Annotated in this window: 46 protein-coding genes, 1 tRNA gene and 1 pseudogene; 28 read left to right on the top strand and 20 right to left on the bottom strand. The window is 42.2% G+C overall.

Annotated elements, in window-relative coordinates:
* Window positions 1-565: 565 nt before the first annotated feature.
* The 9 genes from VHE99_02100 to VHE99_02060 all read right to left on the bottom strand — a co-directional run bounded on the left by VHE99_02100 (window position 566) and on the right by VHE99_02060 (window position 7,386).
* Complete coding sequence (locus tag VHE99_02100; GenBank protein ID HVV67818.1) at window positions 566-1,543, bottom strand: response regulator; 978 nt, start codon at window positions 1,541-1,543, stop codon at window positions 566-568.
* 14 nt (window positions 1,544-1,557) lie between these two features.
* Complete coding sequence (locus tag VHE99_02095; protein HVV67817.1) at window positions 1,558-2,772, bottom strand: PAS domain-containing sensor histidine kinase; 1,215 nt, start codon at window positions 2,770-2,772, stop codon at window positions 1,558-1,560.
* Window positions 2,750-3,523, bottom strand: a complete 774-nt coding sequence (locus tag VHE99_02090; protein ID HVV67816.1) for a DUF3050 domain-containing protein — start codon at window positions 3,521-3,523, stop codon at window positions 2,750-2,752. Before VHE99_02090 ends, VHE99_02095 begins: the two co-directional genes overlap by 23 nt.
* A gap of 109 nt (window positions 3,524-3,632) precedes the next feature.
* A complete protein-coding gene (locus VHE99_02085) occupies window positions 3,633-3,845 on the bottom strand; it encodes a hypothetical protein (protein HVV67815.1) in 213 nt (70 codons plus the stop codon).
* Window positions 3,846-4,039: 194 nt separating this feature from the next.
* Window positions 4,040-5,140 (bottom strand): hypothetical protein, encoded by a 1,101-nt coding sequence (locus VHE99_02080; protein HVV67814.1) that lies wholly within the window; start codon window positions 5,138-5,140, stop codon window positions 4,040-4,042.
* 108 nt (window positions 5,141-5,248) lie between these two features.
* Entirely contained in the window at window positions 5,249-6,187 is a 939-nt protein-coding gene (locus VHE99_02075) for a reverse transcriptase family protein (GenBank protein HVV67813.1), read from the bottom strand.
* Window positions 6,180-6,464 (bottom strand): helix-turn-helix transcriptional regulator, encoded by a 285-nt coding sequence (locus tag VHE99_02070; GenBank protein ID HVV67812.1) that lies wholly within the window; start codon window positions 6,462-6,464, stop codon window positions 6,180-6,182. Before VHE99_02070 ends, VHE99_02075 begins: the two co-directional genes overlap by 8 nt.
* Window positions 6,465-6,496: 32 nt before the next feature.
* Entirely contained in the window at window positions 6,497-6,727 is a 231-nt protein-coding gene (locus VHE99_02065) for a hypothetical protein (protein HVV67811.1), read from the bottom strand.
* Between the two features lie 583 nt (window positions 6,728-7,310).
* A tRNA-Thr gene (locus VHE99_02060) sits at window positions 7,311-7,386 on the bottom strand.
* 247 nt (window positions 7,387-7,633) lie between these two features.
* On the opposite strand from VHE99_02060, the gene VHE99_02055 reads away from it, so the two are divergent.
* Genes VHE99_02055 through VHE99_02040 form a run of 4 tightly spaced genes read left to right on the top strand, consistent with a single transcriptional unit; the run spans window position 7,634 to window position 10,352 of the window.
* Window positions 7,634-8,752: a penicillin-binding protein activator gene (locus VHE99_02055; GenBank protein HVV67810.1), complete on the top strand. Its 1,119-nt coding sequence runs from the start codon at window positions 7,634-7,636 to the stop codon at window positions 8,750-8,752.
* Window positions 8,710-9,126 carry a YraN family protein gene (locus VHE99_02050; GenBank protein ID HVV67809.1) on the top strand — a complete coding sequence of 139 codons (417 nt, stop codon included), beginning with the start codon at window positions 8,710-8,712 and terminating at the stop codon, window positions 9,124-9,126. Before VHE99_02055 ends, VHE99_02050 begins: the two co-directional genes overlap by 43 nt.
* 33 nt (window positions 9,127-9,159) lie before the next feature.
* Window positions 9,160-9,759: a phosphoheptose isomerase gene (locus VHE99_02045; protein HVV67808.1), complete on the top strand. Its 600-nt coding sequence runs from the start codon at window positions 9,160-9,162 to the stop codon at window positions 9,757-9,759.
* The gene (locus tag VHE99_02040; protein ID HVV67807.1) at window positions 9,759-10,352 is read left to right on the top strand and encodes a BON domain-containing protein; all 594 of its coding nucleotides are present in this window, start codon (window positions 9,759-9,761) and stop codon (window positions 10,350-10,352) included. Before VHE99_02045 ends, VHE99_02040 begins: the two co-directional genes overlap by 1 nt.
* 427 nt (window positions 10,353-10,779) lie before the next feature.
* Here the strand turns inward: VHE99_02040 and VHE99_02035 are convergent, their stop codons facing one another.
* The gene (locus VHE99_02035; GenBank protein ID HVV67806.1) at window positions 10,780-11,481 is read right to left on the bottom strand and encodes a hypothetical protein; all 702 of its coding nucleotides are present in this window, start codon (window positions 11,479-11,481) and stop codon (window positions 10,780-10,782) included.
* A gap of 179 nt (window positions 11,482-11,660) precedes the next feature.
* Here VHE99_02035 and VHE99_02030 point away from each other — a divergent pair, with 179 nt between their 5' ends.
* Entirely contained in the window at window positions 11,661-12,764 is a 1,104-nt protein-coding gene (locus VHE99_02030; GenBank protein HVV67805.1) for a multifunctional CCA tRNA nucleotidyl transferase/2'3'-cyclic phosphodiesterase/2'nucleotidase/phosphatase, read from the top strand.
* A 148-nt stretch (window positions 12,765-12,912) separates the two neighbouring features.
* On the opposite strand, the gene VHE99_02025 is transcribed toward VHE99_02030, so the two are convergent.
* Genes VHE99_02025 through VHE99_02010 form a run of 4 tightly spaced genes read right to left on the bottom strand, consistent with a single transcriptional unit; the run spans window position 12,913 to window position 16,243 of the window.
* A complete protein-coding gene (locus VHE99_02025; GenBank protein HVV67804.1) occupies window positions 12,913-13,407 on the bottom strand; it encodes a 6-carboxytetrahydropterin synthase in 495 nt (164 codons plus the stop codon).
* Window positions 13,404-14,555, bottom strand: a complete 1,152-nt coding sequence (locus VHE99_02020; protein ID HVV67803.1) for an SAM-dependent methyltransferase — start codon at window positions 14,553-14,555, stop codon at window positions 13,404-13,406. The genes VHE99_02025 and VHE99_02020 overlap by 4 nt, the downstream gene beginning before the upstream one ends.
* Window positions 14,552-15,535, bottom strand: coding sequence for a 2-dehydro-3-deoxygalactonokinase (locus VHE99_02015; protein HVV67802.1), 984 nt, complete (start codon window positions 15,533-15,535; stop codon window positions 14,552-14,554). The genes VHE99_02020 and VHE99_02015 overlap by 4 nt, the downstream gene beginning before the upstream one ends.
* A 36-nt stretch (window positions 15,536-15,571) precedes the next feature.
* Window positions 15,572-16,243: an alpha/beta hydrolase-fold protein gene (locus VHE99_02010; GenBank protein HVV67801.1), complete on the bottom strand. Its 672-nt coding sequence runs from the start codon at window positions 16,241-16,243 to the stop codon at window positions 15,572-15,574.
* A 92-nt stretch (window positions 16,244-16,335) separates the two neighbouring features.
* Between VHE99_02010 and VHE99_02005 the strand changes: the two are divergent.
* The 6 genes and pseudogenes from VHE99_02005 to VHE99_01980 all read left to right on the top strand — a co-directional run bounded on the left by VHE99_02005 (window position 16,336) and on the right by VHE99_01980 (window position 21,940).
* Window positions 16,336-16,431: pseudogene (locus tag VHE99_02005) on the top strand (lipoprotein).
* Between the two features lie 39 nt (window positions 16,432-16,470).
* Window positions 16,471-17,721 carry a diaminopimelate decarboxylase gene (gene lysA / locus VHE99_02000; GenBank protein HVV67800.1) on the top strand — a complete coding sequence of 417 codons (1,251 nt, stop codon included), beginning with the start codon at window positions 16,471-16,473 and terminating at the stop codon, window positions 17,719-17,721.
* Between the two features lie 100 nt (window positions 17,722-17,821).
* A complete protein-coding gene (dapF, locus tag VHE99_01995) occupies window positions 17,822-18,661 on the top strand; it encodes a diaminopimelate epimerase (protein HVV67799.1) in 840 nt (279 codons plus the stop codon).
* Window positions 18,662-18,992: 331 nt separating this feature from the next.
* Window positions 18,993-19,448, top strand: a complete 456-nt coding sequence (dksA, locus tag VHE99_01990) for an RNA polymerase-binding protein DksA (GenBank protein ID HVV67798.1) — start codon at window positions 18,993-18,995, stop codon at window positions 19,446-19,448.
* Between the two features lie 790 nt (window positions 19,449-20,238).
* On the top strand, window positions 20,239-21,171 hold the full coding sequence (locus tag VHE99_01985; GenBank protein HVV67797.1) for an ABC transporter ATP-binding protein: 933 nt from the start codon (window positions 20,239-20,241) through the stop codon (window positions 21,169-21,171).
* Window positions 21,158-21,940, top strand: coding sequence for an ABC transporter permease (locus VHE99_01980; protein ID HVV67796.1), 783 nt, complete (start codon window positions 21,158-21,160; stop codon window positions 21,938-21,940). The genes VHE99_01985 and VHE99_01980 overlap by 14 nt, the downstream gene beginning before the upstream one ends.
* A 10-nt stretch (window positions 21,941-21,950) precedes the next feature.
* Here the strand turns inward: VHE99_01980 and VHE99_01975 are convergent, their stop codons facing one another.
* Window positions 21,951-22,697 carry a pteridine reductase gene (locus VHE99_01975; GenBank protein ID HVV67795.1) on the bottom strand — a complete coding sequence of 249 codons (747 nt, stop codon included), beginning with the start codon at window positions 22,695-22,697 and terminating at the stop codon, window positions 21,951-21,953.
* Between the two features lie 150 nt (window positions 22,698-22,847).
* Here VHE99_01975 and lptE point away from each other — a divergent pair, with 150 nt between their 5' ends.
* From lptE to VHE99_01915, 12 genes are all read left to right on the top strand, one after another.
* Window positions 22,848-23,378: an LPS assembly lipoprotein LptE gene (lptE, locus tag VHE99_01970; GenBank protein ID HVV67794.1), complete on the top strand. Its 531-nt coding sequence runs from the start codon at window positions 22,848-22,850 to the stop codon at window positions 23,376-23,378.
* A 3-nt stretch (window positions 23,379-23,381) separates the two neighbouring features.
* Complete coding sequence (gene holA, locus VHE99_01965) at window positions 23,382-24,386, top strand: DNA polymerase III subunit delta (protein HVV67793.1); 1,005 nt, start codon at window positions 23,382-23,384, stop codon at window positions 24,384-24,386.
* A complete protein-coding gene (gene nadD, locus VHE99_01960; protein ID HVV67792.1) occupies window positions 24,383-25,021 on the top strand; it encodes a nicotinate-nucleotide adenylyltransferase in 639 nt (212 codons plus the stop codon). Before holA ends, nadD begins: the two co-directional genes overlap by 4 nt.
* 24 nt (window positions 25,022-25,045) lie before the next feature.
* Window positions 25,046-25,429 carry a ribosome silencing factor gene (rsfS, locus tag VHE99_01955; GenBank protein HVV67791.1) on the top strand — a complete coding sequence of 128 codons (384 nt, stop codon included), beginning with the start codon at window positions 25,046-25,048 and terminating at the stop codon, window positions 25,427-25,429.
* Between the two features lie 21 nt (window positions 25,430-25,450).
* Window positions 25,451-25,921, top strand: a complete 471-nt coding sequence (gene rlmH / locus VHE99_01950) for a 23S rRNA (pseudouridine(1915)-N(3))-methyltransferase RlmH (protein HVV67790.1) — start codon at window positions 25,451-25,453, stop codon at window positions 25,919-25,921.
* Window positions 25,922-25,945: 24 nt separating this feature from the next.
* Complete coding sequence (gene mrdA / locus VHE99_01945; GenBank protein HVV67789.1) at window positions 25,946-27,883, top strand: penicillin-binding protein 2; 1,938 nt, start codon at window positions 25,946-25,948, stop codon at window positions 27,881-27,883.
* A 4-nt stretch (window positions 27,884-27,887) separates the two neighbouring features.
* Complete coding sequence (gene rodA, locus VHE99_01940; GenBank protein ID HVV67788.1) at window positions 27,888-29,030, top strand: rod shape-determining protein RodA; 1,143 nt, start codon at window positions 27,888-27,890, stop codon at window positions 29,028-29,030.
* Window positions 29,031-29,122: 92 nt separating this feature from the next.
* Window positions 29,123-30,118, top strand: coding sequence for a lytic murein transglycosylase B (gene mltB, locus VHE99_01935; protein HVV67787.1), 996 nt, complete (start codon window positions 29,123-29,125; stop codon window positions 30,116-30,118).
* A gap of 4 nt (window positions 30,119-30,122) precedes the next feature.
* A complete protein-coding gene (locus VHE99_01930; protein HVV67786.1) occupies window positions 30,123-30,722 on the top strand; it encodes a DNA-3-methyladenine glycosylase I in 600 nt (199 codons plus the stop codon).
* Window positions 30,689-32,383, top strand: coding sequence for a tetratricopeptide repeat protein (locus VHE99_01925; protein HVV67785.1), 1,695 nt, complete (start codon window positions 30,689-30,691; stop codon window positions 32,381-32,383). Before VHE99_01930 ends, VHE99_01925 begins: the two co-directional genes overlap by 34 nt.
* Window positions 32,384-32,414: 31 nt before the next feature.
* Complete coding sequence (locus VHE99_01920) at window positions 32,415-32,795, top strand: hypothetical protein (GenBank protein HVV67784.1); 381 nt, start codon at window positions 32,415-32,417, stop codon at window positions 32,793-32,795.
* Window positions 32,796-32,896: 101 nt separating this feature from the next.
* Window positions 32,897-33,331 carry a lytic transglycosylase domain-containing protein gene (locus VHE99_01915; GenBank protein HVV67783.1) on the top strand — a complete coding sequence of 145 codons (435 nt, stop codon included), beginning with the start codon at window positions 32,897-32,899 and terminating at the stop codon, window positions 33,329-33,331.
* Window positions 33,332-33,434: 103 nt separating this feature from the next.
* Here VHE99_01915 and folE read toward each other — a convergent pair whose 3' ends face one another.
* From folE to VHE99_01900, 3 genes are all read right to left on the bottom strand, one after another.
* Window positions 33,435-33,977, bottom strand: coding sequence for a GTP cyclohydrolase I FolE (folE, locus tag VHE99_01910; GenBank protein HVV67782.1), 543 nt, complete (start codon window positions 33,975-33,977; stop codon window positions 33,435-33,437).
* A 12-nt stretch (window positions 33,978-33,989) separates the two neighbouring features.
* The gene (locus tag VHE99_01905) at window positions 33,990-34,334 is read right to left on the bottom strand and encodes a histidine triad nucleotide-binding protein (protein HVV67781.1); all 345 of its coding nucleotides are present in this window, start codon (window positions 34,332-34,334) and stop codon (window positions 33,990-33,992) included.
* A gap of 90 nt (window positions 34,335-34,424) precedes the next feature.
* Window positions 34,425-36,557, bottom strand: a complete 2,133-nt coding sequence (locus VHE99_01900; protein HVV67780.1) for a glycosyltransferase — start codon at window positions 36,555-36,557, stop codon at window positions 34,425-34,427.
* A gap of 189 nt (window positions 36,558-36,746) precedes the next feature.
* Here VHE99_01900 and VHE99_01895 point away from each other — a divergent pair, with 189 nt between their 5' ends.
* From VHE99_01895 to lspA, 4 genes are all read left to right on the top strand, one after another.
* A complete protein-coding gene (locus VHE99_01895) occupies window positions 36,747-37,277 on the top strand; it encodes a hypothetical protein (protein HVV67779.1) in 531 nt (176 codons plus the stop codon).
* Window positions 37,278-37,380: 103 nt separating this feature from the next.
* The gene (locus tag VHE99_01890) at window positions 37,381-38,160 is read left to right on the top strand and encodes an exodeoxyribonuclease III (GenBank protein ID HVV67778.1); all 780 of its coding nucleotides are present in this window, start codon (window positions 37,381-37,383) and stop codon (window positions 38,158-38,160) included.
* Window positions 38,161-38,281: 121 nt separating this feature from the next.
* Entirely contained in the window at window positions 38,282-41,140 is a 2,859-nt protein-coding gene (ileS, locus tag VHE99_01885) for an isoleucine--tRNA ligase (protein ID HVV67777.1), read from the top strand.
* Between the two features lie 99 nt (window positions 41,141-41,239).
* Entirely contained in the window at window positions 41,240-41,728 is a 489-nt protein-coding gene (gene lspA / locus VHE99_01880; GenBank protein HVV67776.1) for a signal peptidase II, read from the top strand.
* 56 nt (window positions 41,729-41,784) lie between these two features.
* Here lspA and VHE99_01875 read toward each other — a convergent pair whose 3' ends face one another.
* Window positions 41,785-42,225, bottom strand: coding sequence for a PepSY domain-containing protein (locus VHE99_01875; protein ID HVV67775.1), 441 nt, complete (start codon window positions 42,223-42,225; stop codon window positions 41,785-41,787).
* Window positions 42,226-42,312: 87 nt separating this feature from the next.
* On the opposite strand from VHE99_01875, the gene ispH reads away from it, so the two are divergent.
* A complete protein-coding gene (gene ispH, locus VHE99_01870; GenBank protein ID HVV67774.1) occupies window positions 42,313-43,269 on the top strand; it encodes a 4-hydroxy-3-methylbut-2-enyl diphosphate reductase in 957 nt (318 codons plus the stop codon).
* Window positions 43,270-43,276: 7 nt separating this feature from the next.
* Here ispH and VHE99_01865 read toward each other — a convergent pair whose 3' ends face one another.
* On the bottom strand, window positions 43,277-43,684 hold the full coding sequence (locus tag VHE99_01865; protein HVV67773.1) for a type IV pilin protein: 408 nt from the start codon (window positions 43,682-43,684) through the stop codon (window positions 43,277-43,279).
* Between the last annotated feature and the right edge of the window lie 178 nt (window positions 43,685-43,862).

Raw genomic sequence — 43,862 nt, 5'->3', positions numbered from 1 at the left:
TCAATCAAGCTCACAAAATCAGACGCAAAGAAGTAGAACCCACCTCTCTCCTGCCGCAGTTTATCAATAAGTCCTTATTTATATAAAGAAAACATTCGCTAGAAAAATTCAAATATGGGATGGAATTATTAGGGGCTTACCATCAAAGTGCTGCAAGTTAAAAAATTCTAGTGTTTATCTCACAAATCCTTATCGAAATTCACAAGAATAATGGTTTTATGCGAGATGCAAAATGATGCAGCCATATTTCAAGATAGATTATTTGCTGCAGGGGCATTTTGGCGTGTAAGTCTTTAATTGTAGGGTATTTTCAGTCTTGCAATATCAGTTGCGACAGGTGTGAGATTTTCTTATCTGAGGCAGCGGTTCTCATCTTCTGAAAAAAGCATTTGAAATTTTTGTTTGATTTTTTTCCGATATTTTTTAAGTGAAATCATCATAAAAATACTCTAACAGCTTTTTATATATTCTCAATAAAAACCCATTAATATTTTTAAGGAGAAACCAATGCCATTGCTAAGTTCAATCCAACAAAAAACCCAATTGAATAATGGTTAAGGTGGTCTTAAGTACCACCCAAAAAAGTATGGTAGCTGGTGATGGGCTGAGAGAGGGAATTATGCCCATACCAACCCACTATGACACAATAATAAATTTTACCATCGGATAATGATGTGGCGTCTTGGATGAACCAATCACTAAAGGGAGGGACCACACGGCTGTCTGGCGGCAGGCAGATCAGTTTGGTTTTATTCGCTAAGGAAGCCAGGATTTTCTTGGGTATTTTTCTTTCTATCGCAGCCATGTCATAAAATAGAGCCATATCAGCCGGTGTGCGGGCAATCAGCCAGGTAGGTTCTGCATTGGTATTCAACATTAAAAAACTACCGGAGTCATCGAGTAAGTAATATTCTATGATCTGGTGTTTTATCTTAAGGTTTTCAAATAATTCTCGATAGTGGTTATCTTGCAAAGGATGATTTTCCTGAACTATAAGCGGCTCTAACACCGCCGCGGAAATTTCCGCAAAATAATCCTGTTGGAGTTCGTTAATATAGCGAACTAATTGTGTGTGATAGTCAGGGTGGCTTTTTAATAGAAACCGATCTATTTCCCGTTGGTTAAACGCTTCAACGGCCGTATTCTGATCTGCCTCGCCGGTTAATAAAATAATCTTGATAGGCAGCTTGGATCTGAGAATACGAGCCACCTCTAAACCGTTCATGCTCGGCATATCATAATCCACGACTAAAATACCGGCTCTTTCAAAACGTTTTGGGTTGAACATTTCCAGGTGGATATTGAAGATTTCAATATTGACGGAAAATTGGCTGAACTCCTCCTCATTCATTTGCACATATTTAGCTCTTAATGCCTGCTGCCAATGGTGATTATCCAGCAGAAATTGCTGAGCCAATTCAGGGGATGTAAATAAGCGGCATTTAAATTGATCTGCCAATGACAGAGAGAGACTATTGATAAATTCTGCATCATCATCTAACAGCAGAATTTGGGTGGGGTGATAAAGTGCAGGTATGTGCATGGTTAATACTCCTTTTAAGTTGATTTCCTGGGAAGGGTGAGAATAAATTCGGTGTATTCTTGCCACTGTGAATGGCAGGTGATGCTGCCACCAAAGCTCTTTAAGGTCATCTCGCAAAAGGCCAAGCCAATGCCCGTGCCTTTGTTGGTATCAATGGTGAAGAAGGGATCAAAGATTTTTGGTAGGTTCTCAGGTTTAATGCCGGTGCCGGTGTCCTTAAAGTGTAGGGTGTTATAGATAGTGTGATGTTCCAGCCAAATGTGAATATTTCCCTTATCTGCTTTGCGGATAAAATAAATGGCGTTCTTTAACAAATTAAATAGTACATGTACTAATAGCATCTCTTTGCCATAGAAAATAAAATCATCATCATTTGCCCAAATGATTTGTGGCGCATCTTTGGTAAATCCGTACTGCGCCAACGCCTGGTTAATGCAGTGGCGGGCAGAGCATTTTTGGGGATGGGTTAATTTTTCTTGGCGCAGACTTTGCAAATTGGTCAGCAGCATATCGATAATCCGGTTGGCTTCAGTGACTTTATTTTCAAGGGTATCAATGGCGGTTTCTAATAATGCCAGTTTGGCATCAGCAATTGTGGGTACATTAAGACCGTGACTTAATGCAGCCTGATAGCCAGTGATGAGTGGCGCTAGCATTGGCTTAATGCCTTTAGCGGTATTTTTTAAAGTAGCCAATGGCGTGCGCATTTCATGCGCAATGCTGGCACTAACCACGGTCATGCCTTTGAGCTGATGATCGCTTCTCGCCATCCGTTCTTCAATGCGTTTTTTCTCGGTAATATCCGTGGCAACACCCAATACACCCACGATGATGCCATCAGGATTTACCAAGGGCACTTTGTTGGCTAACGTGAGAATTCGATTACCATTTTTAACCGATAGCCATTCCTCTTGATTAATGATGTGATGTCCCTCCAAAGTTTTTCGGTCGCCTGCCTGAAACTTTTCCGCAGTATCACCATCGGGCAACCAATTTAATTCAAAATCACTTTTGCCGATGATTTCATCGGGACTGTTCAAACCTAGCAGCTTTGCGAATTTTTTGTTACAGCCTAAATACACCGAGGCCGTATTTTTCCAGAAAATATACTGCGGAATATGGTCAAAAATAGTTTCAATAAGCAATTTTTGCACTTGTGAATTAAAGGTATTCATCCATTCCCTTGCGATGAGTTGATTGTGTTCCTCATGACCGAGTGATAGCGTCATAGATTCCATCCAGTAATTGGAGTCGGCTGTTGAGTGAAAATAGGGCGGCATCTAAAGCCTCCTGCCATTTGGTTTCATCCGCTCCGCAGAGGCTCGTGACTAATAGTTGTGATTGTTGGCTGTGTTTGTCGCTATCCAGCTCAATGTGGCGCTGCAGGTAAGATTTCAGTGCTTCAAGTGAACAGCGGGTGCCTGCTGGCTCAATGGTTTGCAGTATGATTGAAAATAAATTAGAAGTAATGTACTCGCGAGCAAAGGCTAAGGAAGCAGCAATGACGTGGCTTTCCTGCGCTATAATGGCGAAGGTGTCGGTAATAAAGCCTCTGGCGGGCGGCGGCAAGTCAGCTCGGCCTAGCAGGTTGGATAGTGGCTTAGAAGCTTTTATATCGCTGATAAAGCCGGTTATAGGCTTAGTATTAGCGCCACCCTGCTGCATGGCTTCAAGATACAGCTCAAAGTGGCTCAAATATCGACCGTCGGGAAGATGATCGCTTTCTTCCTCGCTAAGGAGGGCATTCACCAAATGGCAACCCATGTGATTTATGGGCGGTGTCCATAAGGGCTGAATAGAGGTCAGTTTGCGCTGTAGGGCTTTTAGCAATGCCATAAAGTCCCACACCGCATACACGTGGATTTCGGTAAATCCGCGCAATTTTTCGATGGAATCGATAGCTGTTAATAGCTTGTGATGGTTAATCGCGTCAACCAAGGGCGAGATGGTGGCGATAATATGCGATAGTTTCGTCTGCACGCGCGCGTCCTCGCTGCTGAATTTTCAGCCGCGGGGTAGCCGGCAGAAGGGCAGAATTAACGGCGGGACGGCCAAATTCGCCCCGCCATCAACCCCCTTCTGCTCCAGCCTACCCCTTCCTATTTACGATTAACCGCTTTTTAGGCATTTCGATCCCGTGGCCTTGCATCCACAATGCATTATGGCCAGAAGGTTTTGACAAAGCCGCGGGACTATTCGCTGCCGATCCAAGAGCAAAGCGAATGGAAATGTCTAAATATTGGTCAAAAGTGAAAAAAGGAATTTTGCGCGGACGCGCGGTAGTGTAAACTTGAGTTGTCATAATTTGGGCTCCTCGAAGCTCGAATTGTGGAAGTCGTAGCTCCCTTGTGTTAGTGCACTTGGGAGCCGCGCGTGTTTATTATCAGCGGAAAGGTTTTGGAAAGCAATACATTAATGGTTTTTTAAGGTTATACGAAAGCTCACTGCTATTGTTATTTAGCTTAATGCTCAGTATTTTCCAGGTTGTCCTTAGCCTCATAAACTCGATAAGGGTAAGCGAGGGGCACTCGTGTTATTTAATAGTGATAATGCTGGTGGTGATATAGCAAGGTCGATTTGCAAATTGCTATTAGGATTGATATGACATTGAAAAGTTTTTGTTTTAGAAAAGACACCATAAATATTGTCTTTTGTGTTATAACGAAAAAACTTTATTATTGCTTGTCTTGCATCACTTTCATTTAAACTATTAATGAAAATTATTCCAGGTTTGTCACTCGGTAACTGTGTCATGGCGTCTTTGATCGAATTTTTTATATCTTTTTGTACATTAGCAATTTCACCAATAACAAAAGTGGGACTTTTATCTGGAGCCTTATTTCCCAGATTAATTAAGCAGTTGAAGTAGGGCTTTTCATTGACAAGACATAATTTAACATGAGTTTCATGCATGTCATCTATTACTAAATCCAAATGGTTTTTTGTAAATTGATTTTCAATTAATACCTGAATGCTTGACGCTAATTGCTCTGAATAGTTAGCATTCCAGTGTGTTGGTAATGTTTTAAATGCGATCTCAATCCTAAATTTTTCAGTTGCTAAGTTTTTTAAATGTGGTTCAAGCTGTTGCATTAAACGGATGACTTTAGAATTTTTAATTCTATGCGCTGATTCAAGTGATTTGCACTCACAAAAGACTTCTGCTCCATTCTTTGTTAGAAAACTAAAATCTGGTCTTTTAATCCTGTCATTAACAATAATTTCAGCAGATAAATCTATTTTAGTGATATTATAGTTGGTTAACATAAAATGAGCGCAGTCTACCTCAAATATGGTATCAAAAAATTGGGTCTGATTATTTATACTATTTGATAAAGTTTGAAATCCTTTGCATTCTTTAAGAAAGTTTAATTTTTTTGCAAAAAGAAATATTTCGTTAACTAATATTTTTCTTTGAAGCCCGTGCTCATTTAATGAAATATATCCATTTTCGTCAAGGTTAAGTATTTCGGGGGCGATATTTAAATATGGGAAAATTTCTAATGTGGATATGGCGTCTTCAGCGCTACTTGCTGCAGGGAGAATTCCACTTTGATATAATTCTAGTATGTCTCTCTCGTCTAATAAATTCCGCATGTCAGTCCAATGAGTAGTGGCTATAATAATCGAATTAACCAGTTTTTTAAAGAAGCTAGATCCTATGTGTTTGATTACGTATTTATGTTATAAACTTTAGATTAAAGTTTATATTACTGCTTCGTTTATAAATTTTTTTATTTCTTTATGCGGGTTGATACTATAGCAGAATCTTAAGTACCCTATTAATTTTTGATATTCAAAATCTGAATTTATATTTTTCTTTGTTTTAATTGAACTTTTATATTTTTTTAATCTTGAATAAGCTTCTTTTCTTTTGCTAGGATTCAGGCTCAAGTAACCATTGTTTATGCAAACGCTTTTATTAGTAACCATTGGATTTTTGGTGGTGGTAATTTTAAATTTTTTCCAATTTAATTTAAAACCAGAGTTTCCTATAAAGTAAACAACCAATCTAATCGCTTCACTTAAGTCTTTTTGAGTATATCCTTTTTTAAATGTAATGCTAATATCATCCGCATATCTTGAATAATTAGCGTTATATTTTCTGATCCTTTGTGCCAATAGCTTCTCTGATTCAAAAAAGATCAAGTTTGATATTAAGACGCTAGTAGAAACTCCTTGGGGTAATTCATTTAAAAACGCAGTCAGCTTTGTTAGTAAAATTGCGACTGCTTCTGAAAATTTGAAAAAATTAACCCAAATGTTTTTGATCTGATTTTCAGTAACTGACGGATAAAAATTTTTTATATCAAAACTTAATAAAGCTTTAGGTTTTCCCCATTTACAATGGTATTTGGCATTTTCAATAATGCCATTTCTTTTTTTTATTCCAAAAAATAAATATTCAGCAAAACACACACGGTCAAGTATACGATTTTTTATCTTTTGTTGGATTCGTTTCAATATACCTTTAACTATATAGGTGGTTCGCTTGCCTCCATCCTTTTTCAGTAAAACATTTTTTTTGTAATATATAGGCAAATTTATAGAAACGGAATTTAAAGTATCTTCAGTTTCATCCAAAACTTTAGAAAGCTCTTCAATGGTTTTAATTGACTTGGAAGGATAATAAGAATTATTCATTTTTTTTGATGAGATTGATTAGTAAATTATCAAATTCGGTCTTAAGTTCACCCTTAATTTCTTTCATTTCTTCCGGTTCAGCTGCTAAATAGATCAAGAGGTATAAAGGGACATCTAATAAGCTGGATACCTTCTCTAAAGATTCCAATGATATTTGACGTTTTTCATTTTCCACTAAAGATAGATAAGATTTAGAAAGCCCAGTTTCATCAGCTAGTAAAGACAGACTAATATTTTTAAGTTGCCTACATTTTTTTATCGCGTGACCAATTTTCATATACATTTCCCCCCTAAAATATAGGTGACCAGCTAAGCTCCCCAGAATTTCGCCAAAAGGCTCAATATGCTAGGTAAGATCTTAAAGACATTATTTATAACACATGAGATATCTGTTACTTTTTCTGTTTTCAATTTCAAAATCGCATCATCAAGCGTGTTAATTGCTTGTTTGCGCTGCTTAGCTGTCATACCCTGGTTGTTTTGTAGATCATCTCGCAACTTCGTTAGAAGTGCGATGGCTTTGGTTTTTTTTGCTTTCATTTTAAATCTCCTAAGGTTAGGAGCACGGTATTGTGCCCTGCGCTATTACACAAACCGTAAAGACAACCAGGGTATGGTATATCACCTATAATCCATAAAATCGCTTTTACCTGCGCCTGCTTCCCTTTTTTACCGCTGCTCATCACCATGCCCAGCCATCAATATGTACCTTACTGCTCTAAGCGACCTGATGCCCAATAACGGGCAGCCAAAATTTTGGCCAATAGTCTAGTATGTGTAAGTAATCAGGAGATCTTTTCTACAAAACAGACAATTCGTCTGCCTGACAAGAATTATACCGGTTCATTTTGCAATGTCAACAAAGTTTTCTTTAAGAAAACTTTGTTGATTCTAAGTCAAAAGCATCACAGCTAGGTTTTGATCCCTCGCGGTTTATGGTGGGGTTTTTTCTTGCGAGAAGAGCTGAGACTTCAGCTAAAATAGCAAATTTGCGATTGGAAGAGACCTGACCCTATTATATGCAACGTTCTCGAAACGGAGTATTCGGAGTCTCTTAAGTTTCTACATGGCTTCTACATCGATTTAATTGCTATTAGAAAATTTTTGTAAGTCTTTGATTATATGGTGCTGGCACCAGGAATCGAACCCGGGACCTACTGATTACAAATCAGTTGCTCTACCTGCTGAGCTATGCCAGCTTATATTTAGGGGAAGTAAAGAAGAGAACAGCATACCAAATGATTTTATGGTATTTTACCCATCCTGTATAGTGCCTCTTCCTTGCGGATTGGCATTGTAAAGGATGAATGGATGCCAAGGGAAGGGCAATGTTAAATACTTTTGGTCATGGCTGAATTTTGGCTACTTCTTGGGGAGAGCTTGCGCAAATGGCCGGAAAAAATTACGGTATTTTATTCCTTTAATTCCATGAGTAGAATCATTCCTATGCGTTTACGATATTTTAATTTCATTGGTTATTTGTTGCTCTTATTGGCTGCCGGCTGGTTGGTGGGGTGTAGTTATAGCTCTTCTTTTGCTGGTGGTGGCGCTCCCTCGAATCAGAAGCCAACTAAAATTGCCCTTTTGTTGCCACTGCAAGGTTCGATTGGGGCAAGTGGGCAGGCGGTGCGCAATGGGTTTTTGACGGCTTACTATTATGCTAAGCAGCAACAATCTAATGCGCCTACGGTGGATGTAATTGACACCAGTGGTGGAAATGTTGTGGGGCTTTATCAACAGGCGGTAGCGCAGGGAGCAGATTTTATTGTGGGGCCATTGAGTAAGGATAATCTACAGACTTTGGTCGGTCAGGGGAAATTGACAGTGCCTACGTTGGCATTAAATACCTTGGATAATGGTGGGGCGATCAAAAATCTTTATCAATTCGGATTATCACCTAAAGATGAAGCGGCACAGGCTGCAATGCAGGCGCGGAGCGATGGGCGGCAGCGGGCGTTGGTGATTTATCCGGGTAGTGCTTTTGGACAGGGGATTGCAGGGGCATTTGAGAAGAGCTGGAAAAATCATGGTGGTAGTATTGTAGGTAATTATGCTTATCAATCGAATACGAATTTATCTGGTTGGGTACGTGGAGTGATGGGAGTGCGGCGAGGTTCTAAAGTGAGTTCCGGGCGTCAGGATATGGATATGATTTTTTTAGTGGGGTTCCCAGAGCAGGCTCGGCAAATTATGCCATTGTTGGCATATTATAATGGCGATAAAATTCCAGTCTATGCCACTTCGCTGGTTTATAGCGGTAATCCCAATCCTCAGAATGATCGAGATTTAAATGGTATTCAGTTTAGTGATATGCCGTGGATATTAGGTCCTGATACGCCACAGTGGAGTGAAATGCGTGCGCATATCCAGAGCTTGTGGGGTAACTCTTATAGCCGCTTTCCCAGGCTTTATGCATTTGGAATTGATGCCTATCATTTGACTTATCGGTTGGGTTCTAGTGTGAAGGGAGCTACTGGCGAGCTTTCGCTGGATTCGGATCAGCATATAAGGCGGCAGTTACAATGGGCGCAGATTCAGAATGGGGTTCCGCAAGTGCTGCATTAAAAGATAGACAGGCTATTGGCAAGCTTGCTGAGGAGGAAGCCTGTGCGTTTCTGCAGAAACGGGGGTTGCGGTTAATCACACGTAATTATCGATGCCGATTGGGTGAGATTGATCTAATTATGTGGGATCGTTCAAGTATTGTGTTTATTGAGGTGCGGTGTCGCAAGCCTTCGGTTTTTGGTACCGCTGCTGAGACGGTTACTTCGCTTAAGCAACGCAAATTGATTAAGGCAGCTATGTATTATTTGCAGCAGCAGCGTATATCGGAGCAGCAGGTTTGTCGGTTTGATGTGGTGGCAATGACTACAAGTCGTCGTGGCATGCAGATATCTTGGATTAAGGATGCGTTTCAGGCGAGTGGAGCGTTTTATTAATTTTGGTTGCATATGATTTTTAGGAATATTTTTATGAACAATCCATTACAACAAATTAAGCAGCATTTCATTGATAGTATTCAGACCAAACAACAAGCCATGGAAATATTAGCCCCAAAAATTGAAAAAGCGGGTGCTTTGATGGCGTTGGCTTTAGTAGATGGGCATAAAATTTTAAGCTGTGGCAATGGTGGATCTGCAGCGGATGCACAGCATTTTTCGGCGGAGTTGCTAAACCGTTTTGAGATGGAACGTCCGAGCTTACCGGCGATAGCACTCACAACGGATACTTCCACCTTAACTTCGATTGCTAATGATTATCATTATGATGAAGTTTTTTCTAAACAGGTAAAAGCTTTGGGACAGACTAATGATATTTTGTTGGCTATTTCAACCAGTGGTGATTCCAAGAATGTCATACAAGCAATTCATGCTGCACATGATCGTGGTATGCATATTGTTGCCTTGACGGGTAAAAATGGTGGTGAAATAGCGAATATTCTTATTAAAGATGAAGATATAGAACTTAGAGTGCCAGCAACGGTCACAGCGCGCATTCAGGAAACGCATCTTCTGATTATCCATTGTTTGTGTGATTTTATTGATAGACGTTTATTTGTAGAGGAGCGGTGATGATTACTTATGGTAATGAAAAATTTCGCGCATTGACTTTAGGTGTTTTAATGAGTTTATCATTATCGGGTTGTATCCCTGCAGCTTTTGTTGCCGGTGCGAGTGCGACGGGCGCCATTGTCTATGATAAACGTAGCCTATCTACGATGGTAGAAGACAGAGATATGTCCAATGCGGCCTTAAAAGCCATCAGCCGTGATCCACAATTGAAAGATCAAGCGCATATTACCATCGCTAGTTTCAATCATGTGATGTTACTGGCTGGCCAAGCACCAACAGATGCCTTGCGTGATAGGGCTTATCAAATTGCCAGTGCGGCGCCTAATGTAAAACGTATTTATAATCAGGTGACGGTTGAGGAGCCGCTTTCTAAGGCGGCTCAAGCTAAGGATACTTGGATAACAACCAAAGTGAAAAGTGCTATTTTGGCGCAGAAGGGTTTGAACTCAAGTCAAATCAAGGTGGTCACTGAAAATAAAGTAGTGTATTTGATGGGCATTCTCACACCTAAGCAAGCTGACATAGCGGCTGATGTAGCTAGTAAGGTCGCTGGAGTAGAAAAAGTAGTTAAAATATTTGAGTATGAACAGTAGAGTTTTGTCGTTTCATATAGAACTCAATGAGTTCATGGGCGATTTTCTTACATTTTTTTCAGCCGTAGGACTGCAGCTTTAAAACCGCCAGTCGGTTGTAATGCAAAAGACGGCTACGTAGAGGCAATGTTTGAAAACGGAGTTAAGTCAGGGATTTGGAAGTCAGGCCGGAAAAGGATTTGAGTCAAACTGGATGAAACACATTGCCTCGCTATTGAGACGGAGTCGTTAAAAATCAGCAGTATGGATTTGCTTTAAATGCTAGCATGGATTATGCGCTAGCGCTTAGGGCTAAATGCGTGGCCAAGGTATTTTAGCTCCAATGGATTGGAGCTGGGTTAAAATACATTGGCGATCACTGCTGTTTAGTTCCAAAGCGATCAGCACTAGTGATTAGTGCTGATCCTTATTTAATTCTAAAATATTCCTAAAAATCATATCCCAGACCAAAATTTGCATGTAACGCAACATTAGGTGCATACGCCGTTCCATTGACGACATTGACTTCAGCATAGGATGCAGTCACCTTGCCTTCTAATTCCATAAACAAAGATTTAGAAACATAGAAACGTTTACCTAGCGATACCATCGCTGTAGGTCCAGCAACATAATAACCGGCGTCATTCAATGTGCCGCCACTATTATCATCATTGGTTTGACCGCGGATGGTAGATTCTGGATGGGCTATGACTAAACCTAATCCTACGCGCCAGATATATTTATGTTTGTTTAACCAGGCGCGGTTGATAGTGATTAAGTTGTAGCCATGCGAAATAGAGAAGTGGGATACTTCATCTGTTGTATTCTTCAAATAAATTTTTTGATGTATATTTTCAAATTCCCAGGCAGTGTCGCCATTCCATTTGCCTATGCGTAAATCATAATAATAAGGCGATGTAAACGGTCTGGTTTCATAGTGGGCGGTCATATGAATATCAGGTTCACCCATTTGCTGAATAGTGAGCGGTACAGGCAGGTTATAAACTACACCGCTAGCTATTTCAGCTGACCAGGTTGCGAATATCGAAGTAGGTAAAATCAGAAGCATTAACGTGATGAGGATTTTGTAGATCATAGACCCTTTTGGATTGGGATTATGGTGAGAGGTTTGTAAAATTTTGTTATCCATAAGTGACTCCTGTACCTGATTGTTAACTTTGTAAGGGGGCGCACAGTGTAATGGCATTTGGGTTAGTTTTCAAAAGTAGTTGTAGTTGGGTGGCGTTATTGAATATATGGAGTTTCACCCTCCTTTGATCTGTTACCAGGAGAAAAGACAGTGAAAAAATTTAATTCAGGAGAAAAGTTTTGAAAACCTATCTGGTAGGTGGTGCTGTTCGGGATCAATTATTAGGCCTGAATGTGCAGGAACGTGATTGGGTCGTAGTTGGGGCGACTCCTGAATTAATGCTGTCCAAAGGTTACAGACCTGTGGGAAAAGATTTTCCGGTGTTTTTACATCCTAAAACCAAAGATGAGTATGCATTAGCGCGTACCGAACGCAAAACTGCGCCTGGTTATCAGGGGTTTCATTTTTATGCGGCGCCTGATGTGACCTTGGAGGAAGATTTAAAGCGACGGGATTTAACAATTAACGCCATGGCGCAAACGGCAGAGGGAGAGGTCATTGATCCTTTTGGTGGGCGAGAAGATTTAAAAAATAAGTTGTTGCGGCATGTGTCAGAAGCGTTTGTTGAAGATCCAGTGCGAATTTTACGTGTTGCACGTTTTGCTGCGCGTTTTGGTGATTTCACTGTTGATCCAAAAACGCTGCGTTTAATGCAGGAAATGGTTAAATGTGGAGAAGTCAATGCTTTAGTTGCAGAACGTGTGTGGCAGGAGTGGCAACGGGCGTTGGCAGAACCTTATCCGCAACGGTTTTTTGAAGTTTTGGCGGATTGCCAGGCGATGCCGGTGTTATTTCCAGAGTTGCAAAATGATGTCGCAGAATTGACGGTGTTAAAAAAAGCGGCTGATGTTTCGGCAAAGACCCCCGTGCGTTTTGCAGTGTTGCTGCACAATTTAGATAATAAAAAGCTAAGTATTTTGTGCCAGCGTTATCGTGTACCACGTGAATATAAGGATTTAGCTGTTTTGGTGGCGCGTTATCAAAGTGATTATTTACATGTACTGAATTGGGACGCAGCACAATTGCTGCAATTATTGGAAGCCCTGGATGTATTTCGTCGCCCAGAACGTCTGGCGTTGTTTTTATCCGCTTGCGAGATTATCGAAGAGGATACAACCGTAGCATCAAAAAGGGCAGAGCGTTTGCAGCGGGCTTATCAGTTGGCACAAACAGTTGACCCCACACCTATTTTGCAACGTGGATTGCGGGGGAAAGATATTGGTAATGCCTTGCGGGAGCAGCAGGAGCGTGTGATTGAAGCACAAATTAATGTGAAAGAATAATTAGTTGCTGGCGTGAAATTCAATGTATGTCCCGCGGAGGCGCATTGATGGCAGTGAAATAGTCACTTTTTGATTGGCGCCCACCTTCTCCCCTTGTGGGAGAAGGAGGTGCCACTAAAAAAATAACTACTCTCCCTCTTCTCAACTCTCAGCAGTTCTCCCAACTGGCTGAGCCGTAACGACCGAGCCCGTTGGAAACTTTCAATGTTATTTTATGTATGTTACAGGCAGTCAAAGTAGCCTGATCTTCAATCAGCTGGTTCAAAAACCAATAGGCCAATTCCTCAATAGTAATATTGCGCACCGGTAAAATTAGCACATCCTGTTTAAGAAAAGGCATCTCTTCATTATTAAAATAAACATAATAATAATGACCTTGTTCTTTAATGGTTAATGCGCTCGCTAAACCGGGTAATAATAAATAGCTTTTTAACTGTTGGCACAAGGCGAAGATTTTTTCTTTATAAATGGCATAATCAAAGGTAATGCCAAATTCATTAATGCCGGCTGTTAATAACGCATGCACATGATAATTATGGCCGTGCAGTCGTTCACGGAGCGTTTCAGAAAAAATAGTGAAGTGTGCTGCTGAGAAACTAAAGCGTTCTTCAAATAATTCAATAGTGGCCAGTTGAGGTTTCATAATTTTTCGCGCATGTCGTGCAATGTAAATCCAAGTAAGGGTTGTGGCAACCCGCGAGTTAGGGCAATTACCTTGAATAATTCGCCCATTTCGCTGGGTAACAGCAATTTTTTGAGTTGTTGGCTGGTTTGCAGTTGTTGATAAATATCAGTCTCCATATTAACAGCCCAGTCACGCTGACCGCAACTTAACAGAAAATGTGCCTGCGTGGTATAGCCGGCAACAGATAAATTGGCTTGTATCGCGGCTTCTGCGATGGCAGTGAAATCAATATGGGCAGTAATATCTTGTAACCCAGGCCAATAAAAGGGATTGGTATGGGCAAGATGCTGGTAATGGCACATCAACGTACCCATAGAGCGGTCAGGATGGTAATACTCATGCCGCGGAAAACCATAATCTATCAAAAGCACTAAGCCTTTTTGTAAAAAATCAGCAATACTGGCTATCCAGGCCGGCAGCGTGAGGTGGATTTCTGAGGTGTAATGTTCGCTGAATTTTACTTCAAGTTGGGTGATTTTTTCTGCCAATTCAGGATGTGGCGTATCAAAAAATTCGCAAAACTGATTTTGTTGCCAGGTAACATAGCTTTCTTTGGGGGCATTGTGATGCCATTGGAAGCGACTGGCAGGCATGGCATCTAGTGCTTCATTAGCCAATACGACTCCTTGAAATGTGCTTGGCAAAGCGTTAAGCCAAGAGACGCGATTCTCTAAATCAGGGAGGTGCGTTGTGATTAGATTTTGTTGTCGTTGCTGCAATTCTGGGCTTAATTCTAGAATATAGTAATGTTGCGGTAGCGTCTTGTTTTTCTGCAGAGCGGTTAAAATATCGATGGCTAGTCGGCCGGAACCTGCACCAAATTCTAAAATATCGCCTTGTCCTAATGTTTCCAGTACTGGTTGAATTTGTTTTGCCAGTGTTTGTCCAAACAAGGGCGAGATTTCCGGGGCAGTTGTGAAATCGCCTCCAGAACCAAATTTATGGGTACCAGCGCTGTAATAGCCTAATCCTGGCGCATAAAGTGCTAATTCCATATAGCGGGCAAAGGATAGGGCACCGTGGGTGGCTATTTCTGTTTTTAGATATTCAGTTAGCTGATTGGAGTGTTGTTGAGCTATGGGGTCTGGCGTTGGGAGCAAGCTCATGCTTGCACCATAATCCCAGCCTGTGTCGCAATTTTAAAGAGTCCGCGAACAGTGACTTGATCTACATCTTTGATAACGCCATGCATGTCATACTTTTTTAATGCTTTAGCATAGAGCCTCGCAATGCTGGGGTTGGCGATCAAGGTTACTTTTCTTACTGGTAATGGTGAAGCCAGCACTTGACGGATTTCATGGCCAATTAGCACACCCGATAAAAAACTGTAAACATCATCAAGATTCAGCTTGTCTGCTAAGACTTGTGTGCGCACCTGAAATAACTGAGATAATAGAAAACTATCTCGTTCTGCCCACTCTAAGCCTCTTAAAAAGCCATCCGTGTCAGATTTTGTATTGCGCATCAGTTTGCCTAGGATGCTATGTTTGGCGAGTAGGGTAAACAGTTCGCCGGTCATGTAGGTGGTGAAATAAGTTAATTTACCATTTTCGACCGCAGCCCATTTGCTATGGGTTCCTGGTAGACAAAATAATTGTGCTTCTTCAGGATTGGAGGATAGGGCGCCTATGATTTGTGTCTCTTCACCGCGCATGACATCCACTCGGCCATCAGGATAATCAATGCGCAGCCCAGGCACTATCCATTGACGTTCAGTATGGCGGATAGGCTGGATATTCCGACTGATATCACTCATAACGACGGGACAGGGCAGGTAAGGTATTTCCTGCCAGCCTTGGCGCGATCCTATCATGCCGGACATAATCACAGGGATGTCAGGATATTGTGCTAACCAATCACCAATTTGTTTGTGCAGAGTTTTGGCAAAGGCACTATGAAAAACACGGAGTATGCCTTGCCTTGCGAATTTTTTTTGTAGCAAGTCACCTTGTCCGTTTAATAAGAAAGCGCGGAAATTGCTAGTGCCCCAATCAATGGCGACTAAACTGGGTTGGGAGGCAGCGTTATTGCGCAAAGGTGGGTTGGGAGCGCCATGGGTTTTTTCTATTTTGAAGGTGGCTTTCATGTTTTTAAAACTGTATGGGATAAAGTAAGTTATTGACTAAATTAACACTTTTCTAAGCCATGTGCCAATATCTTGAATTTCTTGTGGGCATACTGAATGTGGCATGGGGTAAGTGTGCCAATCTACTTTACAATCTAATGTAATTAATCGATCTTTGGAAGTCTTGCCCAGATTGAAGTCTACAACAGGATCAAATTCACCGTGTGCCATAAAGATGGGTGTGTCTCGCTGGATAGTGATATTTTTATCAATCCAAAAGTATTGCGTGGGTAGGAAAGTTGATAAGGCTATGATGCCGGCTAGACGTTCGGTTTGGGTTAAACCAGTGTAAAGTGCTATAGCGCCGCCTTGGGAAAAACCGGCTAATAAAATTTTATCTGCTGCTATCCCCTGGTTACGTTCTTTAGTAATTAATGCCGTAATCTCTTGATGGGTGGCTTTAATTCCTGCTTCATCTTGTTTGGCATCGTGAGTGAGTCCGTGCACATCGAACCAGGCGCGCATAGGCATGCCGGCATTGATGGTGACGGGTTGCACTGGGGCATGGGGAAAGATGAAACGTATGGCTAGCTCATCTGGTAGTTTGAGTTCAGGCACAATGCCGGCGAAATCATAGCCATCGGCACCTAGGCCGTGTAGCCAGATAATGGTACGTTGTGCAGGTGTTTTAGGTTCTATCACCAGAGTTTCTAATTTGGAAGTTTGCATGGAGGTGGTATACTCGCTGGGAAAATTAGGGCATAAGTTGATTGGGGCGCTGATTATAGCCTAATTAAAAAATGTATTCATAGAGTCATAAAATGATCCTCAAATATTTGCTATCCAGTACTTTAATGTTTTTATGCTTAGCTGGTTTAACAGGTTGCGGTCAAAGTGGTCCGCTTTATCTGCCTGAGTCTTCTTCTCCCAACACAACGCCGACAGGGTCATAGTTCGTGGATTATTTTATTGAACAAGCAGGTGAACTATTTGCCGAACAAGTGCCTGTCACCGAGTTGGTTCGGCGATTTGGTACGCCGTTATATGTCTATTCGCGGGCGACTTTGGAGCGGCATTGGCATGCCTTCGACCGGGCTTTAGGACAACATCCACATCAGATTTGTTTTGCAGTAAAGGCCAATGCCAACATCGCAGTATTGAATGTGTTGGCACGTTTAGGTTCGGGGTTTGATATTGTTTCTTGTGGTGAATTAGAACGTGTTTTAGCTGCAGGCGGTAAGCCTGAAGCCATTGTGTTTTCCGGTGTGGGGAAATTGGCATATGAAATTGAACGCGCATTAGAGGTTGATATAGGCTGTTTCAATATAGAATCTGCAGCTGAGCTGGAGCGAGTGGCACATATTGCTGCAAAACTGGGAAAGGTTGCTAAAATTTCAATTCGGGTGAATCCTGATATTGATGCGCGCACGCATCCTTATATTTCTACAGGACTTAAGGAAAATAAATTTGGTGTTAATGCAGATGAGTCGATTGCGCTTTATCAGTTAGCTGCAAAATTACCACAGATAGAAGTGATAGGCATTGCCTGTCATATTGGTTCACAATTGACTGAATTGCAGCCTTTTTTGGATGCATTGGATAAAATTCAGCAACTACGACTTGAATTGCGGCAGCAGGGTATTTTGTTACGACGTTTGGATTTGGGAGGTGGTTTGGGGGTACGTTATCAAACTGAAAATCCGCCCAGTCCTGAAGAATATGGCGCAGCTTTGTTGGCGCGTTTACAGGATGATCCCATCCCACTGATTTTGGAACCCGGGAGAGCGATTGTTGCCAATGCGGGGATTTTAGTGACGCGCGTAGAATATCTAAAACATGCAGTACATAAGAATTTTGCGATTGTTGATGCAGGTATGAATGATTTGCTGCGACCGGCATTATATCAGGCTGAGCAAGAGATAATACCGGTTAAACGAAGACTTGAGGTGGCGTTGCAATGCTATGATGTCGTCGGGCCAGTATGTGAAACCGGCGATTTTCTGGGTAAAGAAAGGCTGTTGGCGGTTTTGCCGGGAGATTTATTAGCAATACGTAGCGCTGGCGCCTATGGTTTTTGTATGAGTTCTAACTATAATTCTAGAGGCAGGGCGGCTGAAGTTATGGTGGATGGTGAACGTAGTTATTTAATCCGTCGTCGGGAGACTTTAAAGGAATTGTTTGAACATGAGGAGTTGTTGCCGGATTGAATTCCTCTTATAGCCATGACTTTTTTCCTTCTCCCACAAGGGGAGAAGGAAAAAAGCAAAGGCTGTAATAGGGTGTGAGAAAACTAGCTGTGGATTATTTATGCCAATCACATTCACCAAGATGCAAGGCCTAGGCAATGACTTCGTCGTGCTCGACACCATTGCCCAGTCTGTCGAACTAACCCCCGGAATGATTCGTCAGATGGCTGATCGACATTTTGGTATTGGTTGTGACCAATTGCTGGTAGTTGAAACGGCAAAGCGACCTGATGTTGATTTTGAATACCGTATTTTTAACGCCGACGGCAGTGAAGTGGCTCAATGCGGTAATGGCGCGCGTTGTGTTGGACGTTATTTGTGGGACTCGCGGTTGACCGAGAAGAAAACTATTTTGTTAGGGACAAAAGAACGTATTATAGCAGTGCGATCGGCCACTCATAACGAAGTGACAGTGAATATGGGAGTTCCGCTTCTCGAACCAGGAGCTATCCCCTTTGAAGCAGCAACCTATTCTGACTGGTATTCGGTAGAACTGCAGAAAGAGACCATACAGATAGGTGTGGTCAATTTGGGCAATCCACATGCAGTGATGTTGGTCAATGATGTAGATCAAGCGCCAGTAACAACCATTGGCGCTCAATTAGAGCGGCATCCACGTTTCCCAGAACGGGTGAATGTAGGATTTATGCAATGTTTAGGTAAACGGCATATCCGTTTGCGCGTCTTTGAGCGGGGAGTGGGTGAAACACTGGCTTGTGGTAGTGGGGCTTGTGCGGCTGTGGTGATTGGGCATGTGCATGGTTTGCTAGATGATGAGGTACAGGTTGACTTACTAGGGGGGACCCTTAAAGTGTCCTGGACAGGATTATTCAATCCAGTTTGGATGACAGGACCAGCTGAAGAAGTTTTTAGGGGTGAATGGTTAAAAAGATCGTGTTAGGATATCACTCATCATAGGTTAATGAGTGATCTGATGAGTCAATCATTTCATACACATAATAGTTATCACTTATAAAGGGAGGGCTCTTGTAAAATTTTGAGCAATGACCATATCATCATTGCTACTTTAAAGGTCAAATTTATGAAGGAGTTTAGATTTTGTGGTGCTTGTTTAAGTTTCGTGTAAACTACGCATCTCAAAATAGAACTCTTTAGCATTGGATTGGAAGCCATTTGGGCTAAATCTGACCATTTTGTGCTCGAAATCAAAATGCTGAATAATGATTTGTGATATTCAATGTCCTAAAGGAATGAAGGGCAAGAGAGGCCAAATGAAAACATCAAAGAAAACCTTAAAAAATACCAGCACAGGTCCTATGGACTTTACACCCTACAAGGAGCAAAAGGGTGAAGAGTACATGAATAAGAAACAATTGGAGCATTTTAGTCAGATATTGATTTTGTGGAAAGATCAGCTTATTGCTGATCGTGATTCTACAGTACATCATATGCAGGATGATGCGATTAATTTCCCCGATATTTTAGATCGCGCTGCCCTTGAAGAAGAACACAAGCTCGAATGGCAGACTCGAGAACGCGAGCATAAGTTGATTACTAAAATCGAACAAGCTTTGGCGCGTATTAAACAAGGTGATTATGGTTATTGCGAAGTTTGTGGTGCTGAAATTGGTATCCGCCGTTTAGAAGCACGCCCCACAGCTACCCAATGTATTGATTGTAAAACGATAGATGAAATCCGTGAAAAGCAAACGGGTATTATAGATTAAAGGTATTTGCTCACCCCCTTTGAAAAAGGGGGCGCAGGCTGTAAGGTCTGTGGGGGATTTAAAAAAGTTTGAATAGCTGTAAACCCTCTTTAAATCCCCCTTAACTCCCCCTTTTTCAAAGGGAGAGTTTGGTAGTAACTCTCCCCTTTCCGCAGTGAGGTGGGTATTCCACAGTGTGGAAGGGGGTGAGGGGGTGGATGTTAAAACTCCCCCAACCCTTTTTGCAAATGCATTTTGGTGGGATTGAGCTTTCTCTTATATAAATCCTCTAAACTACTGTGCAGAAATGGGATATTGCGTGCTTTGCTCTGGCTGGTGAATGATGTAAGATACAGTATCTTACGCTACAAACTAGTGTGCAGTGCAAAGCGTTTTGGATTATGAATACCACAAAAAGGAGCATCCATCATGTGCGGTAGAGTTCTTGCTATTGTTTTTCTTGTGTTAGCTATCATTATGGGTATTGCAGTATCAATACTGCCCCAGGATCAGTTAGTTGGCTTAGTTTATGTTTCCAGATTCATTGAGGTGATGATTCCTATCCTTGCTGTAGGCGCTTTGATCAAATATCTGTTTTCCTGCCGCCCAAAGGCTTAATTTCAGATAGGAATAATGATCCACCCTCTGTAACTGCCCTCCCTCTTTGAAAAAGAGGGAGGTAGTAGTTACGTTCTATTCCGAAGCTTGTCAAACTGCGATTCCGTAGGATGACGGGTATCAAACTCTTTCAATATGTTTTGCCGCGCAGATTTTTTTGCGGCTCGTCTTATTATTTATTTTTTAAAAACTCATGCATGCACTTTCAGTTCAGCAATTAGAAAAAATTTACAAAAACGGTGTCCACGCCCTCAATAAAATCGACCTTACGGTTGAAGAAGGAGATTTTTTTGCTTTACTTGGACCAAATGGCGCCGGTAAAACTACTTTAATTGGCATTATCACTTCTTTGGTTACTAAAACATCTGGAAAAATATGGGTGTTTGACAAGGACATGGATACGGATATCGAATTGGTTAAATCCTATATTGGATTAGTGCCACAGGAATTTAATTTCATGTTCGTGGATGATGTGACCAAAGTCATTATGAATCAGGCTGGATTTTATGGTTTGCCCTGGGCTTTAGCGAAACAGCGTACTGAAAAATATTTAAAGCAGCTGGATTTATGGGATAAAAGAAAAACGCCGGCGCGCATGCTCTCAGGCGGCATGAAGCGGCGTTTGATGATTGCGCGGGCACTGGTGCATGAGCCTAAGCTTTTGATATTAGATGAACCGACGGCTGGAGTGGATATTGAAATACGACGTATGATGTGGGATTTTTTGCGCGAAATTAATCGCCAGGGAACGACAATTATTTTAACCACACATTATCTGGAAGAAGCGGAAAATTTATGCCGTAATATTGCCATTATCGATCACGGCAATATTATAGAAAACACCAAAATGAATGTGTTGCTCAATCGGCTGAATACGGAAACCATCGTTTTATATTTACAAAATTCATTATCTATCAACCCATTACTCCCAGGCTTTCCCAGCCGCCTGGTTGATGAATTAACTCTGGAAGTAGATTTAAAACAATCTCAAACTATGAATGAGTTATTTGCGGTATTGTCACAGCAATCTATCCAAGTGTCACGTATGCGAAATAAAAGTAACCGATTAGAAGAGCTATTTTTGCAATTGGTGGGGACAGGACAGGAAAAACATGATGCAGCGTAATTATCGTCAATATTATGTGGGTTATCGAACTGTCGTTATCAGAGAAATCCAGCGATTTTTTGAATTTTGGCTTACCACCTTGGTGCCCTCGGTATTAACGACAGCACTGTATTTTCTTATTTTTGGTCGCTTAATTGGGGGTCGTATTGGTCTGATGGGTGGGGTCAGCTATGTTGAGTATATTACGCCAGGTTTGATTATGATGGCTGTGATTAATAATTCTTATGCAGGCGTTTCTTTTTCGTTTTTTGCAACTAAATTTTTTAAGCATATTGAAAATTTATTGATTGCCCCGCTGCCTAATTGGTTGATTCTATCAGGCTATATTACTGGAGGAATTATTCGTGGGGTTTTAAATGCCTTGCTAGTGACAATTACCGCATTGTTTTTTACCCGCTTGCCTATTCATCATTTTTTTCTTATGGTTTTATCGATTATTTTAACTTCAGCACTGTTTTCGCTAGCGGGATTTGTCAACGCGATGTTGGCGAAAAATTTTGATGATGTGGGTTTTGTTCCAACCTTTGTGCTGACGCCATTGGCTTATTTAGGTGGCGTATTTTTTTCGGTACAATTGTTGACTGGTTTTTGGCATACCATTGCCTTTTTAAATCCAATTCTTTATTTTATTAATTTATTTCGTTTTGGGATGTTGGGAATTACGGATGTGAATGTGGTGTTTGCTTTTTCAGTATTGGTTATTTTAACAGCGATTTTATTTGTGATTTCTATGGGGCTGTTGAATAAGGGGGTTGGGATTAAAACTTGAATCCTCATAACTAGCAATTTAATAGCCGTCCCCCATCCACGGCTAATACTTGCCCGGTAACATAATCCGCAGCTTCAATAAAAAATAATACTGCCTTGGCAATCTCAATTGGGCTGCCAGCTTGTCCTAAAGCAATCCGTGATAAAATTTCAGATTTGATTTTAACATTTAATTCATTTTCATCTTCTGGCCATAAAATAGCGCCTGGTGAAACTGCATTAACTCTGATATCTGGAGCTAGTTCTTTTGCTAAGGCATAAGTCATCATCATTAGCCCTGCTTTGGACATGCAGTAAACGGGATAGTTTTTTAGTGGTCGTTCCGCATGAATATCACAAAGATTAATGATAGTACCTTTGCGCTGGCGCAATTTGGGGGCTGCATATTGCGATAAAAAAAACGGCGCTTTCAGATTGGCGTCCATCAATTGTGTCCATTCGGCTTCATTTACTGCGCCGATAGGCGTAGGAGAAAAGCCTGAAGCATTATTCACCAAAACATCCAGATAACCGAAGGCATTGGTCGCTTCATCGATCAGACGCGATAAATCTTGAAAGCGATTCAGGTTGGCTTGCACTACTGCAGCTGAATTAGGGCGCTGTTGATTGAATTCTGCGCAAAGATTTTCCGCATCGAAAGCTGAGCTATGGTAGTGGATGATGATTTGCATACCTTTTGCGTGTAGCAGTTCAGCAATGGCCTTGCCAATGCGCCTTGCAGCTCCGGTGATTAAAACGGCTTTAGGTGAAACTGACATTAAATTTCCAGACGGTTCAGTGATCTAATTCCCTTCTTTGAAAAAGAGGGTAAGCAATCAGTTTATCTTATCATTGCAATAAGCGCAGTGACAATTTACATCAATCTGTTATGATGTTTATATTGATATCTCTATTTACCAATCACATTTATGCATAAATATCTTCGACTTACCGTTTTGTATATGCTGCTAGGCATTTTGCTATGCAGCTTGAGTGCTTGTGCGTTTAAATTACGTAATCGCAATGAGCTTCCCCCCCAGTTGCATGTGCTATATCTTAAAGCTGATGATCCTTATGGCGCTTTTGAGTCTAATTTACGTGCCAGCCTACAATCCTCGGGTATTATGCTGAGCGATACAGCAGCCGAAGCGCCAGTGACGCTTCATGTGTTAAAACCGCAGCTAACTTATGCCGCAGGTACCATCGGTACTAGTAATCAAACCCGCATCTATGCGGTCACTTATAAAGTGGCGATGATCCTGGAAGATGCAGACGGCAAGCAATTGTTGTCTCCCATGTTGCTATCAGACACTCGCAACCTGGTGCTGAGCGCCAACCAGTTGATTCGATCCAATAACCAGCTTAGCAAATTAGAGCAGGAAATGTATCGGGATATTATTTCCCAATTGTTCAATCGCTTGAGCTCGGTGCAGGTAGCCGAAGTTTTGCAAAAGACTTAATGTATGAAACTGGGTTATGACCAATTATTTCCCCATCTGGAGCGTAATCTGCGTCCGGTCTATTTAATTACCGGCGATGAAATATTATTAGTGCAGGAAGCAGCTGATGCTGTGAGGGCAGCTGCAAAAGGCAGTGGTTTTACTGAACGTGTCAGTTTTACTGTGGATACAGGGTTTGATTGGCAGGCTTTTAAAGTACAAAGCCAAAGTGGTTCATTGTTTAGTGATAAGCAGTGTTTGGAGTTGCGGATACCATCGGCAAAGTTGAATGAAGCAGGCAAAAAGACCTTAGCAGAATATTTTGAGAATCCACCCGCAAGCAAGCTGCTGTTGATTATAACTGGCAAACTCGATGCGGCTTTGCAAAAAAGTACTTGGGTTAAAATGGCTGAACAGCAGGGTGTTGTCGTGCAGATATGGCCGTTGGCGCCTGCGCAGATAGCTCCCTTTCTCTTGCGTCGTTTGCAAAAAGCAGGGTTTAAAGCGGATAGTGAGGCAGTAGAGCTGTTGGTGGCGCGGACTCAAGGCAATTTGTTGGCAGCTGCGCAGGAAATAGAAAAGCTGAGTTTGCTTTATGCGCCTGGCCGGCTAACATTGGCGCAAATCGATGAGGCTAGCGCGGATAATGCGCGTTTTAATGTATTTGATTTGGCAGATCAGATCTTGCAGGGTAATGCACCTGCCATTGTGCGGATTTTGTCGGGTTTGCGCGAAGAAGGGGTGGAGCCTACGTTGATATTGTGGGCGCTAACGCGTGAACTGCGCCAGTTAATTCCACAAGCACAGGCAAAAGCGGCGGGTAAATCTTTAGAACAAGTATTGGCGCAGGTTTGGGAAAAGCGCAAACCCGGGGTTAGGCGTATACTGGGGCGGCATTCTGCTGCCAGCCTGATGCGGTGTCTGCAAAGCGCGTCGCGTATTGATACCTTGATTAAAGGTGCGGCTGTAGGGACGCTTTGGGATGAATTGACCGATTTGTCATTGGCTATTGCAGGTATCTTCATTTGAATAAATCAGCAATTGGCATGCTTGGCGGTACCTTCGATCCAGTGCATAACGGACATATTCATTTGGCTATGTTCGTATATAATGCATTGCAATTACGCGAGTTACGCCTCATACCCTGCAATCGACCTTTATTGCGAGGAGCAACCACTGCTTCAGCAGAACAGCGTTTGCGCATGGTGCAATTGGCGGTAATTGATTATCCAGGTTTAATTGTGGACGATCGAGAGTTACAACGTGGGGGTTATTCCTATACCATAGATACTTTGTTGTCCATGCGGGATGAAGATGCCCAAACGCCATTATGCTTGATTGTGGGGATAGATCAATTTAGCCATTTTCAACAATGGCGAAATTGGCAGCAAATCATGGAATTGGTACATGTTATTGTGACTACTCGCACAGGTTATACATTTATTCCAAATCCAGAAGTTGCCGCTTTATTGGCGCAGCGTCAAACACAGGACAGCAATTTATTGAAAACACAGTCGGGCGGGGCAGTTTTTTTTCTTGAGGTGGCGCCTTTACCCATCTCTGGGACCGAAATTCGCGCCCGATTGCATGAAGGGCAGGATGTTTCAGCGCAATTGCCACCTAAAGTATGGGAATATATTTGCGAAAATAAATTGTATCGTTAAACTATCTATCTAAAACTAAAAATTATGCCATCATCAACATTATTAAACTTAGTATTACATGTTCTCGAAGAAATGAAAGCGCAGGAAGTGGTATCACTCGATGTGACCCAGCTTACCAATATCACTGATACCATGGTGATCTGCAGTGGAACTTCAAGCCGGCATACCAAATCAATCGCTGATCGGCTGGTTATGGAAAGTAAACGCCAGGGTACAAAACCCTTGGGCGTGGAAGGTGAAGAAGCGGGAGAATGGATTTTAGTAGATTTAGGTGATGTGTTAGTGCATATCATGTTGCCAGAGACACGCGAATTTTATAGTCTGGAAAAATTATGGAGTTCTGCTAAGCAATTACGTGAGGAACGTAGCAGCTTGGGTAAAGCCTCCCGTCATCGTGCAGCTGAATAGGAAATATTGGGAAATGCTGCAATGAAAATCACGCTGATTGCCGTTGGCAAACGCATGCCAGATTGGGTAGCAGCAGGATTTCAAGAATATGTGCAGCGATTGCCATCGGACTATGGCATCAAATTAGTTGAAATTTCAGCCGCTAAAAGAACTAAGGGGGCTGATATAAACCGGTTATTGCAGGGCGAAGGGGAGAGCATATTAGCCGCAATTCCCCCGGGTGACCGGATAATAGCCTTGACGGAACGAGGACAGTTGTGGGATACCAAGGGATTGGCACAGCAATTACAAACTTGGCATGATGGTGGATACGGCATCAGTTTACTGGTGGGTGGCCCAGAAGGGTTACCGGCTTCTTGCCTTGCCAGAGCACATCATCGTTGGTCACTCTCGCCGCTTACTTTCCCTCATCCGTTAGTGCGAATTCTGATTGCAGAGCAGATTTATCGCGCCTATAGTTTGTTGCATAATCACCCTTATCATCGAGCATAATTTAGGATGAAGTCAGGTTAAAACATGGTTAATTTGCAGTTAAAAAATTATTCAGCCGAGGCGCAATTATTTACGCGCAGGGTGTTTTTCGCCATTTTTGTTATCGCAGTATTACTGTGCGCCTTGGTGGGACGACTATTTTACCTGCAAGTGGATCAACACGAGTTATACACGACATTATCTAACCAGAATCAATTAAATTTAATCCCCGTAGATCCTAACCGTGGCCTGATTTACGATAGGAATGGCGTGCTGTTAGCAGAAAATATTCCTGTGTACACTTTGGATGTGATTCCTGACCATGTGCCGCATTTTGAAGCCACGCTCAAAGAAGTTGAAAAAATAATCAATATCAGTCCTGAAGATTTGCAGCAGTTTCGTCGAGCGCTCAAGCAGCGGCGTTCTTCTGAAGGGGTTTCCTTGAAGCTAAATCTCACTGACGATGAAGTGGCGCGTTTTTACTTAGATCAATACCGCTTCCCAGGTTTTGGCATCACTGGCCGTTTAATGCGTTATTACCCCCAGGGTGACACTATGGTTGGCGCGTTGGGTTATGTGGCGCGTATTAATGAGCAGGAACTTAGCACAGTCGATAATGTGAATTATGCGGCGACAAATTACATAGGTAAGCTGGGTGTAGAAAAATATTATGAGCCACAACTGCATGGCAAAGTCGGTTACCAGCAAGTGGAAACTGACGCCAATGGTCAGGTAGTACGTACTTTGAAAAATATTGATCCGGTGCCTGGTGATAATTTATATGTCAGTCTGGACAGCGGCCTGCAAAAAGCGGCTGAAACAGCCCTGGGAGACGATCAGGGGGCGATAGTGGTGATTAAGCCTGCTACCGGAGAAGTGTTGGCCTTTGCCAGCAATCCGCGTTATGACCCGAATCTATTTGTCAAAGGCATCAGCTCTCAGGATTATAAAATTTTGCAGCAAGACCCTGAGCGGCCGCTTTATAACCGTGCCTTGCGTGGGCTATATGCGCCAGGTTCTACGATGAAGCCGTTTTTGGCTACCCAATATTTAGATCTCAAAGTAGTCACTCCCACGTTTCAGATTCATGACCCAGGCTGGTTTACTATACCTGGCGTCAGCCATGTGTTTAAAGACTGGAAAAAAGGCGGTCATGGTATAGTTAATATGTACAAGGCGATTGTGCAATCCTGCGACACGTATTTTTATACGGTGGCGGCAAGAGCCGGCATCAATCGGATGAATGATATACAGTACCGTTTTGGATTTGGTAAACCAACGGGTTTGGATGTCAGTGAAGAATTGGGCGGTGTTGTGCCTTCGCCTGCTTGGAAACGTGCGAGCATGGGGCAGGGTTGGTATGGGGGTGATACAGTCAATGCTGGGATTGGACAAGGCTTTACGCTAGTCACACCATTGCAAATGGCAGAGGCCGCAGCCACTATGGCCAATCGTGGCGTGCGCATTAAACCGCATTTAGCTTTAAAATGGCAGAAACCGGACGGTTCTTTTGTCCCAGTGGTACCTGAACAAAATCCGCCAGTTAAATTACAAAATCCTTGGGTTTGGGATTTTGTTATCAATGGTATGCAAGGTGTGGTTGAAGCGGGAACGGCACGTTCTATACACAACAACAATTACACCATTGCCGGTAAAACCGGAACCGCGCAAGTATTTCGTCCCAAAAGTTATGGTGACGATGATAATGCCGGTATTCCGAAAAAATACCGCAGTCATGCGTGGTTTATCGGTTTTGCACCGGTAGATAAGCCGCAGGTTGCCATTGCTGTGCTGGTGGAAAATCATCCACACCAGGGGCCGGCGGTTGCCAAAAAAGTGCTGGATTATTATTTCTTACCAGACCACGGTCAGGCAATTGCACAAGCACAGGCGGCAGCAGCCAGTAGTGCTGCGACCGCGACAGGGGCGGGTCAAAGTCCACCACCGCCAGTTCCTGATGAATCCAACGTACCTAATGATTGATTTTATGAGCCAAAATAACCTACTCCAAGAGTCATTTTCTACGCCCTCGGGTAACCGTTTGGTGCGTTCGTTTTGGGAAAAAATGCATATCGATATGCCGTTGTTTATTGGGTTGGCATTGGTATTGGCAGCCGGAGGGTTGATTTTATTCAGTGCCGATAATCAAAGTTTGGTATTAATCATTCGCCAGGCAATATGGGTGGTATTGGCAGTAGCGGCGATGTTTTTGTTTGCGCAGATTCCGCCAGAGCGATACCAACAATGGACGCCTGTCATTTTTTTAATAGGTTTAGCATTATTGGGTGCAGTATTAGTGATTGGACATTCCGGTAAAGGTGCCCAGCGTTGGTTAGGATTCGGGTCGTTTCATTTTCAACCCTCTGAAATCATGAAGTTGGCAATGCCTATGATGTTAGCTTGGCTACTGGATAAAACCTCACTGCCACCTAAGCTTTGGGTGTTATTAATCTGTGCTGTGTTGTTAGTCGTGCCGGTGGGTTTAACTGCCAAGCAGCCAGATTTGGGCACTGCCTTGATTATTATGTTTACTGGGGTATGTGTGTTGTTATTAGCAGGCATCAGATGGCGTTATGTGATTATTTTGGTGTTGATGATTGCAGCTTCTGCACCATTTTTGTGGCATTTTCTGCATGATTATCAGCGGCAGCGCGTGTTGACTTTTTTAGATCCAGAGCGTGATCCGTTGGGTACCGGTTATCATATTATCCAGTCAAAAATTGCCATTGGCTCGGGCGGGATATTTGGTAAAGGCTATTTGCAGGGTACACAGTCACATTTGCAATTTTTACCTGAACATGCCACGGATTTTATATTTGGGGTGTGTGGGGAAGAGTTTGGCTTGATTGGTAGTGTGTTGTTGATTTTATTGATGACTTTTGTGGCATTGCGCGGGCTTTATATTAGCACGCAAGCACAGGATACCTTTTCACGTTTGTTGGCGGGTAGTTTGAGTCTCACGTTTTTTCTATCCTGTTTTGTGAACATGGGAATGGTGACTGGATTGCTGCCCGTGGTGGGGGTGCCACTGCCATTAATTAGTTATGGTGGCTCGGCGATGATTACCATTATGATTGGGTTTGGGATTATTATGTCGATTCATACGCATAGGAAATTGTTGGGGCGGTGAGGATTGATTTATTCTAATCAGCTTTAACTTTACTCCTTCTCCCCTTGTGGGAGAAGGAATAAGGTATTTTTTTATATATTAGAGCAAAACACATGAACCAGAAACTATCCATATTTGTAAAATTAATCATTTCTTTATTGTTATTTTTTACAAGCGCTGCTTTTGCCTTAGACTTGCGCCATGAACCTGAGGTGCGAGCTTATATCACTGCAGTCAGTAAAAAATACGACTTCAATGAAAACCAACTCACCTCCTGGTTCAGGCAAGTACAATTCAACCCCGAAGTTATCGCCAAAATGACCCAACCTCCTGGCAGAGTTATACCTTGGTATGCCTACCGCGATTTATTTATCACAGATGAACGCATCCGTGAAGGCGTTGCTTACTGGAGAAAGAACGCCAAAGCTTTAGCTGCTGCTGAGCGTGAATACGGTGTGCCGGCCTCAGTGATTGTCGGAATTATCGGTGTAGAAACATCCTATGGTGGTAATAAAGGTCATTTTTCCGCGTTTGATACACTGAGTACCTTGGCATTTCGTTATCCGTCGCGCAGTAAGTTTTTCATGAATGAATTGACTCAGTTTTTATTATTAACCAGAGAGCAAGGTTGGAACCCATTTAGTATTAAGGGCTCATATGCCGGTGCTTTAGGTTTGCCACAATTTATGCCTAGCAGCTACCGCATTTACGCAATTTCAGCAGAAGATAACGGCTTAAGTGATTTATTTCACAATAACCGTGATGCTATAGCCAGTGTGGCTAATTACTTGCAAAAAAAAGGTTGGCGTCGAGGTGAACCGGTAGCACTGCCGGCGAAAGTGGTGAACCAGAATTTTCGTAGTTTAAGTGATCAAGATGGCAGGCTGCGTTTTTCAATAGGAGAATTAGCGAACTATGGATTGGAGCCTGAAAAACATGTTCCCAGCTCGACGCGCGCCGGTGTGTTATTCTTTGATGGCGGTGATGCTTGGGAACATTGGCTGACCTTCGCTAATTTTCAGGTAATCAAGCGATATAATGAAAGTAATCGCTACGCTTTGGTAGTGTATGAGTTAGGTTCTATCATTAAAAAACAAGTGGCGAAGTGAGCCTATGGCAATTATTCGTTGTGGTTGGAGTAATGGCAATGCGTTGTTAACACAATACCATGATAATGAATGGGGTGTGCCCTTGCATGATGAGCACAAACTATTTGAGTTTTTATTGTTGGAAGGCGCTCAAGCAGGGTTAAGCTGGCTGACCATATTAAAGAGACGCGAGCATTATCGTTTAGCGCTGAATCAATTTGATCCGCAAAAAATTGCACGCTATACCCCCGCTAAAATCGAGCGCTTACTTGCCAATCCCGGATTAATCCGTAATCGTTTGAAGATCGCAAGTCTTGTTACCAATGCGCGCGCATTTCTGGAAGTACAAGCAGAATTTGGTTGTTTTGACCAGTATATTTGGCGTTTCGTCGATGGGCAGCCCATCATTAATCGCTGGAAAAGTAGCGGTGAAAATCCAGCAACAAGTAAGGCATCTGATGCCATGTCCAAAGATCTAAAGCGCCGCGGTTTTACGTTTGTCGGTTCTACGATTTGCTATGCATTTATGCAGGCCACCGGTATGGTAAATGATCACGCGGTAAATTGTTTTCGTTATCCTGAAGTGATGTCATGTCAGAAGAAGATTTATTCCAACGTGCTTTAGAATTACACCAGACTGGCCAATTTGCGCAAGCAGAAGCCTTGTATAAACAAATACTCGTCAAAGAACCGGGGCGCGCTGAAGTATTGCATTTGTTAGGTATTCTGGCTGGGCAGCAGGGCGATTACGGTTCAGCATTAAAATGGATACAGGCCGCTATAGAAAAAGAACCGGATTCGGCGACCTTTTATAACAGTTTGGGCAATGTCTATCGCCAGTCAGATCAAATTGATTTAGCGATTGAAAACTATCAAAAGGCGCTGAAATTACAGCCCAACTCACCATCAGCCAATAATAATTTAGGCATATTATTTTACCGCCAGAATCAATTTGATGAAGCGATAAAATATTATCAAGCCGCCATCGCTTTAAAACCTGATTACGCCGATGCACATTTTAATCTCAGCACGGCACTTACAGCGCAACAAAAATTCAGCGAAGCTAAACAACAATTGGAAATGGCTTTACGCATTCAACCCGAACATCCCCAAGCCCATGCGCATTTAGGCCAATTATTATTGCAGGAAAATCGTCCCCTGGAAGCTACGGCGCATTTTGAAGAACGCTTGCGATTAGATCCTGAGCATGCGGAAACCCACCATCAATTGGCTGTAGCGTTGACGCAGTTGAATCATTTGGAAGAAGCCATTTCTCATTATGAAAAAACCTTAAAGTTGCAGCCACATCACACCGAAGCTTTACATAATTTAGGTGCTTTATATTTGACACAACGCCAACCGGAATTGGCGCTGCGTTGTTATTTAAGTCTGCTGTCTCTGCAGCCGGATTTAGATACCTATTATAATCTTGGGGTTATTTTTTCTTATCAAGATCGTCATGATGAAGCCATTAACTATTTGCAAGAAGCGTTACGCCTAGAGCCGGATTTTTATAATGCGCATGTGAATTTAGGTGCGGTGTATTTAAAAAAAGAAGATTTACCACAGGCGGCTCACCACTATGAAGCTGCGTTAAAACTACGTCCCAATGATCCTGAATTGTTATATATTTTAGCGGCGATTTCACGAAAATCTGCGCCCACTTCCGCGCCATCCGAATATGTGGAACATTTGTTTGATCAATACGCACCGCATTTTGAGAAGCATTTGCAGGAGTATTTGCATTATCAGGTGCCGGATTTATTGTTTAAAGCAGTGACGGCAGAAATCGGCTCACAAAAGGAAGATTGGGTGATTTTGGAATTGGGATGTGGCACGGGTTTATGCGGTGTACCATTTCGGCGTTTGGCGCGCCAATTGATTGGAGTGGATTTGTCGGAAAAAATGTTAGATGCCGCTAGGCAAAAAAATATTTACGATGAATTGCGTCATGCGGATATAAACAGTGTGTTGGAAAAAAGCCGGGATATTGATTTAGTTTTAGCAGGGGATGTGTTTGGTTATGTAGGCGATTTAGATGAGACATTTGCTTTGACTAGAACGGCTTTAAAAGCAAATGGTTGGTTTGCATTTACCGTAGAAAAGACTTTCTCCGCACCATTTTATTTACAAAGCAATGCGCGTTTTGCGCATAGCCGCGATTACATTGAATCGCTAGCACAAAAGCATAATTTTACGATTGTGCGTTGTGATAATGCTGTGTTGCGCGAACAAAAACAGCAGCCGGTTGAGGGGTATTTGTTTTTATTAAGACCGCTTCATTAAATTGTGTAATGTTTTTTAAAAGGATACAAAAATGTCAGAAGATATACGCGAGCTATTTGATTTAATGCGCAATTTGCATCCTAATGCATTAACACAATTCCTGACAAATCCTTGGCAGATTCTTCAGAATAATAGGCGTCCTATTTCAACAGGTATGATGATTTTTAGTTTGTGTTTATTACTAACCGCAGCTCTGGCTGAATTACAAACAACTCCCTCAAATTCAAGGATTCAAATTCAACATTTTATTGGAATGATGTTTTTAATGATTGGTGTAATCTTGCGCGCAAGAGGCGAATTAGCAATGCTGCCCCAAGCGGCTATACCGCCAGTAGTTCCACAGCACCCACATGACGCTAAAGATGATGACGATGAAGAAAAACCCCTCCTTCAATCTCTATCTCCGGCATAAAGATTGGCTCATTGTGGGGAAAAGCCACCAATTTGCCTTCATTTCCCCAGAAGTGTAAAATCCGCCTGTTTTCCAACTACTTCTCTGCTAAGGAGTGCATTATGGCTAGTGCGTTACTGATACATGGAGTGCCGGTAGAATGCATTAATCAAGCTGCAGTCACTTATTATGTTCCCGCCAAAGTCATTATTTCAGTGCTAGATACCGAAGGGGGGCAGGTCGGCATGGCCAGTCCGAATAAAAATGGCACTTTTGACTATGGTCCCATGCAAATTAATTCTATCTGGTTATCTAAAATTGCGCCTTATGGCTATACGCGCGATCAAATACAAAACGATCCTTGTGTAAATGTGATGGTGGGTACTTGGATATTGAGTAGTAATATTGCTGATTCGCTGGCCGCAGCTAATGGGGGCTATTGGCAAGGGGTGGCGGGTTATCATTCGCATACGCCGTATTTGAATGAACGCTATCAGAGTAAGGTTTTGACGAATTATCAGCAGTTATCGCAGATTTTGTCTCAGACGGAGACGTAGTTTTGTATTCCTCTTGGAAGTTCTCACCCCCTTTTTCAAAGGGGGTGAGAATTTGCGAGAGGGTATAGTGCCAGAGCAGAAAAAGCAGTCAAGAAGAAGCAGTTCAGCCCGCCACCAAACTCAAAAACTCCGCCCGCGTGCGATTATCATCCCGAAACGATCCCAACATTTTCGAAGTCTTCATCACCGAATTCTGTTTCTCCACTCCGCGCATCATCATGCAAAAATGCTTAGCTTCAATAATCACCCCAACTCCGGCTGCACCAATGGCCTCAAATACACATTGCGCAATCTGCTCGGTCAGCTGTTCCTGCACCTGTAAGCGTCGTGCAAATAAATCCACAATCCGCGCAATTTTAGACAAGCCAATAATTTTACCTTTAGGAATATAAGCCACATGGCATTTACCGACAAAAGGCAATAAATGATGTTCGCACAATGAATACAGCTCAATGTCTTTGACAATCACCATTTCCGACATGGATGAGCTAAAAATTGCTTGATTCACCAAGGTATCTAAATCCTGATGATAGCCACGAGTCAAATAACGCATCGCTTCAGCGGCGCGTTTGGGGGTGCCGCGCAAACCTTCACGATTTACATCTTCACCAATTGATTTAATAATTTCAGTAAAATATTTTTCCATAATGCAATATCTTCAATCAAATGAGCCGGACATAGGACGCCCGCCCAATAAGTGAAAATGCAGATGATAAATGATCTGACCACCACCCGCATTGCAGTTGATAGCCACTCGGTAACCTGGCTCGGCAATTTGCAACTTTTTAGCCAGCTGCTGAGTGACATGCAGCATATGGCCAGCCAAAGAAATATCTTCAGTTGTCAAATCATTCAAAGTGGCAATATGTTTGCGTGGGATGATAAGTTTATGGCTGGGGGCTTTGGGGTGAATATCATCAAAGGCGATGACTTGATCGTCTTCGTAAAGAATCGTTGCGGGTATTTCTTTGGTGATGATTTTGCAGAATAAGCAATCGGTCATGGTGTTAGCCTGCTAATTAGTTAGATGTAACTCTCTTTATTTGAGAGGCTGGGCATCATAACATGGTTAAAAAAAAGAATCTCCTTCGATCTATTCGAGCATGCTAAATCCCAGATCTGTACTTTGTTCAGGATGTATCAAGCTTTGCCATGAAGTATAAGATGAGTCATCAGTAGAATGAGCCACTGTACTGACTAACGAGCGCAATTCTGGTTGTATTTCTAGACGTTTTAAAAGTAAATTAGCGATGGAGTTATTCAGGTTAAAATCATTTCTTGAGTCAAATAGAGACAGCACATTAGCAATATCAGCATAACTGACGGTTGGCCGTTCGATTAATATTTCAGAACTTTTGCTATTTGAATTTTTTAAAGGCTGTAACATTGTAACCAATTTGTTATACGCTTCTCGAATAGATCGGGGTGCTTCTTTGCTTGCAGTAGTAAAATTTTGTAGGAGATTTTCTTCCGCCAAAACCCGAAGTAATAAGCCATCATCAAATACTATTTTTTGTAGCTCTTTATAGTTAACTGGTAATGCCTGCATTTGTTCAGTGTAAGGCAATTTTTTGCGCAGTTGGCTGGTAATTCTATACGCCGTTGTCTCATCAAAATACTCTGTCAAAAATTTACCTAAATCAGCCATAAAACTGCTAATTCGGGTAGTTTCTTTTTTTACATCCTGTTGTTGTGAAGTTTTGACAAAATATTCAGTTAATTTTTTAAAATTATCTATAATTTCTGGATCTTTTATAAGCTGAGATATAAGATTTTCTATTAGAGAACTTTTTATATCAGTAACATAATCAGCAAATCGACATACACCCATATATTTCATTTCTGTCATCATGCAATTGGTAGCTGTTTCAATACTTTCAGTTAAAGAGCTACAAATTTTAATCGGTGTTTTTAACCAACTGGCTTGATTTGTAACATCATTGCAAGTAAATTCTTCAGGTAGATTATATTTTTCTTTATGTTCCAGAAGAAACATTCCTTCTTCTTCAAGAAAACCATGCGAACTTAGCATTTGTTGTACAGCGCCGGGGCCTGATCGATTGATCACCTTGTATAAATGGTCAAATTTTGTATAGGTTTCTGGAACCCTATCCATTTTGGCATAATTGTCAAAACAGGTGTGAATTAAATCTTTAGTTAGAGGATGGCCTGGGCTACATACGAATGCATCATTGCCAGCGGCATTGAAACCGGCAGTAGAAGAAGTTACATTAAAACATTCTTTTTCTGAAGAAAATGCCGGATGTTTATGTAAAGCAGATTTACCAGGGGCTAAATCGCTGTCGACATAAGCGCCGCCATATTCTTGTTCTGTTCTATATCGAATCAAATCGCTAGCTGCTCCGTAATTGGGGCGGAATTTATCCATTTCATAACGGATAAGTTCCTGCATTTGCTCCACTTCTTTTTCACTGAGATACTTAGATGGTTTTCTAAATAAAACGCTGATATCGGCTACGAGAATAGGTTTTTCTGCTGAAGATGAGCTGGGACTGGCAGATTTTGTGCCTTCAATAATTTGATCTATTTCTGAACTTGCAGTAAATACATAACCGCGCTCTTTGTATTCGCGATGCACTGAGGTGGGCATGGATTTATAATCCACCCATAATATAGGTTGCATATTTGGATTTTTATTGCGCCAGTCTAGCAATATATGATGATTGCTGGTGTCGGGTGTTTGGTCATTTTTAGGTAGTGGACGAGTGCCTACCCATATAGTGCTAATAATTTTAGGTGTTGCAAAGACAGTTTTTTTATCTTTCACTTCTTGGTCAGGTATTTTATCCTTAGTTGTATCTAGGTGGGTATTAATTGCTAAATAAGTTGAAGCCGGTTTTTTTAGAACTGATACGGTTTTTAATTCTTTAGGGTCGGTTTCTATGGAAACATTTTCAGTGACTAAGCCTGTTTTTATATCCGAGACATCTTTAATATCTGCAGGTAATTTGGGTTTTAGAAATTTGGCAATAGCTTCAATACGATTGTCAAATTGCTGTGCAATAACAGGGATAGTTACAGGATATTGTTTCTGAATGGACTGAATAGAGTTTAATATGGCGTTATATTGCTTTAGGATAATATCTAAAGAATTTTTCTTTTCACTAAAATCGATAACGTTATCTTCACAGTTTTCAATTAAATCTTTCAGATCTTTTAAAACTGCACCAATATCTGTTGTAAATTCGTAAGCTTGACTAGTCATGGTATTGCATCGATAATTAATTATTGTGAGTTATTATAATTAGCTAAAATTAATGCTTTATTAAAGATGGCTTTTTATAATTAAAATTTCATGACATGTAATGCCTTAAGGTTTTATTAAATAAATTGCTAAATCGTTGTTATTTAATATAATGGCTTAGATTAAAAACTTATATTAATGTGAAAGAATATGCCACTTAGTCCCCACAAATTATCCTATGAAAGTTTTCTAGAAATTATCCGTTGGTTGAATAAAGCAGATACACACAAATTGTCCTCTCCCACTAATATCAAAGCTATTGTTACTGAAATGCCAAAAGACGGTAAAATTTTCTCTTTTGATTTTAAAAGAGAAGTATTAAGTTTTACTGACATTAGAAAACCGTTTGAACCCAAAAAAGTATGCCCAGAAAACTATACTGACATTATGGCAACGATCTGGCAGGAGTCTGTTTATTTAATGGTAGGCAGAGAGCCAACTTGTTATCTGCCATTTAAAACTATTGCTGAAAAATCTATTGCTGATTTATCTGCAGTTGTAAAAACGAGTGAAGTGATAAGTACTGATGGGATACAAGGAATGATCCTTGAGTATGCGTTAGATGCTGACAGACTGGCTGAAGCTGCCGAAAAGCTTGGGTTTTTTAAATCTCCTACGCTCGAAAAATCTGACGAAATTGACAGCGGCACTGTGCCCTATGTAAGCAAGCACTCTTTTTGATTTTTCTGTTTTATTTGCTAGTAAATATCACTTGCTTAGGTTGTTAGGAATAGCCATATACCTTATAATCCCTTCCCACTTTTAAACCTGACCTACAGCCTATATGACCTTAAAAATTATCTCCATGAACCTAAATGGCATCCGCTCCGCAGCTGCTAAAGGCTTTTTCACCTGGCTTGCTGAGCAAAATGCCGATGTTGTTTGTTTACAAGAAACCAAAGCCCAGATGGAGCATCTAGACGGCGTGCACTTCCGCCCGGAAGGTTATCATTGCTATTTTCATGATGCTGAGAAAAAAGGCTATAGTGGGGTGGGGATTTATACCCGACAAAAACCGGATAAAATTGAAATAGGGCTAGGTTGGCCGATTGCCGATCAGGAAGGGCGCTATATTCAGGCGGATTTTGGTAAATTATGTATTGCGTCACTTTATATGCCTTCGGGTACTAGCGGAGAGGAGCGGCAGAAGCATAAATTTGAGTTTATGGCGCATTATATGTTGTTGCTTAAGAAAATTTATGACCAAGCTAAGATCCGGGATTTTATTATTTGTGGAGACTGGAATATTGCGCATAAAAATATCGATTTGAAAAATTGGCGCAGTAATCAGAAAAACTCCGGGTTTTTGCCGGAGGAGCGGGCTTGGTTGGATGAGTTATTTGATAGCGTTGGTTTTGTGGATGCATTTAGAGTCGTTAATCAGGAACCGGATCAATATACTTGGTGGTCGCATCGTGGGCAGGCTTGGGCAAAAAATGTTGGGTGGCGGATTGATTATCAGATTATTACGCCGGGATTGCGTGATAAGGTGCGGTCAGCAGAGATTTATAAAAAAGAGAAATTTTCTGACCATGCGCCGTTGATTATGGAGTATGATTTGTAAAATCATTCAAGCAGGGATGGTAATCTGTTTGGCATGTGTTATTGTTCTAGCTTTAGCTATTGGCCGCCGCTGAGATATTTACCGCTAGATTTACCGTATCAATCATTATTGAAGAGCACCCATGACAGATTACAAAAATACCTTAAATCTCCCCAAAACCGACTTCCCCATGAAAGCCGATCTGGCGAAGCGGGAGCCGCAAGTCCTAGAATTTTGGGAACAACAACAAATCTACAGCAAGCTCCGTGCGCAAAGATCACAGCATAAAAAATTTATCCTGCACGACGGCCCCCCTTATGCAAATGGCCGCATTCATATCGGTCATGCACTCAATAAAACCCTAAAAGATATCGTATTAAAATCTAAATCCCTGGCTGGGTATGACACGCCATATGTACCTGGCTGGGATTGTCACGGCCTACCCATTGAATTAAATGTTGAAAAAATGCTGGAAAAAAGCGGCCAAAAAGCCACGCCGCGCGAGTTTCGTAAAGCGTGTCGTGATTATGCCCAAGGCCAAATGGAAATTCAGCGTGACGAATTTAAACGCTTAGGCGTGTTTGGTGATTGGAGTCATCCCTATTTGACCATGGATTTTTCCTTTGAAGCAGACGTGATAAGAAGTCTCGCGCAAATTATTAAAAATGGTCACATGGTGCGTGGCAGTAAGCCGGTGCATTGGTGTGTGGTTTGTGGGTCAGCGTTAGCTGAGGCAGAGGTGGAATACCGCGATAAAAATTCTCTGGCGATAGATGTGCGTTTTGAAGTAGTTGATCCGGCTCAGTTTTTAGCGCGTTTTAACCGCAAATACGTGCCGTTTCATCCGGTCAGTGTAGTGATTTGGACTACCACGCCATGGACACTGCCGGCCAATCAGGCAGTGGCTTTAAACACGAATATCGAATATGCGTTGATTGAATATGTACCGCTGTCAGAAGCGCATCAAGCGCAACAGAATGGTGACCCAACACAAAAAGCTTATCTAGTGGTTGCGGCCTCATTAGTCGACTCGGTCATGCAGCGTTGTGGTATAACCAACTACCATGTGGTTGCCTCAAGTTTAGGTGAGGCATTAGAAGGGCTGAAGCTACAACATCCCTTTTTACCACGCCAAGTGCCTATTATTTTGGGCGATCATGTGACTGTCGATGCCGGTACTGGTGCAGTGCATACGGCGCCAGCGCATGGTCAAGAAGATTATGTGGTCAGCAGTCGTTACGGGTTAGCGTTGGAAAATCCTGTAGACGATAAAGGCTGTTTTGTCGCAGGAACGCCGTTTTTTGCCGGTGAACATGTGTATAAAGTCAATGAGCATGTGGTAGAAGTACTGCAGGAACACGGGAAGCTGCTGCATCTTGAGAAGATTAATCACAGCTATCCGCATTGTTGGCGGCATAAAACACCGCTGATCTTTCGTGCCACGCCGCAGTGGTTTATCAGTATGGAGCGCAAAGGTTTGCGCGGACATGCATTAGCAGCCATAGACCGCGTCAAATGGTCGCCAGATTGGGCGCAGGCGCGGATTGCGGATATGGTGGTGCAGCGTCCTGATTGGTGTATTTCGCGACAGCGGTTATGGGGCACACCCCTAACATTGTTTGTGCATAGACAGACTGATGAGTTACATCCTGAGACACCCGCATTGATGGAAAAAGTAGCCGCTCTGGTAGAGCGAGATGGCATCGATGCCTGGCATGATTTGGCAGTAGAGACTTTATTAGGTGAGGAGGCAGCTGATTATCGTAAGGTGTCTGATAGTTTGGATGTATGGTTTGATTCCGGTGTCACTCATGCTTGTGTATTGGCTAAACGCCCCGAGCTCACTTGGCCGGCAGATATGTATTTAGAAGGTTCCGATCAGTTTCGTGGTTGGTTTCAATCTTCATTATTAACGGCAACGGCTATGCGTGGTGAGGCACCCTACCGTATTGCACTGTCACATGGTTTTACCATCGATGTAGAAGGGCAGAAGATGTCCAAATCGCTGGGTAATGTGATTTTGCCGGAAAAGGTGTGGAGTAGTTTAGGCGCGGATATTTTGCGATTATGGGTGGCTTCTACGGATTATCGCGCAGAAGCGACCATCTCCGATGAAATATTGCAAAGAGTAGCGGAGGTGTATCGGCGCATACGTAATACTGCGCGCTTCTTGCTATCAAATTTGTTCGACTTTAATCCGTTGCAGCATGCGCTACCATTTACTGAATTACTGGCGTTAGATCGCTGGGCGATCGATCGGGTACGACGTTTGCAGTTGGAAGTTAGACAGGCCTATGATCTTTTTCAGTTTCATCAGGTCAGCCAGAAGCTGCAGCAATTTTGTACAGTTGATATGGGTAGTTTTTACCTGGATATTATTAAAGACCGTCAGTATACGGCGAAGACTGAGAGCCGTGCCCGGCGTTCTGCGCAGACGGCGATGTATTATATTTTGGAATCTTTAGTGCGGGCATTGGCGCCTATTGTGAGTTTTACAGCGGAAGAAATCTGGCAAAATATGCCGTGGAAGGCGCAGGAATCCGTGTTTTTGGCTACCTGGGATGAAAAATTGCCGGCATTGGCAGTTGATGAGCCATTTGGCGCCGCTTATTGGCAGCAGTTGATGCAAGTGCGGGAGCAGGTGAATCGAGAGTTAGAAAAAGCACGCGTTGTAGGTAGCATTGGTTCTGGATTGGCAGCTGAAGTGGATTTATATTGTGAACCTAAGTTATATGATGCTTTAGCCAAAATTGGTGATGAGTTGCGTTTTGTATTGATTACTTCTGGTGCGCGGATTCATCCTGCTTCTTCACGCGAAGAGGGAGCGGTTGTTACGGCAATATCGGAATTATGGATTAAAGTTTCTGCTTCAGCTTATGAGAAATGTGAGCGTTGCTGGCATAGACGTGCAGATGTGGGTAGTGACTCGCAGCATCCAGGTTTGTGTGCACGTTGTGTGGAGAATGTGGTGGGTGTTGGGGAGTTGCGGGAATTTGCTTGATTTTTTTCTTCCCTGGGAGGTGCCCTCTAACAGCCTTGGCATTTTCCCTTCTCCCACAAGGGGAGAAGGTATAATGAATTTTTTTATTAATAGAGAATTATGCAAACCTCTAAAAAAAACGCGTTAAAATGGTGTTGGCTGTCAGTGATAGTCATTGTGCTGGATCAGCTGAGTAAATATTGGGTTGAGACACATTTAATACCGTATCAGCCTTTACCGGTGCTACCATTTTTTAATTTAACCTTGATGCATAATACCGGCGCGGCTTTTAGTTTTTTAAGTCGCACTGGGAATTTATCCACTTGGTTGTTTAGCATGGTAGCGATAGTTGTCAGTATCGTACTGATTGCCTATTTAAGACGCATTCCTGCTGCGCGGCGCTGGATGGCTTGTGCTTTGGCTTTGGTGTTGGGAGGAGCGCTTGGTAACTTGTTGGATCGGTTTACTTCAGGGTATGTGATTGATTTTTTAGATTTTTATTATCAGCATTGGCATTTTGCGGCGTTTAATCTGGCAGATTCTGCTATTACGGTGGGTGCGGCGATGTTGTTGATTGAGGCATTTTTCTTTAAGAGAGAACCATCTTAGTTTTAGCTGTATGGCTGTCATCCTTGGCTTACGCTTTAGGATGACAGCCTAGCAGCCTAGAACCAATCCTTATTAATTTCCCCAGTTTTACCATCGATATCTAAATCGACTTTCTTGCCATCTTTATCCAGTGCAATCGCTTCATATTCACCACGGTCAAAGCCAATCTTAGAGATGCCATGATAACCGGCGTTCTCTAGTTTTTTAGCTATGTCTAATAGTGACAGCGTAGTGGCTTTGGCTTTAGGCTCAACTATTTCGCCAGTTTGTGGATTGATGCGAATTTTTAAGTTTTCTCCCTGGCTATTAAATGCTTTCGTCACATAAAGTCCATTTTGGAATTCGATTTCGCGGAATACGGTGTAACCTTTGGATTGTAGGTTTTCCAAAATTTTTGATAGCGGCATGGCATTAGCAGGCATTTCATCTGCGAATACAGTTTGCATTCCTAAGCTTAAAAAACTGATTAAGATAGCAATTGAGGCATATTTTCTCATGAATTGTCTCCTTTTTATTCGGGCAGTTGGTGGAGGTATGTTAACATACTTATAACTATTCAGACATTGCTAAAAGAGTTCTAACCTATGAAAATCTTACTAGCCAATCCGCGTGGATTTTGTGCCGGTGTTGACCGGGCGATAGAAATCGTCGAGCGTGCGCTTGAAGTGCTGGGAGCGCCAATTTATGTGCGCCATGAAGTGGTGCATAATCGATTTGTCGTCGATAATTTGCGTCAGCGTGGCGCGGTTTTTACCGATGATTTGCAAGAGATTCCAGAAAATGCCACCGTGATTTTTAGCGCACATGGGGTATCGCAGACCGTCAGAGAAGAGGCTAAGGCACGTTCACTTAAAGTATTTGATGCGACCTGTCCGTTAGTGACCAAAGTGCACTTAGAAGTGGCGCGTTATAGCCGCCTAGGTATAGAGTGTATTTTAATAGGTCATGCCGGACATCCTGAAGTTGAAGGCACTATGGGACAATATGACAATGCCGATGGTTGTATTTACTTGGTGGAAACTGAACAAGATGTCGCCAGATTAGCCGTGAAAAACTCTGATAATCTGGTGTATGTGACGCAGACCACGCTCTCTACTGATGATACCGCGCGCATCATTAACGCTTTGCGGTTACGCTTTCCGAATATACGTGGCCCCAAGCGTGAGGACATTTGTTACGCCACGCAAAACCGCCAAGACGCAGTGAAAGAATTGGCTGCGCAGTCAGAAGTCGTGATTGTAGTTGGCTCTATTAATAGCTCTAATTCTAATCGTTTAAAGGAACTCGCGGAGCGACTGGGTTGTGTGGCGTACTTGGTAGATGGGGCTGCTGAGGTTAATCCAGGGTGGGTTGCGGGTAAAACTGTAGTGGGGGTTACGGCAGGTGCTTCAGCGCCAGAGATTTTAGTCCAAGAAGTGGTGGCAAAACTGCAGTCTTTTGGGGGTGAGCTGGTGCAAGAATTAACCGGACGTCAGGAGCATATTATGTTTGCTTTGCCTAAGGAACTGCGAAGAGCAAGAACTGTAACAAAGATCGATTAGGGATAGTTTACCAACACGCTGATTGTTGGCCATTTCCTGAGAATTTTTTCTGCCCAGATTCGTCTAAGCTTAGCGTGCCGCAGGTTTTGTCTTCAGTCTGGCTACCAAGTGGCGTGGCTTGTAGTAAATAGGTGCTATCAGTCGCATTGTTTAGCTGTATTTGATAATAATTATTTTCAGTATAGGCATTGACTTCAAGATTATTAAGTGTGGCTCCAATATAAGTTTGATGGGAGCTGCGGTAGCGTTCTAGCCCTGCGGCCAGATCAACCAGAGCAATTTGCGCATGGGTGCGACGGGTTTTTAGAATGTAATGCATATAGCTTGGATAGCTGAGGGTGATTAAAATACCTACAATGGCGAAGGTAGTGATTAGCTCAAGCAGTGTGAAGCCTTTTTGTGTGACTGATAGCATAAATTACTGGCCTTGGACAAATAATGAGAGTGTAAATTACTGGACTTTAGCCATTTTTTGGCTGGGTTAATTTGAAAAAAGTAAGCTAAATCAGTTGCCAAAGCTGGCAGATCATGTATTTTTAAGTTTCTCAAAAAACAAAAATAACAAGAGGAACTGCCAGCGATGACACCAGAAA

The sequence above is a fragment of the Gammaproteobacteria bacterium genome, from assembly GCA_035546635.1.
GTDB lineage: Bacteria > Pseudomonadota > Gammaproteobacteria > JAURND01 > JAURND01 > DASZWJ01.
The sequence above is the reverse complement of the archived record's forward strand: the minus strand, read 5'-3'. Positions and strand labels throughout refer to the sequence as shown.

Coding starts and splice junctions, on each gene's coding strand:
- VHE99_02100 (HVV67818.1), bottom strand. CDS start 1,543: ATGCACATACCTGCACTTTATCACCCCACCCAAATTCTGCTGTTAGAT.
- VHE99_02095 (HVV67817.1), bottom strand. CDS start 2,772: ATGACGCTATCACTCGGTCATGAGGAACACAATCAACTCATCGCAAGG.
- VHE99_02085 (HVV67815.1), bottom strand. CDS start 3,845: ATGACAACTCAAGTTTACACTACCGCGCGTCCGCGCAAAATTCCTTTT.
- VHE99_02080 (HVV67814.1), bottom strand. CDS start 5,140: ATGCGGAATTTATTAGACGAGAGAGACATACTAGAATTATATCAAAGT.
- VHE99_02075 (HVV67813.1), bottom strand. CDS start 6,187: ATGAATAATTCTTATTATCCTTCCAAGTCAATTAAAACCATTGAAGAG.
- VHE99_02070 (HVV67812.1), bottom strand. CDS start 6,464: ATGAAAATTGGTCACGCGATAAAAAAATGTAGGCAACTTAAAAATATT.
- VHE99_02065 (HVV67811.1), bottom strand. CDS start 6,727: ATGAAAGCAAAAAAAACCAAAGCCATCGCACTTCTAACGAAGTTGCGA.
- VHE99_02055 (HVV67810.1), top strand. CDS start 7,634: ATGCGTTTACGATATTTTAATTTCATTGGTTATTTGTTGCTCTTATTG.
- VHE99_02050 (HVV67809.1), top strand. CDS start 8,710: ATGGGCGCAGATTCAGAATGGGGTTCCGCAAGTGCTGCATTAAAAGAT.
- VHE99_02045 (HVV67808.1), top strand. CDS start 9,160: ATGAACAATCCATTACAACAAATTAAGCAGCATTTCATTGATAGTATT.
- VHE99_02040 (HVV67807.1), top strand. CDS start 9,759: ATGATTACTTATGGTAATGAAAAATTTCGCGCATTGACTTTAGGTGTT.
- VHE99_02035 (HVV67806.1), bottom strand. CDS start 11,481: ATGGATAACAAAATTTTACAAACCTCTCACCATAATCCCAATCCAAAA.
- VHE99_02025 (HVV67804.1), bottom strand. CDS start 13,407: ATGAAACCTCAACTGGCCACTATTGAATTATTTGAAGAACGCTTTAGT.
- VHE99_02020 (HVV67803.1), bottom strand. CDS start 14,555: ATGAGCTTGCTCCCAACGCCAGACCCCATAGCTCAACAACACTCCAAT.
- VHE99_02015 (HVV67802.1), bottom strand. CDS start 15,535: ATGAAAGCCACCTTCAAAATAGAAAAAACCCATGGCGCTCCCAACCCA.
- VHE99_02010 (HVV67801.1), bottom strand. CDS start 16,243: ATGCAAACTTCCAAATTAGAAACTCTGGTGATAGAACCTAAAACACCT.
- dapF (HVV67799.1), top strand. CDS start 17,822: ATGCCAATCACATTCACCAAGATGCAAGGCCTAGGCAATGACTTCGTC.
- dksA (HVV67798.1), top strand. CDS start 18,993: ATGAAAACATCAAAGAAAACCTTAAAAAATACCAGCACAGGTCCTATG.
- VHE99_01985 (HVV67797.1), top strand. CDS start 20,239: ATGCATGCACTTTCAGTTCAGCAATTAGAAAAAATTTACAAAAACGGT.
- VHE99_01980 (HVV67796.1), top strand. CDS start 21,158: ATGATGCAGCGTAATTATCGTCAATATTATGTGGGTTATCGAACTGTC.
- VHE99_01975 (HVV67795.1), bottom strand. CDS start 22,697: ATGTCAGTTTCACCTAAAGCCGTTTTAATCACCGGAGCTGCAAGGCGC.
- lptE (HVV67794.1), top strand. CDS start 22,848: ATGCATAAATATCTTCGACTTACCGTTTTGTATATGCTGCTAGGCATT.
- holA (HVV67793.1), top strand. CDS start 23,382: ATGAAACTGGGTTATGACCAATTATTTCCCCATCTGGAGCGTAATCTG.
- rsfS (HVV67791.1), top strand. CDS start 25,046: ATGCCATCATCAACATTATTAAACTTAGTATTACATGTTCTCGAAGAA.
- rlmH (HVV67790.1), top strand. CDS start 25,451: ATGAAAATCACGCTGATTGCCGTTGGCAAACGCATGCCAGATTGGGTA.
- mrdA (HVV67789.1), top strand. CDS start 25,946: ATGGTTAATTTGCAGTTAAAAAATTATTCAGCCGAGGCGCAATTATTT.
- rodA (HVV67788.1), top strand. CDS start 27,888: ATGAGCCAAAATAACCTACTCCAAGAGTCATTTTCTACGCCCTCGGGT.
- mltB (HVV67787.1), top strand. CDS start 29,123: ATGAACCAGAAACTATCCATATTTGTAAAATTAATCATTTCTTTATTG.
- VHE99_01930 (HVV67786.1), top strand. CDS start 30,123: ATGGCAATTATTCGTTGTGGTTGGAGTAATGGCAATGCGTTGTTAACA.
- VHE99_01925 (HVV67785.1), top strand. CDS start 30,689: ATGTCAGAAGAAGATTTATTCCAACGTGCTTTAGAATTACACCAGACT.
- VHE99_01920 (HVV67784.1), top strand. CDS start 32,415: ATGTCAGAAGATATACGCGAGCTATTTGATTTAATGCGCAATTTGCAT.
- VHE99_01915 (HVV67783.1), top strand. CDS start 32,897: ATGGCTAGTGCGTTACTGATACATGGAGTGCCGGTAGAATGCATTAAT.
- folE (HVV67782.1), bottom strand. CDS start 33,977: ATGGAAAAATATTTTACTGAAATTATTAAATCAATTGGTGAAGATGTA.
- VHE99_01905 (HVV67781.1), bottom strand. CDS start 34,334: ATGACCGATTGCTTATTCTGCAAAATCATCACCAAAGAAATACCCGCA.
- VHE99_01900 (HVV67780.1), bottom strand. CDS start 36,557: ATGACTAGTCAAGCTTACGAATTTACAACAGATATTGGTGCAGTTTTA.
- VHE99_01895 (HVV67779.1), top strand. CDS start 36,747: ATGCCACTTAGTCCCCACAAATTATCCTATGAAAGTTTTCTAGAAATT.
- VHE99_01890 (HVV67778.1), top strand. CDS start 37,381: ATGACCTTAAAAATTATCTCCATGAACCTAAATGGCATCCGCTCCGCA.
- ileS (HVV67777.1), top strand. CDS start 38,282: ATGACAGATTACAAAAATACCTTAAATCTCCCCAAAACCGACTTCCCC.
- lspA (HVV67776.1), top strand. CDS start 41,240: ATGCAAACCTCTAAAAAAAACGCGTTAAAATGGTGTTGGCTGTCAGTG.
- VHE99_01875 (HVV67775.1), bottom strand. CDS start 42,225: ATGAGAAAATATGCCTCAATTGCTATCTTAATCAGTTTTTTAAGCTTA.
- ispH (HVV67774.1), top strand. CDS start 42,313: ATGAAAATCTTACTAGCCAATCCGCGTGGATTTTGTGCCGGTGTTGAC.
- VHE99_01865 (HVV67773.1), bottom strand. CDS start 43,684: ATGCTATCAGTCACACAAAAAGGCTTCACACTGCTTGAGCTAATCACT.